Here is a 57,671-nt window from a genome sequence, read left to right on the forward strand (position 1 = left end):
GGCCCGCGGTGCCGCGCGGGCCGGTGCGGGTGCTGGCCTGCGCGGGCGGCACCGCCGTCCTGGACGCGCTGGAGTCCGACCCGGCGGGGGCGCGCTGCCCGGCGGTGCCGCTGGGCGGGCACGTCGCCGTCGTCGTCCCGGACGAGCTGTCCGGCGCGGTCGAGGCGCTGCTCGCCGGCACCGGCCCGGTCGGCGTCAGCACCCCGGCGTCCGATGATCTGCCGGCGGCGCTCCGGGAGGCCGAGGAGGCGCTGGCTGCGGCCCGGCAGACCGGCAAGGACGTGCTCCGCCACGCCGACCTTCCCGGGCAGAGCGTCCTCGACCTCCTGGACCCGCCCGTCGCCCGCGCCTTCGCCGACACACTTCTGGCGCCGCTGCGGAAGGAGGACCTGGTGGAGACCGTCCGGGCCTATGTCGCGGCCAACGGGCAGGGTGAGGCGGCGGCGCGCGCGCTGGGCGTCCACCGGCACACCCTCCGCGCGCGGATGCGCAAGGCCGCCGAACTCCTGGGCCGCGACCCGGACGACCCGGCCGTCCGTGCCGAACTGTGGATCGCGCTCGCCGTGTCGTCCAGTCGAGGCGATCGGATTGGACATCGTGGAGACTCGCATTCGGGCCCCGCGGAGATAGCGTGAACGCATGAACGCGACCCCATTCTGGCTGGCCGGCCGGCCCGAGACCGGTGACGGTGAGCTGACCGTTACGCACCCCTACGACGGCCGCGTGGTCGGGACGGCGGCCGTCCCGACGCCCGCGCAGGTGGAGGAGGCGATCGCCGCCGCGGACGCGGTCCGCCGGGAGGCGGCGGCGCTGCCGCTGCACGTGCGGGCCGAGGCGCTCGCGCACGTGTCCGCGCGGATCGCCGAGCGGGCCGAGGAGATCGCCCGGCTGATCACCGCCGAGAACGGCAAGCCGCTGCTGTGGGCGCGCGGCGAGGTGACCCGCGCGATCTCCACGTTCCGGTTCGCCGCCGAGGAGGCCCGCCGCTTCAGCGCCACCACCCAGCGGCTCGACACCGACCCGGCCGCCGAGGGCCGGATGGCCTACATCACCCGCGTGCCGCGCGGCCCGGTGCTCGGCATCTCGCCGTTCAACTTCCCGCTGAACCTCGCCGCGCACAAGATCGCCCCGGCGATCGCGGCGGGCACCCCGATCGTGCTCAAGCCGGCGCCCGCCACGCCGCTGTCGGCGCTGCTGCTCGGCGAGCTGCTCGCCGGGACCGACCTGCCCGCCGGGATGTTCTCGATCCTGCCGGTGCCGAACGACCGCGCGTCCGGCCTGGTCGACGACCCGCGGCTGCCGATCGTGTCGTTCACCGGCTCGGTGCCGGTCGGCTGGGCGATCAACGACCGGGCGCCGCGCAAGCACGTCACCCTCGAACTCGGCGGCAACGGCGCGGCCGTCGTCCTGCCGGACGCCGACCTCGACTGGGCCGCCAAGCGCATCGGGCTGTTCGCCAACTACCAGGCCGGGCAGAGCTGCATCGCCGTCCAGCGCGTCTACGTCGACCGGTCCGTGTACGACGAGTTCGTACCGAAGCTGGTCGACACCGTCGCCTCGCTCGTCACCGGCGACCCGTGGGACGACAAGACGCAGGTCGGCCCGCTCGTCAGCCAGGAGGCCGCCGAGCGCGTCGAAGCCTGGGTGGACGAGGCCGTCGCGGCGGGCGCGAAGGTGCTGACCGGCGGCACCCGCGAGGGCGCCGCCTACGCCCCGACCGTCCTCGCCGGCGTCCCCGCCGACGCCAAGGTGTCCCGCGAGGAGGTCTTCGGCCCGGTCATGTTCGTCCAGCCGGTGGACGGCGTCGACGAGGCGTTCGCGCTCGTCAACGACTCCAAGTTCGGCCTCCAGGCGGGCGTGTTCACCCGCAGCCTCGACATCGCGTTCCGCGCGCACCGCGAGCTCGACGTCGGCGGCGTCGTGATCGGCGACGTCCCGTCCTACCGCGCCGACCAGATGCCCTACGGCGGCGTGAAGGACTCCGGCGTCGGCCGGGAGGGCCTGCGGTCGGCGATGGCCGACTACACCGAGGAGAAGGTCATGATCCTGACGGGCCTGCCCCTCTAGCTCCGGTCCCGGGGCCCCGCGTACAGCCCGGTGCGCAGGGCCCCGGCCGCCTCCGACAGCGCCTCCCGGGCCCGTCCGCCGAGCGACCACGTGTTCGCGAACCCGTGGATGAGGTCGTCCTGGCGGCGCAGCGCGACCCGCACCCCGTCCTTCTCCAGCCGCTTCGCGAACTCCTCGCCCTCGTCCCGCAGCGGGTCGAACCCGGCCGTCGCGATGTAGGCGGGCGGGAACCCGCTCAGGTCGTCGGCGAGCAGCGGCGACGCCTTCACCTCGGCGCGCCGCTCCTCAGGGCAGTAGTGGTCGCCGAACCACGTCATGTCGGCGTCGGTCAGGTAGAACCCCTCAGCGAACAGCTCCCGCGACCGCCGCCGGGCGGACAGGTCGGTCGCCGGGTAGAACAGCAGCGCGAAGTCCGGCGTGCGCTCCGCGAGCAGCCCGACGACCGCCGCGAGGTTGCCGCCCGCGCTGTCGCCGCCGACCGCGATCGTCCCGGGGTCGGCGCCCAGCTCCGCGGCGTGCTCGGCGGCGTACGCGTAGGCGGTGAGCGCGTCGTCCGGCGCCGCCGGATAGGGGTGCTCGGGCGCCAGCCGGTAGTCCACCGACAGGACCCGCACCTCGGCATGCACCGCCAGGTACCGGCACACCGCGTCGTGCGTTTCGAGGTCGCCGATGACCCAGCCGCCGCCGTGGTAGAAGACGAGCAGCGGCGACCCGTCCGGGAGGGCCTTCGGCGTGTACAGCCGGGACGGCACCCCGCCCGCGTCGACCGCCCGCGTGCGCACCGGCCGCGCGGGCAGCCCCGGCAGCAGCACCTTCGTCCGGGCGAGGCCGGCCCGCGCGGCCGCGACGGACCCGCCGGCCAGCCGGCGCTCCCCCTCCAGCCGCATCATCATCAGCAGCAGCTGCGCGTCCAGCGCCAGCTCCTGCCCGTCCCGGCGCACCGGCGCCCCGACGATCAGCCGTTTCACGGGCTCGGGCAACGCGAAGACGCTTCGCAGCAGCCGCCCGGACACCGACGGCGGCACCATCTCGACCAACGACGCCACACGAACCTCCAACACTGGGGGGAATGCCGCAAACCGTACTCGGGCCGGTTCCCCCTAGGCGAGGGCGCGTCGCCGGTAGTACGCGACGGTGACGGCCGCGAGCAGCGGCCCCCACGCCACCAGCGGCGCGTAGGCGAGGACGCCGAGCACCCCCTCCCAGCTGTGGAAGTGGATGGGGAAGCCGTCCGGCAGCGGGCGCCCCTGGATGGTCTTCTGGAACACCAGGCAGTTGACCACCGACACCGTCCACAGCACCGTCAAAACCGCCGCGCCGATCGACGCGGGGATCACCGCGGCCATCGTCGGCACCCGCCGTCCCCGCAGCACCGGCACCCACCGGGGGAACACCTCGCCCCACCGCGCGATCAGCCCCACGGCGGTGAAGGCGACCAGCTCCGACACCAGCGACAGCACCACGACGTACGCCTCCAGGGGCAGCCAGCCCGGCAGGTCGCCCCGCCCGTCCCCCGGCCCCAGATCATCGCCGTCGATGATCGGCAGGTGCAGCGTGAACGCCGCGATCCGCCACAGCCCCGCGGGCAGCACGGTGAACGGGACGGCCAGCGCGGCGATCCGCGCCCACCGCGGCACCCCGTCGACGGCGCCGTGCGCGCTCCGCCACCCGGCCCGCACCCGCTCGGCCGGCGACATGGTCATGACCGTCATCGCGGTCTCCTCTCATGGCGCTCCCTGCTCCGGGACACCACGATCACAGCCGCGACCGCCCGCACCGATCCCCCGCCGGCGCGATCCGCCTCCCCCGCGCGGGTGAATCAGGGCTTGCGGGCCACGGCCGCGTACCCGGGCACCTCGTCGGGCCGGCCCCAGGGCGTGTGCTCGGGACGCCAGCGCGACATGGAGACCACGCCCGGCTCCAGGAGCTCCAGACCGTCGAAGAACCGGGTGATGGCCTCGCGCGTGCGCGGCACCATCGGGTTAGCCGACTTCTCGTTCCAGTCGTCCTGCGCCTCCGCCTGGGCCGTCTCCCCCCGGTCGAAGTCGAGGGTGGAGTGCGTCATGGCGACATGGCTCCCGGACGGGACGGCGTCCAGCAGCACCCCGAGCAGCCGCCGCGCCTCGTCGTCGTCGTGGACGAAGTGCATGATGCCCAGCAGCATGATCGCGACCGGCTTGCCGAAGTCGAGCGTCGCGGCGGCCTTCTCCAGGATGTCGCCCGGTTCGCGCAGATCCGCGTGGATGTAGTCGCAGGCGCCCTGCGGGCTGCTGCTGAGCAGGGCCCGCGCGTGGGTCAGCACGAGGGGGTCGTTGTCCACGTAGACGATCCGCGCGTCCGGGGCGGCGCGCTGGGCGACCTCATGGGTGTTGTCCATGGTCGGCAGCCCGGTGCCGATGTCGAGGAACTGCCGCACCCCGGCCTCGCCCGCCAGATACCGGACGGACCTGCCGAGGAACGCCCGGTCGGCGCGGGCCACGTCGACGATCTGCGGGAACATGCCCCGAAACTGCTCGGCCGCCTGCTGGTCGACCTCGTAGTTGTCCTTCCCGCCGAGCAGGTAGTTCCACACCCGCGCCGAATGCGGAACGCTCGTGTCGATCTCCGGCCTCTCACCCACGGCGGCACCTCCGGATCTTCGTTTTTCCGCCAATCTAGCGGATTCCGCCGCCCGTCCCGACCCGCTCAGATCATTCGGCGCGAATACCGCGCCGGCGCTCCTCGTCGATGAGCCACTGCGGCTTCTTCTTGTCGGAGTAGCCTGCGAGGTGCCGCGTGATGGCAATGATGGCCGCGACCGCCGACAGGACCACGAGAACGGCGGAAATCCAATAGGTGACGTCGTTCTCGGGAAGGTGGCTCACTACCGCGATCAGCCCCCAGAGACCGAACACACTCGATATGGGGAGCATGTTCAACGGCGCGTACCTGATCATCCCCGGCACGTTCTCATTGAAGTAGTTGTACCGCAGCCACGATCTGCTGAGACGGCCGTACTGCCGGTAGGCGAAATGCCCGTAGAACGCGAGGGCGAACATGGCGAAGCAGACCACCGCGACCCACCATGAGAGAGGCTCGACCGGTGTCTCGGCACCATCCATGCGCCCTCCGTCAGAGTAGGCCGACATTAGCGGATACGACCGTCTCTCAGTCTAGCCACCGTAGAACTTCCTGCCCACCCAGCCGCCGATCGCCCCGCCGGCGGCCGCCCCCAGATATCCGCCGGCGACGCCGCAGGCGAGTGCGGCAGGCCCGCAGAACGTGCCGAGCGATGCGCCGACATACGCGCCGACGCCGGCGCCGGCGCCACGCAGGAACAGCCGGCTTCTCTTGTCGTCACTGGTCAGATCCGACCGCTGCTTGTCGTTGTTGACCTGCGTGTTCACGCCATCGACGACCGATATTCCGATGCCGAGCGGACCGGCCACCTTGCTCACGGTGAGTGCGCGCCCTCCCAGCTTTCCGATTTTCGAACCGACTTTGGCGCCCTTCACATAAAGATTCCCGGACGGGGGACGCGATCCCCCGGAGCCGCCTATCGTGCGCCGCAGCATGTTGACCGTCTCATCGCTGAGGCCGAGTTTGCCGAGAACGCTGTAGAGATCGTTCTCCAACGCGAGCCCACCGAGCCCGAGCGCCTTCATCAACTCGGACAGGTAACCCGCGCCATTACTGCTCGCCACCCAGGGATTCTTCAGGTTGAGACCCGCCAGGAAATCTCCGATAAGGGACGGAGGGTCGTAGGGCCGCGGCGGCCTTATCTGTGCCCGCGGCGGGCATGCGGCCGGCATCAGGGAGCAGAGCGTCTGCCTCGCCTTCTGGTTGCCGCGGGGGGTCTGCCGCCACGACGGGTCCGTGGAGCCGACCTTCCTTCCCCTGCGGTCATAGACGTCGTAGCCGTGCTTGGTGGGCCGGCGGTCGACTCCGTCCCCGTTGAAGCATTCAACGCCGTCGGGCGTGCGACGGCACATGTTGCCGTCGGGGTCGCTGTTGGTGATGGGGCTGTTGTTGGCGTAGGTGTAGCCGTTCATCTGCTGGGGGTCGGCCTGGTCGACGAGGGGGTCGACGGAGATGAAGCGGCCGGTGTCGGGGTCGTATTCGCGGGCGCCGAGGTGGGTGAGGCCGGTGGGGTCCTGGGTGCCGCCGACGAAGCCCTTGTCGTTGGGCCAGGTCGCGTTCTCGTCGAAGCCGCGGATGGAGCCGAAGGGGGTGAAGCGGCGGACTATGGCGGCCTGGGTGGTGGCGTTGATGGCCACCTGGCCGCTGCCCTGGTGGTCCGCGGACAGGTAAGTGACCTGCCCGTTGGAAGTGCGCATGGCGACGGTCTTACCGGCGAAAGCGTAGTAGCGGGTGCCGGTGGCGGTAGTGGCGCCGTTGAGGGCCCTCAGTTCGTTGCCTTCCGGCAGGTAGAGCGTGCTCCCGGCGGGATCCTTGCGGATCAGGCGGTTGCCGTCGGCGTCGTAGATGTACGTCTCGTCGTTGCCGTTCTCGGTGACCTTGGCCAGTTCGCCTTCGGTATTCCAGGTGAATGTCTGGGCGCCATCGGTGTTCTGGACGGTGGCGGTGTTGCCGGTGGCGTCGTAGCCGTAGGTGTCGGTGCGGTTGCCTGCCGGCCCGGTCTGGGTGACCTGGGTGAGGCGGTTGCCCTGTCCGGCGGGGGCGTAGGTGTAGGTGCGGGTGGTGTCGGTTGTGCCGCCGATTCCGTGCCGGGTTTCGCCGGTGCGGTTGCCGGTCTTGTCGTAGGCGAAGGACTGCCAGTACGGGGCCGGTCCGCCGATCACCGAGGCGCTGGGTTGGGTGGCGCAGGCGCCGGTGGTGCCCTGCGTCCAGGCCTCTGTCAGGCGCTGGAGGTGGTCGTAGGTGAAGCACTGGTTGTCGACGCCGTCGCGGGAGTCGTCGGTGACGGAGGTGATGGCGCCGGAGTCGGTGTAGTGGTAGGTGGCGAAGCGGTCGTTGCCGTCGATGCCCTCACGGAAGGTCTTGGCGGTGTCCAGCCGCTGGCTGCCGTACTGGTAACTGAAGGTCTGCCACGCCCGTGTCGGTGCGGTGCCCATCTCGATGATGGACGGCTTGCCGAGCGGGGTGTAGACGGTGTCGTTGACGTAGGTGCCCTTGGCGCTGGTCAGCCGGGTGGGCCGCTGCCAGGCATCGTAGGTGTTGACGACGGTCTCGATGGGCAGCCCGCCGGCGCCGGGCAGGCTGCTGCTCTGGACGGTGCCGTCGAGGTTGTAGGCGGTGGAGAACAGGTACGTCCCGGCCAGGGCTCCCTGCTGGGAGGGGATGGTGACGGTGGCGGCCTCCACACGTCCGAGGGTGTCGTAGCCGCGGACCTGGTTGACGTACTGCGCGCCGTCGAAGTGGCGGACCGATGAGGCGAGCTTGCCCTTGCCGCGGGTGACGGTGTCGTAGGTGTAGGAGGTCAGCAGTGGTCCGTCTGCGGCGCCTTCGTGGGTTGCGGTTTTGCGGCCGAGTCCGTCGTAGGTGGTGAAGACCTTCTTGTCGCGTGCGTCGGTGGTGGAGGTGACGCGGTCGAGGTCGTCGTAGGTGAAGGTGGTGGTGCCCTTGTCGGGGTCGGTGGTCTGGATCTTGCGGCCGCGCAGGTCGTAGGTGGTGGTGAAGGTGTTTCCGGACGGGTCGGTGACCGAGGCGATCTCCCCGGCTGGCGTGTAGGTGTAGGTGGTGGCGTCGAACTCGCCGGTGGGGGCGGCGGCCTTGTACTGGCGCCGCTCGACCACCTGACCGCGCGCGTCGGTGATCTGCGCGGTGGGAGTGCCGCCGTTGGGCGGCGTGACCGAAGTGCGGTTGCCGCCGCCGTAGGAGTAGGTCGTGCGCCACAGTTCCTGCTCGGGCTGCGACCCGTTCCCCTTCATGGCCTTCTCGACGGTCTTACGGCCCAGCCCGTCGTACTCAGTACGGGTCTGAGTCTCGACGTTGCCGGGAGTGCCGACCCCGAACAGGGCGGTCTCGGGGGCTCCTGCGGCCGGGTACGCGGCGTAGGACTTGGCCACTTGGCCGCGAGTATCGTAGAAGGTGTCGCTGATGAGGCGGCCGGCCGGGGCGGGCACCTGGGTCTGGCGGGAGCGCAGCCACCCGTCCAGCAGCTCGACCTTGTCCACCCGTTGACCACCGGTCGCGGTCAGGCCCTTGGTGGTGACCGCGACGATCTGCCCCTCGACCACCCGGTACCCGAACTCGTAGTTGGGGTGCGGGTTGCCGCCCTTGGACCGGTTCGGCAGCCACACCTCGGTGACCCGGCCCAGCCCGTCGTACACCAGGTCGGTGTTCAGACCGTTGGCATCGGTCGTACGGGTCGCCTGCCCGAATGCCGGGTCCAGTTCCTCGGTGCTCGTCAGCGCCGTGGACGCGTTACCCGGTGTGGCCGGCGGCGTGGTCGTCTGCTTCTTGGTCGTCAGGCCCTGGGTGTCGGTGTAAACGGTGGTGGCGGTCTGCCCCAGCGCGTCCTTCACCTTGGTGACACGGCCATAGGCGTCATAGGTGATCTCGGACTGCGTCACGTAGTTCGCGGTACCGCCGTCGTAGCCGGCGACGCTGTCGACCTTGGTGGCCCGCCCCTTGGAGGGGGCCGCGCCGAGGCCGCCGTTGTCGTAGTAGGTGCGCGTGTCCGACACGACCTGGGCGGGACGGTTCGGGGTGGCGGTGCAGGCGACCGAGACGGTGTCCACCCTCGACGGGAACGACACCATCCAGGCGCCCTCGTTATCGGCGTAGGTGGTGCGGGTGCACTTGTCGTCACTGCCGGTGCTGGTGTCCCCGAGATCGTTGACAGCGGTGATGCGGCCGAGTCCAGGGCCCGACGTGGCGTAGGTGTTGTCGGTCTTGGTCTCGGTCCAGCCGCCGCCGTCCTTGGCCGTCCATGTGCGGGTCGTGTCGACCGCGGTCACGTTGGCGGTGGTGGTGCCCCAGGAGCGGGTGCGGGACGCGGTCTGCGCGCGCCACGGTGTGTTGACCGTCTTGCTGTGGATGCTGCCGCCCGGGGCGGTGTACTGGACGGTCTTGAGCTCGAACCCGGCGAGGGCGTCGTGGTCGGTGTAGGTGCCGCCCTCACCGTCGGAGACGGTGACGCTCTTCTCGCCGCCGGACTTGGTCTTGCGGTCGCCGTCCATGCCGCGCAGGTAGAAGTCGTCGGTCTGGGCCGCCGGATTGTCGAAGTCGCCGGTGAGGGTGCGGACCTGGCCGTAGCCGCGCCATTGCGACCAGGTCTTGTTCTTCTCCTTGGTCAGCCCGTCATCGTCGTCGAAGTGCCAGGCCGCGCCGCCCAGGTACTGGTACTTGGTGGCCATGTCCGGTGCCAGGCCGGTCCGGTCGGTCTGGATGACGGAGGTGACCACGTATTTGTGGAACCAGTCGGTGATCGGGTCTTCCCGGCCGGGCGGTGTCCAGATGACCGGCATGCAGCGGGTGGTATTGGTCTCCGGTGTCGGCAGGTTCGACAGGGTGCAGTCGGGGTCGGAGTAGGCGATGTCGATCTGTCCACCGGACTCGTCGTAGATCGCGCCGAGCCGGTAGCGGGTGTAGGCCAGGATGTCGTCGCCGGTCTTGTCCAGCCGGTTGTCCATCTGGACGTGGTTGAACGTCACCTTGGGCAACGTCACCGGAGCACTGCCGTCGGTCGAGGCGTGCCCGGTGTGCTCGATCTCCTTCAGCACCAGGTCCCGCTCGATGTCGGCCATCTTCCACTCATGGTCCAGAGCCCAGGAGTCCACCGGCCGGTACCCGGACGCGTCCGGCTTGAGGATCTGCGTGGTGACCTTGGTCAGCCGCTTGCGGGACCAGAACGTCGGCGAGATCGCACCGTGGGTGTCCTTGCACTCCTGGCCGGAGTTGCAGTTCAGGTCCCAGGGGACGTCCCACCACTTGTCGGGGTTGCTGCCGATCTTGGACGGGTCGCAGTCGAAGTTGGCGTCCGGGATGCACCGTTCGGAGGTGGTGAAGGCGACCTGCGCCGGCGCCTTGGCGAACAGCGCGTCCTTGCGCAGTCCGTAGGAGATCGTCTTCAGGTAGCCGCCGCGAATGTAGGGCGTCTCGTCCCCGACTTTGAGGTTGCGGCCGTAGTGGTTGGTCTCGGTGCCATAGGTGTAGTTGATGGCGTTGCCGGACGGGTCGACGACATAGTCCAGGTTCCACCGGTACGCCTGCTGGCACCACGACCCCGCGAACGACGAGTCATGGCAGGGTTCGTCGGCGTCGTCGCCGAACACCGGCACCGTCCACGCCGAGTTCGTTTCCGGTTTTCCGTCCTCCCAGCCGGGGAGGCGGTTCAGCCCGAAGAAGTACTGGACGCCATCGACCGTGGTGACTTTCCAGTACTCCCCGTTGTCGTCTCCGTTGCCGGTGGCCGAGCTGGTGAGCTTTTCGAACTTGGTGCCGTCGTCGTTCTTCATCCGCCACGAGCCGTCGGAAGCCTTGATCAGCTCTCCGCCCTTGCCGTTCCACGTGACGGTCGCATTGTCGTAGCCCCAGCACCGGTCGCCTGGCGCGTTGCCCCACTCGTCCTTGGGAACGCCGTCGTCCTCACACGACTTGTACCGCCGCTCGATATAGCCGGGCCACAGGTCGAACCCCTCGCCCACCCACGACGGCTGTCCATTGGTGTTGCTCGTACGTCCGTCCACGCTTGCAGAGGAGTAGGAGATCTCCACTTCCGGCGCCAGGCCACTGGGGACGGGCGGCACCCGCATCGGGTACGACCACGTGAAGTCACCCATGTTGCCGCCGCCGTCCCATGTGGCCGAGGCTTCCAAGGACGTCGCCTTGTAGTCGCCCTGGGAGCTGTCGGAGGCGGAGGCGGCGACAAGCAGGGTCGCATTCTGCCCCGACGCCGTCATCGGCGCGGCCTCGATGTCGGCGGTCAGTGTATTGGAGGCCGCGTCGTTGTCGGTGGTCACCGGCTCACCGGTGCGGCATTCCGGCTTGTCCGGGGTGGTCAGGGCGCATTGCGGGAGTTGGGTGAGGCGCAGCCGGGCACCGTAGGCACCACCGAATGCCTGCGCGAACGCTGAATAGTCCAGCCGTACCTTCACCCGACCCGGCGCGTCGGCATCGGTGCGTGCGACGGTGAACGCCACACCGTCCACTCCGAGGCTTCGGCTGCTCGCCTGGTCCAGCACCTGGACCCGCACCCGGTCCGCCTTCGGGACACTTCTCTTTGAGCGCGCCTGCTTACCCGGTGCCAGGACGCGCACCGGCAGCCCGCCGGCACGCTCGCCGGAGCCCTTGGCGTCGGAGGGGACGGTGACCTCGGCGGCTCCCGGCTTCGGCCACGCTGCTTTGGCGGCGGGCCCGGGCTGGGAGGGGTCGGTCTTGCGAGGCCGGACCTTCAGGTCGTGGCCGGGCACCGGCTTCTCATGAGTGGCCGCCTTGGGGCGATGGGAGTTGGGCGGGTCGGCCAGCGCCGGCGGGGACGTCAGCACTCCAGCCGACATCATCACCGCCGCCACGCCCGCGGCCAGGGTCACCGCACGGCGCGGACCCAACACCAGCTTCTTGCGGCCTGCGTTCACGACGTCCTCCATCGCCACCGCCCGGTCGAGGGCGCATCACGCGATCACCAGGAGAGAAGGGACATGGGTAGGAGTGGCTCGCCGCCCCACGGCAGGGGACGGCGAACCATGTCGAGTTCTAGGGCCCGTCGTCGGTGGGGAGTTCGACTCCGCCGGCGAGCATCTGGATCTGTTCGGTGGTCAGTGCGCCCTGGTAGGCCCAGATGTCGTCGAGGGCGTCGGTCCAGTACTCGGTGCCGTCGGCGGCGCCGAACTTGGTCCGGCCGACCTGCAGCCCGCCGTTGCCCGCCGCCTCGAAACCGATCACCTGGTCCTGCTGGGACACGCTGTCGGCGGTCTGCTCCAACTGCCCGTCCACATACAGGCTCACCCGGTCGCGCAACGCGTCGTACACCACCGCCACATGCGACCAGTCCTGCACCACGAACCCCGAATGCGACGCCGACAACCCGGTCGCCGACCCCTCATCGGAGTTGTGCATCACGACCTGCCAGACGCCCTGCTCCTCAGGATCCTCGCCCGGGACATAGCGCAGCGCGAACGCATTCGTCGCCGCACCCGGCTGGGAGAACACCGTCGCCGGCGCCAGCGGCCGCCCGTCGTTGCGGACCCACCCGGCGACCGTGAAACTCTCGTTGGTCGCCACCACCGGACCGGTCGTCTCGGCGAACGCCTTCACCGCCGGATCCAGCTTCAGCCCCGCCACCGACGCCCACCCCTTGAACCCCGCCGCAGGATCGATGAACGCACCATTGCGCAGCACCAAACCCGGCCCCGCACCATCCTTGGTCTCACCCGAACCATCGGCATTCAGCAGCCACCGGGCCTTCAGCACCGGATGCTGAGAGACCATCTCCTCAGCCTCCTGCTGGCCGACGATCCGGTCGTAGACCCGCACATCGTCGACCAGGCCGGGCCAGTGGTCGGCTTGGTCGCCGAGCCACTTGCTGCGCCCGATCTGGAATCCGCCCAAAGCCGGCCAGGCCGAAGTGACCTCTGGGCTCTCGACTCCCGGCTCGCCGTTCACGTAGATCTGCAGCTTCCCGGTGTTCTTGTCGAACACGCCGATCAGATGAGTCCAGGCATTCAGAACGGCCGGTTCCTTCGAGAAGGCTTGATAGGTTCCGGTCTCCGCGGAGTCGGCCTTGACCCTTGAGAACGCCCATTTCCGGTATGCGCCGTCGTATTTGAGGTAGAACCCGCTCTTGCTCGTGCCGTCCTGGCTGAGCACCGTGCGGGTGCGATCTCCCTTTTCCAGGCGAACCCAGGCCGATACCGCGAAACTGCGTATGGTGTTGATGACCGGACGGTCGGTGCCGGCGTGCCCTTGGGTCGTGTCATCGAGCCGTAGCGCGGTGCCCGCCTGCCCTTCGTTCCCGAGCGTCGCTCCGCCGTAAAGGGTCGCCTTCCACGGATCCATGGGGCTGTACACCCGTCTCTTCGCGGCCGGCTCGTCCATGTTCCAGTGAGCGATCGAGGCCGCTCCCGTAAGGGCGGTGCCATCGGCGAGTTGCTGGGCCTGCGCATCGGTCAGCACCTGGCCGAACGCTTGGACGTCATCGATGGAGCCGGGCCAGTAGTTGGCGAAGGAGCCGTTGTACAGGCTCCGGCCGATCTCGAAGGCGCCGTGGGACGCGAGCGGCGTGCCCGCGCCCGCGGTGGCCTGGAGTTGTCCGTTCACATAGAGCCGCAGTTGTGAGGCGGCCTGGTCGTACACGCCGATGAGGTGGCTCCATGCCCCCAGCGGAAGCGGGGCATCGTCCATGGCCTTCTGCCATGCACCACCGCCGTCATTGGTATCGGTGGACGGCTTCTTGAAGACCGGGTGACCGTCCGGCTCGATTCCAAGTTGGAAGGCGCTCTGGAACGTGGCGTTCTGCGCCAGCACGTTCACCATGCCGTACTGGGTCGGTTTGACCCAGGCGGACACGGTGAATGCCTTGCCGGGGTCGACCAGTGGCAGGGTGCTCTCGGCGAAACCGTAGACGCCGTCCATCGACAGCCCGGTCCCGTGCTTGCCTTCACCACCCAAGGCCGCGGATCCCGCCAGCACCGCCGGCCGTCCCGGGCCGGTCGAGGTCACCTCGGACGCACCGGCACCCTCGTCCAGGGAGAACCGTGCCACGGGATCGGCCCCCGCATTGGCACGGAACTCATAGGAGAAGCTCGGACCGTTCTGGTTGGAGGGCGCAAAGGCCTGCACGGTCAGCACGTTGGGACCCGACCGGGTCGGCGCTAGCACCACCACCTGCTCTGCCCCGTTGGTCGTGGTCACCGTCCGGACAGGAACACCGTTCAGACTGACCTCGTACCGGTTGGCGACCTGCTCGGAGTCGGAGACGAGAAACCGCCCGCTCTCGCCTACCCCGCCGTGCCAGGCGTCGTCGTTCGGATACTCCTGCGATGTGACCGTCGGTTTGCCCGGGACGGCGGGGTCGTAGACGAAGTAGCAGCCGGTTTGGGCGCCGTCGTAGGACCAGGGTCCCCACTGCTCGCCGTCCCAGGCGCGCACTCCCCAGCCGATCTTGGTGCGCTGCGGGATGGTGGAGGGCAGGGTGACCGAGAAGCGGCTGCCGGAGGTTTTGGCCGGGGTGAGGGAGGAGGTCCACTTGGGGCCCCAGTCCGAGCCGTCGGCCTTGTTGGCCCAGTGCAGCGTGAACTGCCCCTGCACCTTGTTCTTGTCCTCGGTGTCGGGATCCTTGAGGTAGGCGTACACCGTGGACAGGTCGTTGACGGTCTGCTGCTGCCCGGACGGGAGGCACTTGGTGCCGGGGTTGGCGAACATGGTGTCGGTGTCGGGCTGCAGCGGCGGGTTGTTGTACTGCACCTTCAGGTAGGCGTCATCGGCGAACCGCTTCCACCAGTCCATCGTCGACTCGCTGTAGGCCCGCAACCCGAACGTGATGGTGGAGTTCCCGGCGTTCACCGCGCTCTGCACATGCGAGCGCAGCTTGGCCCCGCCGAACTCCACCGGCGCCCTGGAGCAGTACGCCACATCCCGCGAGGTCAGATGCTCCAGCCACACCGACGAGGAATTGGTGTTGCTCCACGTCGCATACGACTTCAACGCCGTCGTCCGCCACAACTGCACCGACGTCGGATTACTGCAGTTGTAGGCACTGGTCTCGAACGCCGTGAACTCCACGTTCTGGATGTAGCGACCCTTGATCGACGGCAGCGGCATCCGGAAGAACAACCGCTTGGTCTGGTTCTTCACACAGTTGGGATCCTTGGCCACCTCGCAGCGGCCCACACCCTCAGTCGACTTCCCGTCGAACTTGTAATACGACTCATCCGGCCACCCCGACGACACCATCCCCCAACTGGTCGCCTTACTCGTCGTCCACACCGGATCAATGAACACCGGGAACTTCGTATCCCCGGCCGCCAGCAACTCCCGGTCTGGGGTCAGCGTCAGCTTCCCCTTGCCGACCGCCACACCCAGCCGGGCGGTCTTGGCGCCGTCGGCCGGGCCCTCGGCAGGGTCGGCGCCCGGGTCGGCGGCCTGTCCACGGGCCTGCGCGCCCTGGGGCTCGGCGCGGGAGGAGTCCCACATGCGCGGGGACGGCGCCTCGAACACCGCCGAACCCGACCCGCTGTCGGCCGCGGTCAGCACCCCGTTGCCCGCCCGCCGGACCGTCATCCGGTCGGCCGACATCTTCAGCGCCAACTGCGCCACCCGCGCGTCCTTGGCCGCCTGGGCGGTCTTGACCACCAGCACATGGGAGAACCCGTCCACCCGCGCCCGCAACCGCAGATCCACATCCGGCCCGGCCACACCCCGATACACCGCGGTGTCGTCCTCCAGCACCGGCTCGGGCAACGGCTGCGGCCACGACAGCGCCAGCTTGTGACCGGCCCGGGTCATCTGCACCATCGGGCCGTCCCCACCGGCCGAGAACACCAGCCCCACCGTGGTCGCCGCCGGCACCACACCACTGCCCGAGCGGCGCAACCGTGTGTCGATGTCCACCCACTGGCCGGCCTTGCGAGTCCGGACCGGCTGCAGCCGCTGCTCGACCTCGATCCGCCCGTTCGGCAGCGCCCGCACCGTCCGCGACTCACCCCGCTGCGACAAGATCTCCACCGGCCGACCCGACCGCGCCGCCGCCGCGACCGCCTCCCGCTCAGACGCAACCCCCGCCGGCGCCGGCTCGGACGCGTCCGCACGCGCCACCGCACCCGGTGCCCCGGACGCGATGCCGGGCGCCTGCACCACACCGGCCACCAGCACCAAAGCCGCCAACCGCGCCGACCACACCGGGCGCCGCCACAACGACAACCGCGCACCACGCGCACCATCAACCGCCCGACGACGACCCATAAAGAACCCCCACACATAAAGGGTTGTTAAAGCCGCCTTAAGGTAACCCGCTGATCAACTTCCAGAAAGACCCCCACAACAACCGACCGACCGTGACTCAGATCACACCACACGCAGGTAAACCAGACAGAGGACGTAACACGTCATGTCCTAATCGCCACCACTCAGATGATCACAGCATGCGACTCGTCGGCTTCGCACAGCTGATATCCGCGCGAAAGAGAAGCCGATGTAGCGCAGCCGATTCACACATGCAAGAGCTCTGGACGACCACAAGTGCCCATATCGCAACGGACAGAGAAGACTTCCTTGACGCGGCATCGAAGAATGGCATAAGAGCCGCGGCCATGTGCGGCCTCGCGACGAGCGCGCGGGCGGACCCCAGCTCCTTCCGGCTCATCGCCGAGGAAGAGTCGACCGTCCGCCGGTCATGCGCGAGGGCGCGGAGGGTGGATCGGTACGGGATTACCACGATGCGCAGGGTTGCCGTGCTGTGACAAACTGTGACGTGAGAGTGAAGGCGCCCCCACGAGCAGGAAAGCGAACGACATGGCCGACGACACCCCGGTGCCTTCCGTGAGCGTGCCGGATCCCGTGTGCGGGAGCGCCGCGCGGACGTGCCGGCTACACCTCCTCACCACCGGCGTGCTCGCCGTGTTCGCCGCCGTCGGAGCGGCCGTGGTCGTCGCGTCGCTGGTGCCGCGCGGTCATCGCGGCAGGCGGCGGCTGCGGCGGACGCGACCCTGGAACCGCAGGACCCCCGCCGAGGCCGTCCCCTCGGATGCCCCTCCCCCGGCGGACGACCGCCCCTGACAGTGAACGGGCCCCGGCCGCGCGTGTGCGCCGCCGGGGCCCGCCCTGTGCCGCGCCGGATCAGGTCCCGTGCTTCTCGATCTGCACTTCGGGGAGCACCCGGGCCAGCGGGCGGGGAAGCCACCATGCGCGGCGGCCGAGCAGGCGCATGGCGGCGGGGACGAGCAGGCAGCGGATGATGACGGCGTCCACGAAGACGGCGACCGCCATGCCGAAGCCGGTCTGCTGCAGCAGCCGCTCGGGGCTGAGCATGAACGCGCCGAAGACGACGATCATGATGGCGCCGGCGGCGGTGATGACCGAACCGGTGTGGGCGAGGCCCTCGCGGACGGCGAGCGCGGCGTCGCCGGTGCGCTTCCACTCCTCGCGCATCCGGGAGACCAGGAAGATCTCGTAGTCCATGGACAGGCCGAAGACCACGGCGAACACCATCACCGGCAGGTACGCCTCGATGGGGGCGGGTTCGACGCCGAACAGCCCGTGCTGGAACACCAGCGTCATCGCGCCCAGTGCCGCGCCGATGCTGAGCAGGTTCAGCAGGGCCGCCTTCAGCGGGATGAGCACCGACCGGAACACCATCATGAGCAGGAGCAGCGACAGGCCGACGACGATGGCGACGAACAGCGGCATGCGGTCGGCGACCTTGGCCGCGTAGTCCTCGGCGGCGGCGGTCGTCCCGCCGATGGCGTACCGCGCGCCGGTCTGCGCCTCCAGCCGCGGCAGGACGTCGCCGCGCAGCCGGGAGACCAGGTCGGAGGTCTCCTTCGCCTGCGGGGACGTCGTCGGGTACACGAGGACGGTGGCGATCCGCCGGTCGGCGGACGGCACGGGAGCGGCCGCGGCGCGGACGCCGGAGGTTCCGGCGAGGGCGCGGGACGCGGCCGCGGCCGCCTGCTCCGCACCGTCCCTGCCGCCGTCGGCGACGAGCATGAGCGGGCCGTTGAACCCGGGCCCGAAGCCCTCCGCCAGCAGGTCGTACGCCTTGCGGCTGGTGGTGTCGGGGGCGTCGTTGCCGGCGTCGGCGAAGCCGAGCCGCATGCCGAGGGCCGGTGCGGCGAGGGTGCCCAGCAGCACGCCGCCGACGAGCAGGGCGGCGAGGGGGCGGCGCTGCACGGCGGTCCCGACGCGGCGCCACAGGGCGCCCTCATCGGCGCGGCCGCGGGCCGCGCGGCGGGCGGCGCGGGCGGGGAAGACGCGGGCGAAGCGCCGGCCGAAGACGCCGAGCAGGGCGGGCAGCAGGGTGAGCGAGGCGAGCATCGTGGCGAGGACGGTCAGCGCGACCGACACCGCCATGCCGCGCAGCGCGCCCAGGCCGAGGGCGACCAGGCCGAGCAGCGCGAGGATCACGGTGCAGCCGGCGAAGAACACCGAGCGTCCCGCGATGTCCAGCGCCGTCGTGGTGGCGCGTTCGGAGGTGGCGCCGTTCACCAGTTCCGCGCGGTAGCGGGCGAAGACCAGCAGCGCGTAGTCGATGCCGACGCCGAGCCCGACGAGCATCATCACGTACGGCGTCCAGTCGGCGATCGTGAACAGGTGCGAGGCGAGGATGATCGCGCCGAGCGTCGAGCCGACGGCGAACACCGCGGTCAGGATCGGCAGGCCCGCGGCGACCGCGGTGCCGAACATCACCACCAGGATCACCAGTGCCGCGAGGATGCCGGCGCCCTCGGCCAGGCCGCCCTGCCCCGTGGCGAGCAGCCGGGCGGGCTCGCCGCCGAGTTCGACCTGGAGGCCGTCGCCCGCGGCGGCCTGCGCGGTCTCCAAGAGCTTCTCGGCGTCGGCGCGGGTCACCTCCTTCGCGGGGACCTTGAGCATCGCGGTGGCGTAGCCGGTGGTGCCGCCGGGCGCGATCGCGGACGCGTCCGCGTACGGGGCGTGGACCTGCGCGATCACCGGAAGCGCGGCGACCTTGTCGAGCATGCCGGTCACGCGGGCGCGGGTGGCCGGGTCGGTCAGGCCCCCGTCGCGGTGCAGGACGATCTGCACGGTGTCGCCGGCGCGGCCGGACCCGTGCGCGGTGAGCAGGTCGGCCGCGCGCTGCGACTCGGTCCCCGGCAGCGCGTAGTCCTCGCGGTAGTCGTCGCCGCTGAGGGACGCGGCCCCCCCAGATCCCGGCCAGCACGGCGGTCCACAGGATCAGGACGAGCCAGCGGCGGCGGTGCGCGAAGGCGGCGACCCGGCCGAACACCCCTGCCGGGGGCGCGGCGGCGGTCGCGGTCCGCCGTTCCTCGGTGAACGTCATGACACCTTCCCAATCACGGATTGAACTGACATGAATGCGGTGAGTGACCGCACGAGGGTGCGGTGATGCGGGCCCGGCCGCCGGTGCGGCGGCCGGAGCCTCAGCGAGATGGGATCGTCAGTCGGGGACCGACACGTAGGCGAGCTTGTCGGGGTTGCGGATCACGTCGACCGAGGTGATCCGCCCGCCGTCCACGGTGAAGGAGGCGACCGACAGCACGTCGTCCACGGCACGCAGGACCAAGCCCGGCATGCCGTTGACGGTGGCGACGCGGACGTCCAGCCGCGCGCCGCGGGTGAACGACAGCAGCAGCCGCGCGACCTGGTCGGCGCCGAGCACCTCGCCGGGGACGGCGCTGACCTTGCCGCCGCCGTCGCCGCGGCACACCACGTCCGGGTCGAGCAGCCGGGTGAGCGCGTCGAGGTCGCCGCCCTGGCACGCGGCGGCGAACGCCTCCACCAGCGCGCGCTGCTCCTGCGGGGTGGGCGGGAACCGCGGCCGGCCCGCGGCGACGTGCCGGCGGGCGCGCGAGGCCAGCTGCCGGACGGCGGCGGGCGTCCGGCCGACCACCTCCGCGACCTCCTCGAAGGTCATCGAGAACACGTCGTGCAGCAGGAACGCCGCGCGCTCGGCCGGTGACAGGCTCTCCAGCACCAGCAGCAGCGCCATGCTCACCGACTCGTCGAGGGTGACCCGCTCGGCCGGGTCCGCGCCGGTCTCCGCGACCAGCGGCTCGGGCAGCCAGGTGCCGACGTAGCGCTCGCGCCGCGCCCGGGCGCTGCCGAGCGCGTCCAGCGCCAGCCGCCCGACGGTCCTGATCAGCCAGCCCCGCAGGTCGCGGATCCCGGACGGGTCCTCCAGCATGCGCAGCCGCAGCCACGCCTCCTGGACGCAGTCCTCCGCCTCGGCGACCGAGCCGAGCGTCGCGTAGGCGACGCGCAGCAGCCGGGCCCGCTCCTGCTGGAACGCGCGCGCCAGATCATCGGCCGTCACGCCGCCCTGCTCGGCCCGGTCGTGGCCGGCGTCCACCGCCTCGCCGACCCCCGGCGCACCGCTCCCACCGATTCCTGCGACTCTCATGCCCGGAGGACGACGTCGCGCCGGAAAGTGTGACATCCGCGCCCGGACAAGGCGGCTAGTCCTTGCGCAGGAGCAGGCTTCCGGCGGGGAAGCGCTCGATCTCGGTGGGGGTGCGCAGCATGCGGGCGACCTCGGTCAGGCCCGCGCGGCGGCCGAGGTCGGCGACGGCGTCGACCGGCCAGCGGTAGGCCCGGACGACCTTGTGGTCGAACGCCTCCGGCTCGTGCCCGCCGCCGGACTGGAAGCCGAGGAGCAGGTGCCCGCCGGGGGCCAGGACGCGGTGGAACTCGGCGAAGGCGCGCGCGACCTCGGCGGGCTCCAGGTGGATGATCGAGTACCAGGCGAGGGCGCCGGCGAGGCCGCCGTCCGGGAGGTCGAGCGCCGTCATGGTGCCCTCGGTGAAGCCGAGATGGGGGTGGTCGGCGCGGGCCCGGGCGATCATGGCGGGCGACAGGTCGACGCCGGACGCGTCCAGGCCGAGGGAGTGCAGGAACGCGGTCACGTGGCCGGGGCCGCAGCCCAGTTCGGCGACCGGGCCCTGGCCGCGGACGAGGTCCGCGAACGCGGTGAGCATCGCGCGGTCGAGAGGGAGGCCGGCGAGGGAGTCGCTGAACATGTCGGCGTAAAGGGTGGCGACGGCGTCATAGGCCGTTCGGGTGTCGGTCTCCGTCATGGGGTCCGACACTAGCGGCCCGGTCGAGGAACGCGTCGACGAGCGAGCGGGTGCGGCGGACCGCGTCCGGCTCGGCGCGCACGACCTCGGCCATGACCGCGTCGGGGTCGGCGCCCGCGGCCCGCATGAGCGCGCCCGCGCCGTCCGCCAGCCACAGCGCGAACCCCGCCGCGGTGATCTCGGGATGGAACTGCAGGCCCATCGAGCGGCCGATGACGAACGCCTGCGGGCCGACGGGGGTGCGGGCGATCTCGGCGGCGCCCGGCGGCGGCCGCCAGCGGTCGCGGTGGAGCTGGAACCAGGGGCCCGGCGGGACGAGCGCCGGGTCGGCGGTCTCGACCGCGACCCAGCCCGCCTCGGTGCGCGGGGCGCGCTCGACGCCGCCGCCGAGCGCGGCCGCCAGCGCCTGCCCGCCGAAGCAGATGCCGAGGACCGGGACGCCCGCGGCGTGGGCGCGGGCGAGCAGGTCGAGTTCGGGGACGACCCATGAGGCCACGCCCGGGTCGTCCACCGACCAGGGGGCGCCCATGGGGACGATCAGGTCCCAGCCGAGCGGGTCGGGGAACGCGCACCGCACGTCCGGGGCCGACCGCCGGCCGGCGGGCACGACGGGGAGTTCGGTGACGTCGTACCCGCGGGCGGCCAGCCGGTCGCCGACCGGTCCCGGCAGGGCCACGTGATCGTGCTGGATGAGCAGGGCGCGCAACGGAACCTCCCCTCCGGGTACTTCCCCGGGCAGGTCACCGGTAACGGGCCTGGCGGGCGGCGGGCCCGCCCGGTGCCAGGCCGGACAGCCCCGCCTCGATCGCGGCGGCGGCGCGGCGGCAGAACGCCTCCGGCTCGTCGGCGGCGTCCGGGCGCTCGTCGACCAGGACGTCGGCGGTCCCGTCGCGGAGCAGGTCCGCCGCGCGGACGCCCTGCGCCTCCGCCATCTCCGCCGCGCGCTCCGGGGTCCGGTGGACGATCACCGACGCGCCCTCCGGCGGGAGCGGGGCGAGCCACCCGTGCCGGGCCACGAGGACGCGGTCGGCGGGCAGCAGCGCGAGCGCGGCGCCGCCCGTCCCCTCGCCGAGCAGCAGGCACAGGGTCGGCGCGGGCAGCGTGATCAGGTCGGCGAGGCAGCGGGCGATCTCGCCGGCGAGGCCGCCCTCCTCCGCGTCCGCCGACAGCACGGCGCCGGGCGTGTCGACCACGGTGACCAGCGGCAGGCCGAGCTGGGCGGCGAGCCGCATGCCGCGCCGCGCGACCCGCAGCCCGGCCGGGCCGAGCGGGTGGCCGGTGCGCTGGCTGCGCCGGTCCTGTCCGACCAGGACGCACGGCGCCGCGCCGAACCGGGCCAGGGCGAGCATGAGGCCCGGGTCGGCCTCGCCCTGCCCGGTCCCCGACAGGAGGGTGACGTCGGCCGCGCCGTACCGGAGCAGTTCGCGGACGCCCGGACGGCCGGGGCGCCGGGACCGCTCGATCGCGTCCCACGCCGTCCCGTCCGGAGGCGGGCCCGCGGAGGGCGGGGCCGCCGGCGCCGACGGCGGCCGGCCGCACAGGACGTTCAGCGCCCGCGACGCCACCTCCGCGAGGTCGTCGATGCCGACCACGGCGTCCAGCAGCCCCTTGGCCGCGAGGTTCTCGGCGACCTGCACGCCGGACGGGAACGGCTCGCCGTGCAGGCCCTCGTACACGCGCGGCCCGAGGAAGCCGATCAGCGCGCCCGGCTCGGCGGCCGTCACGTGGCCGAGCGACCCCCACGAGGCGAACACCCCGCCCGTCGTGGGATGGCGCAGGTAGACCAGGTACGGCAGCCCGGCGGCGCGGTGCGCCGCGACGGCCGCGGTGATGCGCGCCATCTGGACGAACGCGGCCGTCCCCTCCTGCATGCGGGTGCCGCCCGAGGCGGGCGCGGCGAGCAGCGGCAGCCGCTCGGCGGTGGCGCGCTCGACGGCGGCGACGATCCGGTCGGCGGTGGCGCGGCCGATCGAGCCGGCGAGGAAGCCGAACTCCGACACGACGAACGCCACGCGGCGGCCCCGCAGCAGGCCCTCCCCGGTGCGGACGGCCTCGTCGCCGCCGCTGCGCTCGCGGGCGGCGGCGAGGTCCCGGGCATAGCGCGAGCCGGGCGGGGGCGCGGCGCCGGGCGGCTCGTCCCAGGACGTCCAGCCGCCGTCCAGCACGCGGCCCAGCAGTTCGCGGGCGCCGACACGTTCCGTCACGCGTCCCCTTCCCTCGGTTCCCCTCGGTCTTCCCAGCATGATGACCGCAGGGGCGGGCCATCCGGCGGCCGGGGGTGGACACTGGGAGGTACCCGGCAGAAGGGGAGGCCACGTGTCCGAGGAGATCTGCTTCGCGCCCGCCCGCGAGCTGGCGCGCCGGATCCGCGCCCGCGAACTGTCCGCGCGGGAGGTCGTGCAGGCCCATTTCGACCAGATAGAGCGGGTCGACCCGCAGGTGAACGCCATCGTCACGCTGGTCGCCGAGCGGGCGATGGAGCAGGCGCTGGACGCCGACGAACGGCTCGCCGCCGGGGCGCCGCCCGGCCCCCTGCACGGCCTGCCCGTCGCCCACAAGGACACGCACGCCACCGCCGGCGTCCGCACCACCTCCGGGTCGCCGATCTTCGCCGACCACGTGCCCGACCGGGACGAGCTGGTCGTCGAGCGGATCCGGGCCGCCGGCGCCATCACGATCGGCAAGACGAACGTCCCCGAGTTCGCCGCCGGGTCGCACACCTTCAACCCGCTCTTCGGCCTGACCCGCAACCCCTACGACCTCTCCCGGTCGGCGGGCGGCAGCAGCGGCGGCGCGGCGGCGGCGCTCGCGTGCGGGATGCATCCGCTCGCCGACGGCAGCGACATGGGCGGCTCGCTGCGCAACCCCGCCTCGTTCTGCAACGTCGTCGGGTTCCGCCCGTCGCCCGGGCGGGTGCCGTCGTGGCCGGTGCCGGCGGGCTGGTCGACGATGAGCGTGCAGGGCCCGATGGCCCGCGAGGTCGCGGACGCGGCGCTGCTGCTGTCGGTGCTCGCCGGCCCCGACCCGCGCAGCCCCATCGCGCTGGACACGCCCGGCTCGGCGTTCGCCGGGCCGCTCGACCGCGACCCCGCCGGGCTCCGCGTCGCCTGGTCCCCCGACCTCGGCGGGACGGTCCCCGTCGACCCCGCCGTCACCGCCGTCCTCGAACCCGCCGTGAAGGTGTTCGAGGAGCTGGGCTGCGCCGTCGAGGAGGCGTGCCCCGACCTCTCCGGCGCCGACGAGGTGTTCCGGACGCTGCGGGCCTGGCACTGGGACATCGCCCTGCGCCCCCTGCTGGACGAGCGGCCCGGCGACTTCAAGCCGTCCCTCGCGGCGAACATCGAGGCCGGGCGGTCCCTCACCGGCGCCGACCTCGGACGCGCCGAGATCCTGCACACCGCGCTGTTCCACCGCGTCCGCGAGTTCTTCGAGCGCTACGACGCGCTGCTCCTGCCGGTCAGCCAGGTCCCGCCGTTCGACGCGGACCTGGAGTACCCGGACGAGGTCGCGGGGCGGGCGATGCCCGACTACCTGGAGTGGATGCGCTCCTGCTTCCTCGTCTCCGCGACCGGCTGCCCCGCGCTGTCGGTGCCCGCCGGGTTCACCTCCGCCGGGCCCGGCGGGCTGCCGGTCGGGCTGCAGATCGTCGGCCCGCACCGCGCCGACCTCGACGTCCTGCGGCTCGGGCACGCGTTCGAGCAGGCGACGGGGCACGCCGAGCGCCGCCCGCCGCTGGCGTAGCGGCTACGGCCGGTCCAGCGGTATCCGCATCACGAACCGGGCGCCCTGGTCGCTGTCGGCGGCGACGAGCGTGCCGTCGTGCGCGAGGGCGATGTCGCGGGAGATCGTCAGGCCGAGCCCGGTGCCGCTGGCGTCCCGCGCCCGGGCCTCGGGCAGCCGCTGGAACCGGCGGAAGATCCGCTCGCGGTCGGCCGGGGGGATGCCCGCGCCGTCGTCGCGGACCTCCAGCACGGCGTCCGGCCCGTCCGCCGCGACCGTCACCCACACCCGCGACCGCGCGTGCCGCTCGGCGTTGTCGAGCAGGTTCGTCAGCACCCGGACCAGGTGGTGCGGGGCGGCCCGCACCACGACGCCCTCTTCGGTGTCGATCTCCACCGGGATCCGCCGCGACCGCGCGGCCGCCTCGCCCCGCACCAGCGCGCCGAGGTCGACCCGCTCCCGCTCGACCTGCACGCCGGCGCCGAGCTTCGCCATGATGAGCAGGTCGCTGACGATCCCCTGCAGCCGGTCCGCGTCGCCGAGCGCCGCCCGCGCGACCGCGGGCCAGTCCTCGTCCTCCGGATGCTCCAGCGCGACCTCCAGCTGGGCGCGCAGCCCGGTCAGCGGGCTGCGCAGCTCGTGCGAGACGTCCGCGACGAACGCGCGCTGCCGGGCCATGACGTCCGCGAGCCGGTTCAGCGTCACGTTCACCGACTCCGCGAGGTCGGACACCTCGTCGTTCGGGCTCGGCACGCTGACCCGCCGGTCGTGCTCGCCGCCGGTGATCTCCGCCAGCTCCTCGCTCATCACCCGCACCGGCCGCAGCGCCCGCCGCACCGCCAGCGACACGACCCAGCCGACCGCGCCGGTCGCGACGAGCACCGACAGCACGAGCAGCGCCGTGAACAGCCCCCGGTACCGGGTGAACGCGGTGATCGGCGCGCCGGCGTAGACGATCCGCTCGCCCTCGGGGGCCCGCACCCGCTCGGAGACGAAGTAGACACCGCCCTTGTCGGCCAGCTGGACGGTGGTGTACTCGCGGCGGCCCGGCACCGGCGAGACCGGCAGCCGCAGCGGGCCGCGGCCCCGCATGGACTCGCTCGCCGCGAGGACGCCGCCCTCGTCGCTCACGATCTGGAGCAGCGTGAAGTCGGGGTCGTTGACGTGCAGGGTGCCGCGCGGGTCCGTCGTGCGCACGAGCGTGGCGAGGTCCGCGGCGACGAAGCCGCCCCGCTCGCGCAGCCCCTGGTACACCGTGTACCGCACGGCCTGGTAGAAGAGCAGGACGCCGGCGACCAGGAGCAGCCCCACGATGAGGGTGGCGACGGCGCTCACGCGGGTCCGCACGGACCAGCGCGACGGCGACAGCCAGCCCCCGAGTCTCCGCACCCGGCGCCCCTCCCCCTTGCGGCTCGTGGTCCGTGCCGGACCGCGAGCGGGGCCTGCCGGACCGCGGCCTGGCCGCCGTACGCGCCGCGTCCCGGCGCCGGGGGGTTTGACGCAGAACAGGTTCTTACCTGGCCGGTCCGCGGCGAAACCTCACCGCCCGGCGGGACCGGAACCTCACCGCGAAGCGGACCGGAACCCCCGCCGCCGCGTGGGACCGGCGCCCGCGCGGACGGCGCCTCCCACCCCTGGGGAGCCGCCCGCGCGGGCACCGCCTTCGGTGCCGCCGGCCGCCCGTCGCGCCCGCCGAGGAGGATCGCGGGGGGCCGGGCCGTGCCGCCGACTGACCCCCACTCTGCACGCCTCCGGTGCACGCGGTGCTACATCGACGTGACGATCACGTTTCCGCACTTCCTGCTGGAAGGGGCCATAATCTTCCTCCGAACGGGGATGGAGGGTCCGGAGACACCTGAGGGAGCGAGGAAACCTGAGGGAGCCGGGTACACCCCATGGACGGAGACATCAGACCGCTCGAACCCGCCGACCCGCGCGAGGTCGCCGGGCATACGCTGCTCGGCAGGCTCGGCTCGGGCGGCATGGGGACGGTCTACCTCGGCGCCGACCCCGAGTCCGGGGGACGCGTCGCGGTGAAGACGATCCATCCGCATCTCGCCGTCGACCCCGTCCACCGACGCAGGTTCAAGGACGAGGCGTACCTCGCGAGCCGCGTCGCGTCGTTCTGCACCGCGCGCGTCCTCGCGCACGGCGAGGAGGACGGGCGGCCCTACCTCGTCACCGACTACGTCGGCGGCGTCTCGCTGCACGACCGGCTCGTCCATGACGGGCCGCTGCCGCCCGCCGACCTGCACGGCGTCGCCGTCGGCGTCGCGTCCGCGCTCGCCGCGATCCACGCCGCCGGGCTCGTGCACCGCGACCTCAAGCCCGCCAACGTGATGCTGACGCTGTCCGGCTGCCGCGTCATCGACTTCGGCATCGCCAGCGAACCGGACGGGCCGGCCGCGGCCGGACCGTCCGGGCAGGTCCTCGGCACCCCCGGCTGGATGGCGCCCGAGGTGCTCGTCGGCGGGCCCGCGACCCCGGCCGCCGACATCTTCGCCTGGGGCTGCCTCATCGCGCACGCCGGGACCGGGCAGATGCCGATCGGCGGCGACCCCGCGACGCTGCGCACCGGCGAACCCGACCTGGACGGGCTGCCGGAGCCGCTCGTCCCGGCCGTCCGGGCCGCGCTCGCCCCCGACCCCGCCGCCCGTCCCACGGCGTCCGACCTGCTGCTCGCCCTCGTCGAGCAGCCGCAGGCGCAGCCGCACGTCGGCGGCTGGCCGGAGGCGGGCCCGCCGCGCCCGCGCCGCACCCCGGCCCCGACGAGCCGGCCCCGCCCGGCGGACCGCGCGGGGGCCGACACGAGGGCGTTCACGCCGCCCGGCATGGACGGCACCGCCTCGTCCACCCGGACCCGGTTCCTGGCGGGCGTCGGCGCCGCCGCTGGCACCGTCCTGGTCGGCGCCATCATCGCGGGGCTCGCGCAGGGCCGGGGGGACGCCCCGGCCGCGCCGTCCGCCCACATCCGGTCGACGCCGACGGCGTCGGTCGTGCCGACGAGGGCGCACAGGGCGAAGCACAAAGCGCGGCACGCCGGGCACAAAGGCAGGCACAAGCGCGGCTGAGCAGTCCGGTGCGTCGTCAGGTGCGCCAGATCAGGACGAGCGCGCAGTCGTCGTCGCGGGCCGCCGCCATCGTCTCGACCAGCTCCCGCGCGCCGCTGCCGAACCCCTGCGGGACGAGCCGCTCCGCCTCGCCGAGCAGCCGGTCGATACCGGCGTCCAGGTCGCTGCCGGGCGACTCCACCAGCCCGTCGGTGTAGAGGAGGAGCGCGTCGCCCGGCCGAAGCGTGCCCCGCTCGGGGACGCAGTTCAGGTCGGGCACCACGCCGAGCACGACGCCTTTGGCGGAGCTGACCCGCCATTCGCCGCGACTCGCGTCGAACTGCACCGCGGGCGGGTGCCCCGCCGACTCGACCGTGTACTCCCCCGACTTCAGGTCGACGACGACGTGCACGGCCGTGACGAAGCCCTCGTCCCAGCGCTGGCGCTGCAGGTAGGCGTTGCAGGCGGGCAGGAAGCGGTCGGTCTGGACCGATCCAAGCAGCCCGCCGAACGCGCCCGACAGCATCAGCGCCCGGGTCCCCGCGTCGGTGCCCTTCCCCGACACGTCGACGAGCGCCACCTCCAGCCTGCCGTCGTCGCAGGACGACACGACGAAGTCGCCGCCGAACGACGACCCGCCGGCCTGCAGCATCACGACCTGCGAGGACCAGCCGTCCGGCAACTCGGGCATCTCGCCCTGCCGCCGCAGCCGGTCGCGCAACTCCAGCAGCATCGAGTCGCCGCGGAGGCCCTGCACGCCGAGCTGCTGCCGCGTCCGAGCCAGGGTGAGCGCGAGCACCGCCGTGATGGTCAGCGTGGCGATCATGCCGGGGCCGATGGCGGCCACGTCCTGCCAGGCGTTGTAGGTCACCATGGCGACGACGACGCCGAGAAGTGCGAGAAGACTGCGCACCTTCAGCAGCAGACCGCCGCCGAGCACGATCAGTACCAGCGCGCCGGACGGGGCCAGCCCGCGCGAGTCACTCGTGGTGGCGAGGCCGATCGCGATCGCACCGGCCGCGAGCACGGCGAAGACGTACCGCTCCCGGGTCAGCTTGCCCTGCCGGGCCCACCGGTACAGCGCCACGAGCAGGGGGATCCGCCGCAGGACGGCGCGCACCCGCGGCGGTAGCAGCTGCACCAGTCGTTGAAGCATGACTCCGGCACTGTATCGAGCAATCACCCCGGACGGTCGGTATCCGGGCCACCGGTGACTCCTTGTAACGGTCCAGGACGGTTTTATCTGGGTATGTGTCACCGCGGGGACACATGATGCCCCGGTGAAGGCAGAGCCCCGGCGAGGGGCGGAGACACGGCGAGAGGAGCGGGCGCATGGTCCAGCCCGGCATGCGGATCACGGTCGACGCGGCGATGCGCGCGCGGGACGTCTCGCGCCCCCGCCCCGAGGGCGCCGAACCGCCGCCCGCGGCGGCCGGGCCGGGCCCCGGCAAGCCCGCCGAGCCCGCCCGGCGCACCAAGGCCGCCAAGAACGAACGGCGCCGCCAGGGCAAGCGCGGCACCACCAGCCGCCGCCCACCCGAGAACGGCCGCTGACCCCGCCACCCCCACGCCGCGCAGGACACCGCACCCGGGTCTCACAGCGCCCGGGTCCAACTCACACGCCCTGAGGCACCTCGCACAGCACCCAGCGCCAACCCAGGCGGCCAGCGTCACCTTGCGCGGCGCCCAGCGTCAACTCACGTAGCCGGCATCAACTCATGCAGCCCAGCGTCAGCTCACGCGCAGGGCGCGGGTCAGCTTTCGCGTGGGAGTGGGGGGAGTTCGCCCGTGTGCTCGTAGGCGCCGAGCATCCTGATGCGGCGGGTGTGGCGCGGCTCCTTGGAGTAGGCCGTGCCGAGGAACAGCTCGACGAACCGGGTCGCGGTGGCCAGGTCGTGCTGGCGGGCGCCCAGCGCGATGACGTTGGCGTCGTTGTGCTCGCGGGCGAGCGTCGCGGTGTCCTCGCTCCACACCAGCGCGGCGCGGACGCCCTTGACCTTGTTGGCCGCGATCGCCTCGCCGTTGCCGGAGCCGCCGATGACGATGCCGAGCGTCCCCGGCTCCGCGACCGTCCGCTCGGCGGCGCGCAGGACGAACGGCGGGTAGTCGTCCACGGCGTCGTACACGAACGCGCCGCAGTCGACGGCCTCGTGCCCGTTCTGCTTCAGCCAGGAGACGAGGTGCTCCTTCAGCTCGAAGCCGGCATGGTCGGATCCAAGAAACACGCGCATGCGGGAATTCTCGCAGGCCGCCGCGCGGTGCCCGCGCGCGGGTCGGGTCGCCGGGTCAGGAGTCGCCGGCGTCCCGCTTGCGGTCGACGATCGTCCGGTCGGCGAGGTTCAGGTCGTCGGAGTCGGCCGCGTTCTCGGGCGCGTTCTCGGGCGTGTCCTCGGCCGCGTCCTTGGGTGTCTCCTGCTCGGGCTCGGCCGGTTCCTCGGCGGGCGCCGGAGGCGTCGGCTCCATCGGGGCGGCCTGTTCGGCCTGCGGCGCGGACGGCTGCTGCGGGACGGACGGCTGCGGAGCGGACGGCTGCTGCGGCACCGGCGCCGCCCCATACGGCGGCTGCGGGGGCTGCTGCGGCGGGTACTGCTGCATCGGCTGCGGCGGGACGCCGCCCCAGGGCTGCTGCGGCTGCCCCTGCGGCGGAACGTACGGGGCCTGCTGCTGCATGGGTTGCATCGGCTGCTGCGGCTGCATCGGCTGCTGCATGGGCGCCATCGGCTGGCCGTAGGGCTGCTGGGCGTACGGGCCGGGCTGCGGCTGCTGTGCGTACGGGCCGCCGGGCTGCTGCCGCGCCCCCGCGCCGCGTCCGCGCGACATGAGGAAGCCCAGCAGCATGCCGAGCCCGGCGAGCCAGCCGTACCCGAACCCGAAGGACGCGCCGTGCGTCACCGAGGTGAACACGTTGGGCCCGGCGCCGTCCGGCATGTCGAGCGCCCAGTTGATCAGCGCTCCGTCGAACAGCCCGGCCACGCCGCCCGCGACGACCGTCGCCCACCAGCCGGTGAGGACCGCGCCGAGCGCGCCGCGCTCCGGGTCGACGGCGCGGGCGCCCGCCGCGGCGAGCAGGATCAGCAGGACGAAGAACAGGATCGTGCCGAGGTCGATCGCCACGAGGAACTTCCAGGTGGCGTCCCCGGCGGTCAGCCGCCAGCTCGGATACAGCAGCCAGTACAGCGGCGGCGCGAAGCCCTCGTCGTAGTGGATCCCCGACTCGTTGATCGCCTCGACCACCCACTGGTTGCCGAGGAGGATCGAGATGAGCGCGATGGGAACCACCGCGCCGCCCGCCATGACCAGCATCCGCCGCATCGTCATGGCGGGCTAGGTTAGTGCCGATCGGGTCCGGGCGGTAGGCCCGGCGTCACCCCGCGTAGGCGCCCGGTGCCTCGCCGGGGAAGCGGAAGCCGGGGTCGACCTGCGCTTCGAGGTCCTCCCCGGCCGCGCGGCTGGCCCAGCTCCGCGCGTTCTTCACGTGGAACTCGATGCCCTGGCGGCGGAACTTCTCCCAGTCCTTGACGCGGCCGTCGACCTCGGCGCGCATGCGGTCGAGCGCGGCGGTGTTGCCGTCCTCCAGCGCGACGCCGTGCCGGCCCTGCTCCAGCGCCCGGACGGCGGCGGACTGGCCGAGCCAGGTCAGCAGGTCGTCGCCGACGTGCTCGCGCAGGTAGGCGACGTCGTCCTCGGACTGGACCTTGTTGCCGACGACGCGGATGGCGACGTCGTAGTCGCGGGCGTACTCGGTGTACTGCCGGTAGACGCCGACGCCCTTGCGGGTGGGCTCGGCGACCAGGAACATCAGGTCGAACCGCGTGAACAGCCCGGACGCGAACGTGTCGGCGCCGGCGGTCATGTCGACGACGACGTACTCGCCCGGCCCGTCGACGAGATGGTTGAGGTAGAGCTCCACCGCGCCGGTCTTGGAGTGGTAGCAGGCCACACCGAGGTCGTCGTCGTTGAACGGGCCGGTGGCGAGCAGCGTGACGCCGTCCACCTCCTGCCCGGCCTCGTGGATCGGGTCGTCGCCGCGGAACCGCAGCAGCCGCGACCCGGCGCCCGGCGGGGTCGTCTTGGCCATCGCGGCGGCGGAGGAGATGCGCGGGTTGCCGCCGCGCAGATGCTCCTTGATCTCGGTGAGCCGGTCGCCGAGCGCCGGGATCTTGGCGGCGCGGGCCTCGTCCAGGCCGAGCGCGACGCCGAGGTGCTGGTTGATGTCGGCGTCGATGGCCACCACCGGCAGCCCGCGGCCGGCGAGGTGCCGGACGAACAGCGACGACAGGGTCGTCTTGCCGCTGCCGCCCTTGCCGACGAACGCAACCTTCACGAATGCCTCATTTCGGGTATGAAAACCGTTACCAGTGTCGAGACAGTCGAGTCTTGCGAACGACGGGCGGCGAGGCAAGCGGAACGGCCGAACAGGCCGTAACCCGATAGTCACTGTGAGAGGACGCCCCCCGCACGACGCTGACCGCCGCCCTCCGCTCCGCTGGAGCTCCGCTCCGGGCGCCGGTCAGCGGAGCGCGGCGGCCGGGTCGAAGCCGAAGGGGAGTTCGAGGCGGTGCGCGGCGAGCACGTCCGCGTCCGTGAGGAGGTCGCGGGTGGGGCGGTCGGCGGCGATGACGCCGCCGGACAGGATCACCGAGCGCGGGCACAGCTCCGCCGCGTACGGCAGGTCGTGCGTGACCATCAGGACCGTCACGTCCAGGCTCAGCAGGATCTCGGCGAGCTCCCGGCGGCTCGCCGGGTCCAGGTTCGAGGACGGCTCGTCCAGCACCAGGATCTCCGGCTCCATCGCCAGCACGGTCGCGACGGCGACGCGGCGGCGCTGCCCGAAGCTGAGGTGCTGCGGCGGCCGGTCGGCGGCGTGCGCCATGCCGACGCGCTCCAGGGCGGCCGTGACGCGGCGGTCCAGCTCGGCGCCGCGCATGCCGAGGTTGGCGGGCCCGAACGCGACGTCCTCCCGGACGGTCGGCATGAACAGCTGGTCGTCGGGGTCCTGGAAGACGATGCCGACGCGGCGGCGGATCTCCCGCAGCGCCTTCTTGTCCTTCGGGTCGACCGCGAGGCCGCCGACCCTGACCTCGCCCAGGCCGCCGTGCAGGATGCCGTTGAGGTGCAGGACGAGCGTGGTCTTCCCGGCGCCGTTCGGCCCGAGCAGCGCGACGCGCTCGCCGCGCCCGATCGTCAGGTCGACGCCGAACAGGGCCTGCGTGCCGTCGGGGTACGCGTACGCCAGGCCCTTCACCTCAAGGGACGGGGTCATGGCACCATCCAAGCAGCCAGCGCGACGAGCCCCGCGGCCAGCGGCAGCGCGGCGGCGGCCGTCCACTGCGCGGCGGTCGCGCCGACGTCGTGCAGGACGGGCATCCGGCCGTCGTAGCCGCGGCTCAGCATGGCCAGGTGGACGCGCTCGCCGCGCTCGTAGGAGCGCAGGAACAGCGCGCCCACCGACTTGGCGAGCACGCCCGTCGCGCGGATGTCGCGCGCCTCGAAGCCGCGCGACGCACGCGCCGTCCTCATCCGGCCCAGCTCGGCGGTGACGACGTCGCCGTAGCGCAGCATGAACGTGGCGATCTGCGTGATGAGCTGCGGCATGCGCAGCCGCTCGATGCCGAGCAGCAGCAGCCTCGGCTCTGTGGTCGCGGCCAGCAGGATCGACGCGACGACGCCGAGGGTGCCCTTGGCGAGGATGTTCCAGGCCCCCCACAGCCCGCTCTCGCTCAGCCGCAGTCCCAGCACGGCGACCTTCTCGCCCTCCGCGACGAACGGCATGAGGAAGGCGAACGCGACGAACGGGACCTCGATGACGACGCGCCGCGCCACCGTCCGGAACGGCACGCGGGCGGCGGCGGCCACGGCGGCGAGCAGCAGCGCGTAGACGCCGAACGCCCAGATCCGCTCGCGCGGCGTGGCGACGACGAGCAGCACGAACGCCAGGACGGCGACGAGCTTGCACTGCGGCGGCAGCCGGTGCACCGGCGAGGCGCCCGGCAGGTAGAGCCGGTGCGCGTGCCCGGCCCCCATCAGCCCTTCCGCGCCGGCTCGGACGGCGCCGTCCCGTCCTGCCCGGCGTCCTGCGCGGCGTCCTGCGCGGCGTCCGTGCCGCGCCGCCGGACGGCCCAGAACAGCCCGCCGCCGACGAGCAGGACGGCGCCGACGCCGACCACGCCGGACAGCCCGCCGGACAGCCGGGCGTTCTCGATGCCCTTCACCCCGTAGTCGCCGAACGGGGAGTCCTTGAGCGAGTGGTCCTTCTCCTTGGCGCTGATGCCCTTGTCCTCGGCGACCTTCTCCAGGCCGTCCGGGCTGGACGAGGCGTAGTAGCTGACGATGCCCGCGAGGACGAGCGAGACGAGCAGGAACCCGGCGAAGAAGCGCTTGGTGGTCATGTGAGGTCCCCTCTCAGGCGCGGGACGGCTCGGCCGGGCCGTCCGCCCCCTGCTCGGCGCCGGTGCGCAGTTCCAGCGGCTTCAGCAGCCCGCGCGCCCCGTACACGAGGTCGGGACGGACGGCGAGCACGCTCGACACGGTCACCGCGGTGATCAGCGCCTCGCCGATGCCGATGAGCACGTGCACGCCGATCATCGCGGTGGCGACCTTGCCGATCGACACGTCCGCCGTCCCGCCGACCGCGTAGACGGCGGTGAAGGCGATGGCGGCGGCGGGCACGGACACGACGGCGGCGACGAACGCCGACGCCGACACCGACGCCCGCGTCTTGGGCAGCACCCGCAGCAGGAGCCGGAACAGCCCGTACCCCACGAGGACCGTGACGAGCGCCATCGTGGTGATGTTGGTGCCGAGCGCGGTGAGGCCGCCGTCCGCGAACAGCAGCGCCTGCATCAGCAGGACGACCGAGACGCACAGCACCCCGGTGTAGGGCCCGACGAGGATCGCCGCGAGCGTGCCGCCGAGCAGGTGCCCGCTCGTCCCGGACGCGACCGGGAAGTTGAGCATCTGCGCCGCGAACACGAACGCGGCGGTCAGGCCGGCGAGCGGCGCGGTCCGGTCGTCCAGTTCCCGCCGGGCGCCGCGCAGCGCCACCGCGACCCCGGCCACGGCGACCGCGGCCGTCGCGACGGACACCGGAGCATCGATGAATCCGTCCGGTACGTGCACGTCTCCCACCGTCCTACCTGTTGCGAGCGATAGGCCCAGTTTGACGGCACACGCCTAGTAGTTGCAATACGGTCGCAATAGCAAGACGGCTGTCACTCGCGGGCCACCCCGCCGGGCCCACCCCGCTCAGGCGGAGCCCGGCCCGGTCGAAACCCGGCTCAGTCGAAGCTGGGCTCGCGGGTCCGCGTGCGCTTGAGCTCGAAGAACCCGTCGGTGGACGCCACGGCCCGCACACCGTCCCAGAGCTTCACGGCGGCCTCGCCGCGCGGGATGGGCGTGACCACGGGGCCGAAGAAGGCGCTGCCCTCGACCTCGATGACCGGGGTGCCGACCTCCTGGCCGACGCGGTCGATGCCGTCCTGGTGGGACGCCCGCAGCGCCTCGTCGTAGGCGGTGGAGTCGGCGGCGTCCGCGAGCGACGGGTCCAGTCCGGCGGCGGTCAGCGCCGCCTCGGCGAAGGCCCGGTCCAGCTTCTGCTTCTCGTGGTGGCGGCGCGTGCCCATCTCGGTGTAGAGGCGGCCGAGCACCTCCGGCCCGTACTTCTGCTCGGCGGCGATGCACACCCGCACCGGGCCCCACGCGTCGGCGAGCATCCGCCGGTAGTCGTCCGGGATGTCCTTGTCCTCGTTCAGGACGGCCAGGCTCATCACATGCCAGCGCACCTGGATCGGGCGCAGCTTCTCCACTTCCAGGATCCAGCGGGACGTGATCCACGCCCAGGGGCACAGCGGGTCGAACCAGAAGTCCACCGGGGTGGGCGAGTTTTCAGTCAACGTCGTCTCCTAGGGCGTGAAAAGAGCTGCCTTACGCGACAACCAGGGCGTCCCCGTCCCGATTCCCGGCGGGGGGAGGCTATCCAAGCCCGCCTCTCGGCCGTGGCGGGCGGACCGGGACGCCGTCCGGTTGGTAGACATGACTTCACCAAGCGATTAAGCCGACCAAGGAGTACATGTGGCAGGCAACCTCACGCGCGACGAGGCGCGGGAACGGGCCCGGCTGCTCACCGTCGAGTCGTACACGGTGGAACTGGACCTCACGACGGGCGCGGAGCGGTTCGCGTCCACCACTGTGGTCAGGTTCGGCAGCGCCGAGACGGGCGCGTCCACGTTCATCGACCTGCACGGCGCCGTCGTGCGGGAGGTCACCCTCAACGGCAAGGCCCTCGACCCCTCGTCCTATGACGCCGAGAAGGGGCGCGTCCCGCTGCCCGGCCTCGCCGCGGAGAACGAGCTGCGCGTCGTGGCCGACTGCGAGTACTCGCGGTCGGGCGAGGGGCTGCACCGGTTCGTCGACCCGGTGGACGACGGCGTGTACCTCTACAGCCAGTTCGAGACCGCCGACGCGCACCGCATGTTCACCTGCTTCGACCAGCCCGACCTCAAGGCCACCTTCGAGCTGACCGTGAAGGCGCCACAGGACTGGGAGGTCGTCACCAACGAGCCCGCCGAGTCGGCGGAGGGCGGCACGTGGCACTTCCTGCCGACGCCGCAGATCTCCACCTACATCACCGCGCTCATCGCCGGGCCGTACCACGTCGTCCGGGACGAGTACCGCCGCGAGGACGGCACCGTCATCCCCCTCGGCGTGTACTGCCGGGCGTCGCTGGCCGAGCACCTGGACGCCGACGCCATCGTGGACGTGACCCGCCAGGGCTTCGCCTACTTCGAGAAGGTCTTCGGCCGCCCCTACCCGTTCACCAAGTACGACCAGCTGTTCGTCCCCGAGTTCAACGCGGGCGCGATGGAGAACGCGGGCGCCGTGACGTTCCTGGAGGACTACGTCTTCCGGTCGCGGGTCACCGACGCCGCCTACGAGCGCCGCGCCGAGACGATCCTGCACGAGATGGCGCACATGTGGTTCGGCGACCTCGTCACCATGCGCTGGTGGGACGACCTGTGGCTGAACGAGTCGTTCGCCACGTACATGAGCGTCCTGTGCCAGGCCGAGGCCACCAAGTGGACGGGCTCGTGGACGACGTTCGCGAACCTGGAGAAGGCGTGGGCGTACCGGCAGGACCAGCTGCCGTCCACGCACCCGATCTCCGCCGACATCCCCGACATCCGCGCGGTGGAGGTCAACTTCGACGGCATCACCTACGCCAAGGGCGCGTCCGTCCTGAAGCAGCTCGTGGCCTATGTCGGCCTCGACAACTTCCTGGAGGGCGTCCGGCGGTACTTCGACCGGCACGCGTGGGGCAACACCGTCCTGACGGACCTGCTGGGCGCGCTTGAGGAGACCTCCGGCCGCGACCTCGCCTCCTGGTCGAAGGAGTGGCTGGAGACGGCCGGCGTCAACACGATGCGGCCCGAGTACGAGCTGGACGGCGACGGCAACTTCACGTCCTTCACCGTCCTGCAGGAGGCCAAGGCCGACTACCCGACGCTGCGTTCGCACCGCCTCGCGATCGGGCTGTACGACCTGACCGCCGACGGCCTCGTCCGGCGCGAGCGGGTCGAGCTGGACGTGGTCGGCGCCCGCACCGACGTCCCGCAGCTCGTCGGCAAGAAGCGGCCCGACCTCGTCCTCGTCAACGACGACGACCTCACCTACGCCAAGATCCGGCTGGACGAGCACTCGCAGAAGACGCTCATCGAGCACATCGGCGACATCAAGGAGAGCCTGCCGCGCGCGCTGTGCTGGTCGGCGGCGTGGGACATGACCCGCGACGCCGAGATGGCCACCCGCGACTACGTCCGGCTCGTCGCCAAGGGCATCCGCGGCGTCACCGACATCTCGGTCACGCAGACGCTGCTGCGGCAGGCGCGCACCGCCGTCCAGCAGTACGCCGACCCGGCATGGCGCAAGGAGGGCCTCGCCCTGCTCGCCGGCACGCTCGCCGACCTGGCGCGCGAGGCCGAGCCCGGCTCGGACCTCCAGCTCGCCTACACGCAGGCGTTCACCGCGTCGGCGGTGTCCGACGAGCACCTGGCGTTCGTCCAGGGCCTGCTGGACGGCTCGCAGACGCTCGTCGGCCTCACGGTCGACACCGACCTGCGCTGGGCGCTGCTGCGCCGCCTCGTGGTCACCGGGCGGGCGGGCGAGGCCGAGATCGACGCCGAGCACGAGCGGGACCGCACCGCCGCGGGCGAGCGGCACGCCGCCGCCTGCAAGGCCGCGATCCCGACCGCGGCGGCGAAGGCGTCCGCGTGGGAGCGGATCGTCTCGGGCGAGCTGCCCAACGCCGTCTACCGGTCGACGCTCGGCGGGTTCGTCGAGCCGGACCAGGCCGAGCTGCTCCTGCCCTACGTCGACCGGTACTTCGCCGAGGTCGGCCGGGTGTGGAAGGAGTGGACGAGCGACATGTCGCAGACGTTCGCCGAGGTCGCCTACCCGTTCCTGGTGATCGAGCAGTCCACCGTCGACCGGACCGAGGCGTACATCGCCGAGCAGAACCCGCCGGCGGCCCTCGCCCGGCTGCTGTCGGAGGGCCGCGACGGCGTCGCCCGCGCGCTGCGCGCCCGCGCGAAGGACGCGGCGTCCGCCTGAGCCGGTCCGCCCGAGGCTGTCCACCCGCCCCGTGACCGTGGGATCGTTGCACGGTCACGGGGCGGGCTACGGGGTTGGAGGACGGCCAGGTGGAGACGGCTCGGGACGTGCTGGCGGCGCTCGCGCGGCGCCACGCGTTCGGCGATCTTGAGGCGCTGGTCACGCAGGGCGGGCCGGCGGCGGGCGGCGGGTCGGCGGCGGTCGCGGCGCTGTGCGCGTTCGGGCAGCGCGTCCTCGACCTGGACGCCGAGGACTTCGGCATGCCGGAAGCGGCCGGCGAGGTCCCGGCCGACCTGCTGGACCGGGCCCGCGCCAGCCGGATGCCGCAGACGCCCCGGGAGCGCCCGCGCGGCGCCCTCGCGAGCCTGCGCCCCGCGTACTCCCTCCTGCTGGAGGTCATCGAGGTCCGGTGGCGGCGCCGCGACATGGCCGCGCTGGTCGCCGCCGTCCACATCGCCGCCGAGTACCTGCCGATGCTGGCCTGGGAGCCCGTCCTCGGCCATGCCGGCGACCCGGCGCTCATCGGCGCCTCGGTAAGCGGCGACGGCAGCCGGTTCGGGGTGCCGGTGGAGCCGGGTTCGCCGCGGATGTGCGACCACACCCGGCCGGAGCGCTCCGCCTGCGAGCGGACGCTCCGCGTCGCGAAGGAGCCGGGGCCGGGCTGGCGCGCCTACCTGGACCGGCAGCACAGCCAGGTGGCGTCCGCGCTGGGCGACTGCGCGGCCCGCTGCCGGACGCCCTGCTCGGTCATGACGCGCCTGGACGACGCCGTCCGCGCCGACCTGACCGACCGGTGCACGCTCGCCGTGGAGTTCACCGACGGGGCGCTCGTGAAGCTCCGCCATGCCGCGCCGGTCGGCCACGGGTTCGGCGTCCCGTCCCCCGAGGAGGTGCAGGCGGCGTGGACGCGCGCGCGCAAGTCGCTGTCACGCCTTCCGCTCGGCCACAAGGCGCTGGCGGACGCCGACGGCTCCTACCCCCTGCGCGGCCTGCCCGAGCTGTTCTCCGCCATCGCCGCGACCGATCTGCGTCCCGACACGCTCCTTCAGGACGTGACGAAGCGCATCGAGTCGGCGCTCTCCTGAAGGTCCTCCAGCAGGACGGGCAGGCCGTCGGCGCCGGCCAGCGGAACACGCCAGTTGGGGTACTCGTCGGTGGTGCCCGGCTGGTTCTGGGTGCGGCGCTCGCCGACGACGTCCGCCAGCGCCACGCCCCTGAGGCGGGCCGGGGTGCGCGCCAGGAAGGCGTGCAGGGCGTCCACGATCTGCTGGTCGTAGGTGGTCGCGCCTTCCGCGAGGGCCTGCATGACCTCGGCGGCGGGCGCGGGCAGCAGGCCCTCCTCGTGGAGGAGCGCCAGCCAGTCGCCCAACTGGCGGCGGTGGTCGGCCTCCTCGTCGGCGCGGGGCCGCGTCAGCAGGCCGAGGCGGTCGCGGAGCGCGATGTGGTCGCCGTGCACGAAGCCCGTGATGGGCGGCATGTCGTGGGTGCCGACCGTGGCCAGGGACAGCTCGCGCCACTCGGCCGCGGGCTTGGGACGTCCCGCGGCGTCGCGCTCGAACCAGAGGAGCGACGTGCCGAGCATGCCGCGGTCGGCCAGGTCGTCCCGGAAGTCGGGTTCGACGGTGCCGAGGTCCTCGCCGACCACGACGGCGCCCGCCCGTTCGGCCTCCCAGGCCAGGCAGCCGAGAAGCGCGTCCCGGTCGTAGCGGACGTACGTCCCGTCGGCCGGTGACCCGCCTTCGGGCACCCACCACAGGCGCGACACCTGCATCGCGTGGTCGAGGCGCAGCCCGCCGCCGTGCCGGAACGCGGCGGCCAGCATCTCCCGGAACGGGGCGTAGGCGGCGCCCGCGAGGCGGTGCGGGTGCCAGGGCGGCTGGCCCCAGTCCTGGCCGCGCTGGTTGAACTCGTCCGGCGGCGCCCCGACGCTCATGCCGGGCGCGAACAGGTCGCGGTACATCCAGGTGTCGGCGCTGCCGTGCGCGACGCCGACCGCGAGATCGTGGACGATCCCGACCGGCATCCCGGCGTCGGAGGCGGCCCGCTGAACGGCCGCCAGCTGGCCGTCCAGCCGCCATTGCAGCCAGGCGTGGAAGTCGACGCGCGGGGCGAGCCGCGCCGCCTCGTCGGCGACGGCGCGGCCGCCGGCGTCGTGGAGGTCCGCGGGCCAGCGGCGCCAGTCCGGGCCGTGCCTCTCGGTGAGCGCGCACCAGGTCGCGAACGCGGTGAGGGCCCGGCCCTCGCGGGCGCGGAACGCGTCGTAGTCGCGCTGGGCCGCGGTGCCGCGCGGGACGCGGTGCAGCAGTTCGAGCGCCCGGAGCTTGGCCGACCAGACCGCGTCGCGATCGAGGGCGCCGCCGGGGATGCGCAGCGGTTCGGCGAGCGCGCGCAGGCCCGCGCGGTCCTCGGGCGGCAGCGCCGCGTACTCGGGGAGGTCCTCGACGCGCAGGTACAGCGGGGAGGTGAAGCGGCGGCTCATCGGCGAGTAGGGGGACGCGCCGACCGGCGGGACGGGCTCGGCCGCGTGCAGCGGGTTGATCAGCGCGAACCCGGCGCCCCGCGCGCGGCCGCTCCACGCGGCGAGGTCGGCCAGGTCGCGCAGGTCGCCGATCCCCCAGGACGCGCGGGAGCGCACCGAGTACAGCTGGACGGTGAGCCCCCACACGCGGTCCGGGGTGCGCAGCCGGCGCGGCGCGACCAGCAGCGGCGCGCTCTCGGCCCCGGCGTGCAGCCGGTGCCAGCCGAGCGGCAGCCGCGCCGTGGGCGGGACGGTCTCGCCGGTCGCCAGCTCGACGCTCGCGCCCGGGAAGTCCGGCGCGCCGTCGCCGTGGCGGACGACCACGACCGGCGGCAGCGTCCGCGCGGGGGCCCGGACGCGTTCCAGTTCCGCCCTGGCGGCGCCCGGGGTGGAGGCGTCCACTCCGAGCGCCGCCAGGACGGCGACGAGCGTGTCCGGCGCGACCGCCGCCTCCCGGCCGCGCCAGTCGGCGTACCGCGTCGCGACGCCGTGGTGCCCGGCCAGCCTGATCAGTTCGTCGTCGCCCACGCCTGCACCATGCCCGGTGCGGGCGCGGTCACGCCGTCCAGATCTCCGGCGTGCGGCCGATCCACGGGCGGGCCTCCTCCAGCTGCGCGGACAGCGAGATCAGCGTGCCCTCGCCGCCGAGCCGCCCGGCCAGCATGACCCCGATGGGCCGCCCCTCGTCGTTCCAGTGCAGCGGGACGTTCACCGCCGGCTGCCCGGAGACGTTGTAGACCGCCGTGAACGGGGTGAAGTTGGTCTGGCGCCGGAAGTTCTCCTCCGGCTCCTGCCCGTGGAAGTGGCCGACGGGGACGGGCGGCGACGCGAGCGTCGGGTGCAGGATCGCGTCGAACCCGTCCGTGATCGGGAACGCGGCGCGCAGCGCGCCCTGCAGCGCGGCGTGCGACTGCATCAGCTGCGGCGCCGTGGTGGCCTCGCCGAGGCCGCGCAGCCAGCGGCTCAGCGGCTGCAGCAGGTGCTCACTCCCCTCCGGGACGGGCGTCATCGTCGCCATCACGCCCCACAGCGTCGCGAAGTGCGGGAGCAGGTCGGCGCCGAGCACCTCCGGCAGGTCGACGACCTCGTGGCCCAGCTCCTCCAGCAGCGCCGAAGCCTCCTCGTAGGCGGCGACGCAGTCGGGGTGGACCTCCACGCCCGGCACCGGCGGCTGCTTGCTCCGCGCGATGCGCAGCCGGCCCGGCGCCCGGTCGGCGTACGCGAGGAACGGCCCGTCGGCCTGCGGCGCCCGGTACAGGTCGCCCGGCATGTGGCCGGCCATCAGGTCCAGCATGAGGGCCGCGTCGCGGACGGTCCGGGCGATGGGCCCGTTGGTCGACAGTCCGAACAGGTCGGGGACGATCGGCCCCGCCGACACCCGGCCGCGGGTCGGCTTGATCCCGAACAGGCCGCAGGCGCTGCTCGGGATCCGGATCGAGCCGCCGCCGTCGCTGCCCTGCGCGATCGGCGCCAGCCCGGCCGCGACCGCCGCCGCCGCGCCGCCGGACGACCCGCCCGCCGACCGGGTGAGGTCCCAGGGGGTGCGGGCCGGGGGCGCGACGTCACCCTCCGTATAGCAGGGCAGGCCGAACTCGGGCGTCGTCGTCTTGCCCAGCAGCACGGACCCCGCTTGCGCGAGCTTGGTGACCACATGGTCGTCGGCGAACCCGGTCAGGTCGGCGTACACCGCCGACCCGAACGTCATCCGGACGCCGTTCACCATGTTCAGGTCCTTGATCGGGACCGGGACGCCGTGCAGCGGCGGCAGGTCCGCCGGGTCGGCCGCCTCCAGCACCGCCTTCTCGGCGCGGCGGGCCTCCTCGCGGGCGCGCTCGGCGGTGACGGTCACGTAGGCGCCGACCTGCTCGTTCAGCCGGTCGATGCGGGCCAGATAGTGGTCGGTGAGCTCGACCGGGGATACTTCCCTCGTGCGGACGGCGGCGGCCATCTGGGTGGCGCTCAGGTCATGGGTTTGTGTCACGAATCGGAACGCTAGACGCCGTGTGCGCGGGCATCAAAGAGGGCAGGGACGTAAAGGCGGAGGAAGGAGAAGAGTATCGGCCTACCCATCCGTCGCGTAAGTTACTCACTGTCCCGACGGCGACAAAACTATTAACCCCGCATGACTAGTCGCCGACCGGCCGGATGATTACTCTGCGCACGGAGGATCATGCCCCCGATGGGAAAGGGATACGGAGCGTCACTCATGGCGATCATGGAGCGGGGCAACACGCAGGGAGCCCGGGGCCAGCCCCGGGCCGAGTCCGAGGAGTCGCGGCCGGTGGAGGCACGGTCGGAGGAAGCGCGTGAGCACCATCACCCGGCGCCGGTGACCGAGCGTCCGGAGGAGGGCGAGCGCACCGCCGCGACGCCGCTCGACGACCCCCGGATCCGCCGCTGGGCGTGGCGGGCCGGCGCGGCCGTCGTCGCGGGCGTCGCCGTCATGGTCCTGGTCGGCTGGCGGCTGGGCGTCGCCGTCGCGGTCCTGGTGGTCGTCGGCGATGTCGTCCGGACGTCCCGCAGGAGCTCCTCCGTCACCGCCTGGCAGAAGTCCTCGGCCGCCGAACGGCGCACCGAGAAGCAGCTGAAGTCCCTCCAGCGCAACGGGTACCTCGTGCTGCACGCGCGGGCCGTCCCCCGCGACGACGAGGGCGTCAGCGACGGGCGGATCGACCACCTCGTGATCGGGCCGAGCGGCGTCTACGCCATCGACTCCGAGAAGTGGGACAAGCGCCTCCCCGTGCGCACCATGTCCCACCTGAAGCTCTTCCACGGCCCCTTCAACAAGAAGGACCGGCTGGACGAGGCGCGCTGGGAGGCCCAGATGGCCAGCAGCATCCTCGCCGAGCGGGTCGGCTTCGAGGTCCCGGTGCAGGCCTCCGTGGCGATCTACGGCCCGTCGATCCCGTGGAAGGTCATGCGGGTGCGGGACGTCGACGTCTACGCCGGCAACCGGGCCCGCGCCTACCTGCGGCGCCGTCCGAAGATCCTCACCGACGGCGACGTGCAGCGCATCTTCCAGGCGGCGGAGCAGGCCCTGCCGCCGAAGTACCCCGACTGAGGCCGAGGGCGGCCTGCTTCCCCGGGCCGCCCGCCCCAGCTGCTCGACGGCGAGCCCGCCGGGACGTCCGCGTCCCGGCTTTTCTCATGCCCGCTCACCGGTTGGTAGCATCGAGGGTCACGGGCCGGCCCGCGCGCGACCTCCGCTGAGCCGGCGGCAGCGCCGAGATCCGCCGCTGCGAGCACGCTTCCGAAGGCGACCCGCCCCGCCACGCCGAACCACGCGCGGCCCGTCGTCCCCGCACGCCACAGGTTTGGAGAGGTCACATGCCACCGCTCAGGTCACGCACGGTCACGCACGGCAGGAACATGGCGGGCGCCCGCGCCCTCATGCGCGCCAGCGGCGTCGAACGCGAGGACTTCGGCAAGCCGATCGTCGCGGTGGCCAACAGCTTCACCCAGTTCGTGCCGGGCCACGTCCACCTGGACGAGGTCGGCAAGGTCGTCGCGGGCGCGGTCCGCGAGGCCGGCGGCGTGCCCCGCGAGTTCAACACCATCGCCGTGGACGACGGCATCGCGATGGGCCACGGCGGCATGCTGTACTCGCTGCCGTCCCGCGAGCTGATCGCCGACGCCGTCGAGTACATGGTCAACGCGCACTGCGCCGACGCCCTCATCTGCGTCTCCAACTGCGACAAGATCACCCCGGGGATGCTGCTGGCCGCGCTGCGGCTGAACATCCCGACCGTGTTCGTCTCCGGCGGCCCGATGGAGGCCGGCAAGCCGGTCGCGGGCGTCATGGGCGGCAACAAGCTCGACCTGATCGACCCGATGATCGCCTCCGCGGACGTCTCGATCGCCGACGACACCCTGCTGGAGATGGAGGAGTCCGCCTGCCCGACCTGCGGGTCCTGCTCCGGCATGTTCACGGCGAACTCGATGAACTGCCTCACCGAGGCGATCGGGCTGGCGCTGCCCGGCAACGGCACCGTCCTCGCCACCCACACCGCCCGCCGCCGCCTCTACGAGGACGCCGGCCGCACCGTCGTCGAGATCGCCAAGCGGTACTACGACGGCGACGACGAGTCCGTCCTGCCGCTGAACATCGCCACCCCGCAGGCGTTCGAGAACGCGATGGTGCTGGACGTCGCGATGGGCGGCTCCACCAACACGATCCTGCACCTGCTCGCCGCCGCGACCGAGGCCCGCGCCGACTTCGGGCTGGCCGAGATCGACGCGGTGTCGCGCCGCGTCCCGTGCATCTGCAAGCTGGCCCCGGCGACCGCCAAGTACCACGTCGAGGACTGCCACCGCGCCGGCGGCATCCCCGCGCTGCTCGGCGAGCTGCACCGGGGCGGGCTGCTGCACGGCTCGGCGCACTCGATCCACTCCGCGTCCCTGGACGAGTTCGTCGCCAAGTGGGACGTCCGCTCCCCCGACGTCCTGCCCGAGGCCGTCGAGATGTTCCACGCGGCTCCCGGCGGCGTCCGCAGCACCTCGGCCTTCTCGCAGAGCGCCCGCTGGGAGACCCTCGACCTCGACCGCGAGAACGGCTGCATCCGCTCCGTCGAGCACGCCTACACCGCCGACGGCGGGCTCGCCGTCCTGCGCGGCAACATCGCCCCCGACGGCGCGATCGTCAAGACCGCCGGCGTCGAGGAGGAGCTGTGGACCTTCACCGGCCCCGCCGTCGTCTTCGAGTCGCAGGACGAGGCCGTCGAGGGCATCCTCAGCGGCCGGGTCACGCCCGGTGACGTCGTCGTGATCCGCTACGAGGGCCCGAAGGGCGGCCCCGGCATGCAGGAGATGCTGTACCCGACGAGCTTCCTCAAGGGCCGCGGGCTCGGCAAGGCGTGCGCGCTGATCACCGACGGCCGGTTCTCCGGCGGCACGTCCGGGCTGTCCATCGGGCACGCCTCCCCGGAGGCGGCGGGCGGCGGGATCATCGCCCTCGTCGAGGACGGTGACCGCGTCGTCATCGACATCCCGAACCGCGTCCTGGAGCTGGACGTCCCGGCGGACGAGCTGGAGATCCGCCGCGAGAAGCTGCTCGCCGACCTCGGCGGCTACCGGCCCCGCGACCGCAACCGCCCGGTCAGCGCCGCGCTGCGGGCCTACGCGGCGATGGCCACGTCCGCGTCCACCGGCGCCGCCCGCGACGTGTCGCAGCTCGACCGCCTCCCCCACAACTGAGCGAGGCGGGGTGCGTCCCCCCACGGAGATCACGAGCAAGCGGGCCCGGCGCTTTACCCGGCGGGTAATCGCCGCCGTTCCCTGACTTCGGCACAGTGGTGGGTGCCGGGCGAGACCAGCCCGGCGCCCACCGCCGAAGGAGTCCGCGATGACCGCCTACGCCCTCGCCCACCTGCGGCCGCAGCCGCCGCTGCACGACGACGTCTTCACCTACATCGAGCGCATCCAGGACACCATGGACCCGTTCGGCGGCCGCTTCCTCGTCCACGGCGTGAACCCCGAGGTGATGGAGGGGCCGTTGGAGGGGAGCTACGTCCTGATCGAGTTCCCCGACATGGACAGGGCCCGCGCCTGGTACGAGTCGGACGCCTACCAGGCGATCCTCCCCATGCGCACCGACCACATCCCGGGCACCGCCGTGCTGCTGCAGGGCGTCCCGCCGGGCTACGACCCCGCGGCGACCGGACGGGCCATGCGCGCCGCCCAGAACGGCTAGGAGCAGCAGCCTCCGCCGCAGCAGCCGCCTCCGCCGGCGGGCTTCGGCGGGGGCGCCGTGCCGCGGGAGGTGCCGGTGACGGCGACCGTGGACAGCAGCTTGACCGTGTCGTCGTGGCCGTCCGGGCAGGGGGCCGGGTCGGACGCGTTGATCATCGGGCGGGAGACCTCGAAGGTCGATCCGCACGCGCGGCAGCGGTAGTCATAACGAGGCACGGCCCCAGGATACGTGGTCGCCGGGACGCGGGGCCGCCGGTCAGGCCGCCGGTTCGGAGACGTAGGCGGCCCACTGGGGGTCGCCGTCCTGGACGAGGCCGATGAGCCGCCAGTGCGCGCCGCGCGGCACGGCGGGCGGGACGGGGAGCGTCCAGCCGAGCTCCGACAGCAGCCGGTCGGCCTTGCTGTGGTTGCAGGTCATGCAGGAGGCGACGCAGTTCTCCCACACGTGCTTGCCGCCGCGGCTGCGCGGATGGACGTGGTCGATCGTCTCGGCCCGGCGCCCGCAGTAGACGCAGCGGAAGTTGTCGCGCCGCATCAGCGCGGCCCGAGTCAGGGGCACGCGGGTGCGGAACGGGATGCGGACGTAGCGGCGCAGCCGGATCACCGACGGCACCTCGACCGTCATCGTGGCCGAATGCAGCACCGCGCCCGTCATGTCGTGATGGACGATCTCGGCCTTCTCCCGGAGCACGAGGCAGACCGCCCGCCGCAGCGGCAGCGTGGTGAGTGGTTCGTACGTCGCGTTCAGGAGCAGGACCTGTCGCATCAGACGGCCTCCGCCGGGTTCGGCGGGATCGCCGGATTCGGCGGGTTCGGCGGATTCGGGGGGTGGGTCGCCTCGGCGGGCGCGGTCGACCGCGCCTCGGACCGAGGCCCGATTATCGTCTCCGGTTCCTGCGCCCTCACCATGAGAACCTCCCCAGGGGCGAACCGACCTTCATCAGTGTGGCGTCTGAGGGAGCCCGTCCGCTACCCCAATAATCCCCCAGCGCGCGCCGGATCGAACGCGGACCCGCGTTCAGGGCAGGGGGGACTGTCCGGACGGCCAGCCCCGAAGGGCCAATACAGTGCATTCATGACGCCGTATCCGCCCGCGCAGCGCCAGGACATCGTCGAGGACATCCACGGCCACCGGGTCGCCGACCCGTACCGGTGGCTGGAGGACGCCGACAGCCCCGAGACCGCGGAGTGGCTCGCCGCGCAGGACCGGCTCTTCCACAAGGTCGTGGACGCGCTGCCGGGCCGCGACGCGCTGCGGGCCCGCCTCGGCGAGCTGCTCGGCGCGGGCAGCGTCGGCTCCCCCGTGTGGCGGGGCGAGCGGCGGTTCTTCACCCGCCGGGACGCCGGGCAGGAGCACCCCGTCCTCTACACGGCGGACCCGGACGGCACCGAGCGCGTCCTCGTCGACCCGATGGCGCTCGACCCGGACGGCACGACGACGCTCGACGGCTGGCAGCCCGACAAGGAGGGCCGCCGCCTCGCCTACAAGGTCTCCACCGGCGGGGACGAGGAGTCCCTGCTGTACGTCATCGACGTCGCGACCGGCGAGCGGGTCGAGGGGCCGATCGAGCGGGCCCGGTACTCCGCCGTCGCGTGGCTGCCGGGCGGCGAGGCGTACTACTACTCGCGCCGGCTGCCCGCGCACGAGGTCCCGGACGGCGAGGAGCAGTACCACCGGCGCCTCTACTTCCACCGGGTCGGCACCGACCCCGACGCCGACGACGTGCTGATCTTCGGCGCGGGCCGCGACAAGACCAACTACTACGGGGCCGGCGTCAGCCGGGACGGGCGCTGGCTGACGGTCTCGTCGTCGCAGGGCACGGCGCCGCGCAACGACCTGTGGATCGCGGACCTGTCCGCGTCGCCGCCGGAGGCCCCGGAGCTGCGCCCCGTCCAGGAGGGCGTGGACGCCGGCACCGGCCTGCACGTCGGGCGCGACGGCCGCGCCTACATCTTCACCGACCGGGACGCGCCCCGCTCCCGGCTCTGCGTCGCCGACCCGGCCGACCCGTCCTACGAGCACTGGCGGGACCTCGTCCCGGAGGACCCGGAGGCCGTCCTCACCGACTTCGCGATCCTCGACGGCCTGGACCGGCCCGTCCTGCTGGCCGGGTGGACGCGGCACGCGATCAGCGAGATCACCGTCCACGACCTGGCGACCGGGGAGCGGATCGGCACCGTCCCGACGCCGGGCCTCGGCTCGATCGGCGGGATCGTCGAGCGGCCCGAGGGCGGGCACGAGGCGTGGTTCGGCTACACCGACAACACCACCCCGTCCTCGGTCATGCGCTACGACGCGCGCACCGGCGAGACCACGCCGTGGGCGTCGGCGCCGGGCGCGGTCGAGGTCCCGGAGATCGAGACGCGCCAGGTCGTCTACACCTCCCGCGACGGCACCGAGGTGCGGATGCTGGTCGCGTCCCGCCCCGGGCTGTCCGGCCCGCGCCCGGCGATCCTCTACGGGTACGGCGGCTTCAACATCTCCCTCACCCCGTCCTACTCGGCGAGCATCCTGGCCTGGGTGGAGGCGGGCGGCGTGTACGCGGTCGCCAACCTGCGCGGCGGGTCCGAGGAGGGCGAGGAGTGGCACCGCGCGGGCATGCGCGAGCGCAAGCAGAACGTCTTCGACGACTTCCACGCCGCCGCCGAGAAGCTGATCGCGGACGGGCTGACCACGCCCGCCCAGCTCGCGATCTCCGGCGGCTCCAACGGCGGCCTGCTCGTCGGCGCGGCCCTCACCCAGCGCCCCGACCTGTACCGGGCGGTGGTCTGCTCGGCGCCGCTGCTCGACATGGTGCGCTACGAGCGGTTCGGCCTCGGCCAGACCTGGAACGACGAGTACGGGACGGCGGACGACCCCGAGGAGTTCGGCTGGCTCATCGGCTACTCCCCGTACCACCACGTCCACCCGGGCACCGCGTACCCGGCCGTGCTGTTCACGACGTTCGGCAGCGACACCCGCGTGGACCCGCTGCACGCCCGCAAGCTGTGCGCGGCGCTGCAGTACGCCACCGCGTCGGACGCGCCGGTCCTGCTGCGCGACGAGGCCGAGGTGGGGCACGCCGCCCGCTCGGTGAGCCGCTCGGCCGACCTGATGACCGACACGCTCACGTTCCTGGCCGCGCAGACCGGGCTGTCCTTCGACGAATTGACTCATGGTCTAATAGCGGGATGACGGTGCAGACCACCACGGTCCTCGACCTCCTGCGCGAGCCGCCCCGGGAGCCCGACACGTCGGCCGGCTACCTCGACCTGCTCGGCCCGCCGGCGAAGCCGTCGCTGGCCCAGTCCGCGATGGAGTCGACGTTCCTGCCGCGCATCTACGAGAAGGTGTGGCGGCCGATCGGCTTCAACCTCGCCAAGGGCTGGCCGTTCGGCCCCGACACCGCCGCCGAGCACGCGATGGCCCGCGAGTGGCTGGGCCTCACCGATCGCCCGCCGGCGACGGTGCTGGACGTGGCGTGCGGCCCCGGCAACGTGACCCGGGCCCTCGCCGAGGGGGTCGGCCCGGACGGCCTGGTCGTCGGCCTGGACGCGTCCGAGACCATGCTGGCGCAGGCCGTCCGCGACACCCCCGAACCCCACCTGGACGACGCCCGCATCGACTACGTGCGCGGCGACGCCGTCGACCTCCCGTTCCGCGACGGCGTGTTCGACGCCGTCTGCTGCTTCGGCGCGCTCTACCTGTTCGACGACCCGTGGCGGGCGCTGGACGGCATGGCCCGCGTCCTGCGGCCCGGCGGCCGGCTCGTCATCCTCACCTCGCGCCGCCCCGTCCCGCTCCCGAGCGCCCGCATCGCGGGCGCGCTGATCCGCCGGACCACGGGCTTCACGGTCTTCGGCGACCGCGAGGTGACCCGCGCGCTCACCGCCCGCGACTTCACGGACGTGCGCCGGCACCGCTACCCGCTGATGCAGATGCTCGCCGCCCGCCGCCCCTGACCCGCGCGAGGTACGGCGCGGGTCAGCGGCGGCGCCGGGTCGGCGGAATCACCGCGTCAGCGGAGCAACGGGGTCAGCGGAGGCGTGCGGTCGGCGCAGCCACGGGGGTCAGCGGAGGGGCTTCTCGATGTAGATGTTGACGATGCCGCCGATGGTCTCGCGGCGGGTCTCGCGCCAGCCGAACTTGCGGTAGAGGGCCAGCGCGGGGCCCTGGAGCTCGGTGGTGTCGGCGCGCAGGACGCGGTAGCCGTACTCGGCGGCGCGCTCCTCCAGCGCCCGGACGAGCGCGGCGCCGTAGCCGCGGCGCTGGACGGCCGGCAGGACGCGCAGGCGCACCATCTCGACGGCGTTCAGCTCGCGGGCGCCGGGGGCGTAGCCGCCGAACGCGCGGGCGTGCCCGCCGGGGATGAGGTCGGCGCGGCGCAGGCCGCCCATCGCGACGATCCGGGCGCCGAGCTCGCCGACGAGGAACTCGCCGTCGTTGCGGAGGTAGATGTCCTCCATCCGGAAGAAGTCGTGGTCGTAGTAGACGCCGTCGCCGGGCCGCAGGCCGACCTGGGCGAGGCCCTCGCGGTGCAGGGCCAGGACGGTGCCGTGGTCGGCCGCGTGGTAGCGGCGGATGCGCAGGTCGCCGAACCGCCAGACGGGCGGCTCGTCCTCCAGCCGGACGAGGTGGCCCTGCGAGAAGGTGCTGCCCATGCCCGGTCAGACCTGCTCGGCCGGCGGCGCGGTGACGGGACTCTTGATCGAAGGGCCGGAGAGCGCCTCGTAGAAGTCCTTGAGCGCCGGTATCTCGCCGTGCTTGGCCGAGACGGCCGCGCCGATCTGGCGGGCGCGGTGCACGAGGATGTCGCTGCGGTGGTCGGCGGGCAGGTCGAGGATGGCCTCCCGGCCGGCCACGAGCGCGGCGTCGGGGTGGCCGGCGTGGAGCTTGCACATCGCGCGGTCGAGGCGCACCAGGGTCAGGTCGACGCGGTCGGTGGGCGAATAGAGGGTGAGGGCGTGGCTCAGCACCTCGTCGCCGTGCTTGTGGTCGCCGAGGTTGGTGAACGTGTCGCCCTCGTAGAAGGCCATCTGCCGGTCGGTGAACCCGAACACCAGGTCGCCGGTGTCGGTCTTGGACAACTGGTCGAACACCGAGCGCCCCCGGACGAGGGCGCGGCGGGCGCTCGGGGCGGCGTCGCCGCGGCCGCGCAGCGCGAGCATGCCGAGCGCGCGGGCCTCCACGGCGGGGGCCATCGCGGCGGCGACGCCGGGCGTCCGGCCGGCGAGGTCCTGGGCCTTGCGGGCCAGGTGCAGCGCCTCGCGCGGGTCGCCGTAGTACATCGGCACGAGCGACTCGCGGACGGTCACCCAGGCGCGCAGCTGCCGGTCGCCGGTCTCGTCGGCGGCGGTGCGCGCGGTCCGGAAGAAGGAGCGGGCCAGCCGGTGGTCGCCCAGGTTGATCATGATCAGCCCGGACAGCCCGGACAGCTGCGCCGCGATCCGGCACAGCCGCTCCTGCAGTTCCACCGGCTGCCGCTTGTCGCACATGCGCCGCACCTCGCTGAAGTCCAGCAGGACGTCGCAGAGCATCCGCAGCGAGGGAGTCGCCTGGTACTGCCGGCCGTAGCCGTAGGTCGTCTCCTCCCACTGGTCGAGCATGGTCGGCGAGACGGTCGCGCCGACGAGGGTGTCGTCCATCTTGCGGCGCAGGTTGTCGACGGCCCCAAGGAACTGACCGTCGAGCGCCACGCCCGCTCCGGCCAGCAACTGCAGAAGGGTCCTACGAAGCACGATGTCCTCCTCTCCCACATCAATGGTCAGGGGGCCTTCGGCGCGGTCGGGGCCCCGTACGTCGTTGACGGTGATCCAGGGGCGCTCCTCGCCCCTGGGAACGATCGCCCCGACGAGCGCGTCGGGGTCGGCCGCCGGGCGCCGCTCCGGGGCGCGCGGCGGGGGGACGCTCGGAACCCCCGTGCGGGCCGCGTGGCCGCGGCCGCAGATGCAGGGGCTCTGGTAGTCGAGCGCGTCGGGCTCCACCCGGTAGACGGCGCACAGGTAGTGCAGGTACTCGGGACCGGGCCGCTTGTACCCGCTCTCGTAGGCCGACAGCAGCGTCTCCCCAAGCCGGGGAGGCGGCTTGCCGTCGACCTCGTACAGCGCCCTGACCTGCGCCACGATGTCGGACAGCGCGACACCGTGGGCAAGGCGGTGCGCCTTGATCCGGCTGGTGCCGAACAGCGGCCCGCACTGCTCGTGGATGTCCTGCGCGATCTGGACCGGGCCCTGGCCGCGGGCCAGGGCGTGCGCGCGGATCCGGCGGGCGACTTCCGTCTCTTTCCGGGGGGGATCCGACATCGACTCCGGCCTCCTCACCGTCGGGCCGGGACGCCGTTCCCCCGGGGGGAGGGCGGTCGTCCCTGCCACGGCGACCGGTCACTAGATGGCCACGACAGATAACCTTTCGCGCACGCAGCGTAACCCTCGTCACATTGGCCGCCAAGCGGTTTCGCAGAAGAAGCACCGGCCGGAGGACGCCTCACCCCCTGCGGGTAGAGATTCTTCCTCCGGAGGAGGGGCCCCTTCCTCTGAGGTGGGGTAATCCGGTACTTCGCCGGACGACCGCCCCCTTGACCCGCCAGTGTGAGAGTTGCAATTCTCGCCGCGAGTGACCGGACGGATCCAGAGAGTCGATCATCCGCCCCGGTCCGGTCGACGTCCGGTGCTCGCCATGGAGGGGGTGTGAAGGTGGTCAGCGACAGACGCGTCGCCTACCTCGAGGAGCTGGAGCAGGAACTCGACACGCAGGGCCTGGTCGCCCGCGTCGTCCGCACCCGCTCGGGGCCGGCCTTCCTGCGGGTGGTGAACCCCGAGGCCGCGAGCCTCGCCGAGGACGTGACCTGCGCGCCGGCCCCCGAGACCAAGGACCACTACTTCTGGTGGTCGTGGGGCGAGCGCATGCACCGGGTGGACGACGTCGGCGGCGCCGCGATGAAGCTGGCGCACGTCCTGCAGCCGCTCTCCCGGGAGGTCGGCTCCCGCCCCTGAGACCGGGCGTGTCCCGCGGTCCGCGGCCGGAACGGCGCGGCAGCCGCCGGCCGCGGGACACGTTCGCCCGGACAGCCCCTCCCCGGCCGCGCCTCCCGGGCTCCGTCCGGACGGCGCCTCGTCCGGCGGCGTACGAACCGGTCGGAAACGTCCCCTACGATCGGCTCGTGCCCGCCGCGGGTCCACAGCGAGGTGCCGAGGCACCACAATTGGCCGGGGAGGGTCTGCACCATGTCATTCGCCGCGTCGTCTCTTGCCGCCTCGCCGCTCGCCGGGCCGCTCGCCGGAGCGCTCGGGGTGCCGGCCGCGCCCACCGCGGCGCCCGGCGGCGAGCCGCTGCTCCCCTGGGCCGACAAGGGGTCCCCGGAGACGGCCTGCGGCGACCCGGACCCGACGACGGCGTGCCGGCTCGTCTGGAACATCTCGCACAACACCGACTTCACCAAGTTCTTCGCGACGTGGCTGGACAAGCCGCTCACCACGCTGCTGCTGATCATCATCACCTTCGTGGTCGCGCTGATCGTGAAGAACATCGCGCACCGCATGATCACCAAGGTGACGCTGCGGATGGCCGAGGGGACGATGTCGGAGCGGGCCCGCGAACGGGCCCGGACGGTCTTCGAGGGCAGCCCCGCCCTGCTGAACAAGCGGCGCGCCCAGCGCGCGCAGACGCTCGGCTCGGTGCTGCGCTCGATCGCGTCCGTCCTGATCATGGGGACGGCGCTGTTCAGCATCCTCGGCTCGCTCGGCCTCAACCTGGCGCCCATCCTGGCCAGCGCCAGCGTCATCGGCGTCGCGGTCGGGTTCGGCGCGCAGAACATCGTCAAGGACCTGCTCGCCGGGCTGTTCATGCTGCTGGAGGACCAGTACGGCGTCGGCGACTTCATCGACGTGGGCAGCGCGAAGGGGACGGTCGAGGCCGTCACGCTGCGGGTCACCCGGATGCGGGACGTCAACGGCGTCGTCTGGTACGTCCCGAACGGCGAGATCAAGAAGGTCGGGAACGAGTCGCAGAACTGGGGGCGGGCCGTCCTCGACATCCCGGTCGACATCCACGAGGACACCGAGAAGGTCAAGGAGATCCTGCAGGCCACCGCCGACGAGATGGCCGCCGACACCGCCTGGAAGGACCTCGTCCTGGAGCAGCCGTCGGTGTGGGGCGTGCAGGCCCTCGCGGGCGACGCGATCGTGATCCGCGTGGTGCTGAAGACCGCGCCGGGCAAGCAGGGCGACATCGCCCGCGAGCTGCGCGAACGCGTCAAGCGCTCGTTCGATGAGGCGGGCGTCACGGTGGCCACGCCGGCGCCGTAGGCGATCAAGGTGAGGATCGGGACGCATCTCACATATGGTGGGGAGCGCTATGGCTGAACAGGTGACTTTCTACGAGGCGGTCGGTGGTGAGGCGACCTTCCATCGGCTGGTGCACCGCTTCTACCAGGGCGTCGCCGAGGACCCCGAACTCCGGCCCATGTACCCGGAGGAGGATCTCGGCCCCGCCGAGGAGCGGCTGCGGCTGTTCCTGATCCAGTACTGGGGCGGTCCGAACACCTACAGCCAGCGGCGCGGGCATCCGCGGCTGCGGATGCGGCACGTGCCGTTCGTCATCGACGAGGCCCAGCGCGACCGGTGGCTGAAGCACATGCGGGACGCGGTGGAGGAGCTGGAGCTGCCCGAGCCGCTGGAGAAGCAGCTCTGGGACTACTTCACGATGGCGGCGCGGAGCCTGGTGAACACGCCCACGTGACCGGCCGGGCGCGGCCGTGCGGCGGCCGGGCGTGACCGCTGCGGGGTAATCGGGTAGATCGCGGTGTATGACGCGAATCCCGTGGTGGCGCGACGCCGTCGTGTACGAGATCTACGTCCGCAGTTTCGCCGACGCCGACGGGAACGGTGAAGGCGACCTCCAGGGGATCCGGTCCCGGCTCGGCCATCTGCGCGACCTCGGCGTGGACGCCCTGTGGCTCACCCCCTTCTACCGCTCGCCGCTGGCCGACGGCGGCTACGACGTGGCCGACTACCGCGACGTGGACCCCCGGTTCGGCACGCTGGACGACTTCGACGCGCTGGTCGCGGACGTGCACGCGCACGGGCTGCGGCTGATCGTCGACATCGTCCCGAACCACTCGTCCGACCGGCACCCCTGGTTCCAGGAGGCGCTCGCGGCGCCGCCGGGGTCGCCCGAGCGCGCGCGCTACATCTTCCGTCCCGGGCGGCCGGGCGAGCGCCCGGGCGAGGAGCAGCCGCCCAACGACTGGCCGTCCGCGTTCGGCGGCCCGGCCTGGACGCGGGTGGACGACGGAGCCGGCGGCGGCGAGTGGTACCTGCACCTGTACGCGCGCGAGCAGCCGGACTTCAACTGGCGCAACCCGGAGGTCCGGCACGAGTTCGAGGACGTCCTGCGCTTCTGGCTCGACCGGGGCGTGGACGGCTTCCGCATCGACGTCGCCGCCGGCCTGTTCAAGGACGAGTCCTTCGGCGACCTCGCCGGGCGGGACCGCCGCGTCGCGAACGGCCCGATCTACAGCCGTCCCGAGGTGCACGAGGTGTACCGCAAGTGGCGGCGGATCCTGGACGAGTACGGCGGCGACCGCATGGCCATAGGCGAGGTGTGGACGGACGGCCCCGAAGACCTCGCGCTCTATCTGCGTCCAGACGAACTTCACCAGGTGTTCCAGTTCGACCTGCAACTGGCTTCGTGGTCGGCGACGGCCTTCCGTGACGTGATCGACGCTGCGTTGAAGGCCGTCGCGCCTACCGGGGCCGCTCCCACATGGGTGCTGTCCAGTCACGACTCGATCCGCCACTTGACGCGGTATGAGCGGCCAGGGGGCATCCCCGGCATCGAGCGTGCGCGAGCCAAGGCCGCGCTACTGCTGCTCTTGTCGCTCCCAGGGTCGGCCTACCTGTACCAAGGCGAGGAACTGGGACTGCCCGAGGTGACGGACCTCCCCGACGAGGCCCGGCAGGACCCGATCTTCGAGCGGACGGGCGGGGAACTCGCCGGGCGGGACGGCTGCCGGGTCCCGCTGCCCTGGTCGGGCCGGGCCGAGCCGTTCGGGTTCTCCCCCGCCGGCGTCCGGCCGTGGCTGCCGATGCCGCCGGAGTGGGCGTCGATGACGGTGGAGGCGCAGGTTTCGGACCCGTCCTCCATGCTGCGGTGGTACCGGGAGGCGCTGGCGCTGCGGCGCCGCCTGGCGAACGACCTGCCCGAGGACCTGGAGTGGCTCGACTCCCCCGGCGGCGCGCTCTACTTCCGGCGCGGCCCGCTGACGTGCGCGCTCAACTGCGGCGAGAATCCGGTGCGCCTTCCGGCGGGCACCCCGCTCCTGACCAGCACCCCGCTCTACGGCGACCTGCTCCCCGGCAACACCGCCGCCTGGCTCCGGACGCCCTGAGAAGCCGCCAGAACGAAGAACGCGGTGCGCCGGGCCGTGCCAGGGATCAGAGCACGGACCGGCGCACCGCGGGCCTTCACCGGCGGGAAGGGCCGGTTACATGGGCGGACGCTGGATCTGGAGCGGGTCGTCGGCGGGCGGCACCGCCTGGAAGGTCCGGGCCTGCGACTCGACGCCGGCCCAGCGCTTGACGTCCGCGACCGCCGCGGCCTGCTCGTCGGCGGGCAGCTTGGCGATGAGGCGCGCGCTGTGGTTCATGCCGGGCGCGACGTAGACGGCCGAGTCGCGGCTGCCCCGTCCCAGGGTGAACGGCTCGGCGCCCCACGGGTCGTTGGCGCCGTACAGGAACAGCATGTGGTTGGAGTTGTTCCGCACCCAGCGGTCGATGTCGCGCATCGCGCTGCCCCGGTCGAACCGCATCGGGATGTCACGCGGGACGTAGGTGCGCGGCTGGTAGCTGTCCTCGTAGCGCAGCAGCGGCCGCAGGTGCTTGAACTTGGGCGACGGCCAGCCGAGCTGAGTGCCCGCCTGGTAGTAGTACGGAATGTACGGGGCGAGCCCTTGGTCGCTGTAGAACGACAGCCCGGAGATGGTGTCGAGCGTCTTGTAGATCTCGTCGTCAACGGCGTCCACCGGCGGCAGCGACGGGCAGTCGGACAGCAGGCTGTACTGGTAGAACGCCCACTCGTAGTCCATGACCGAGTTCTCGAAGGCGCGGTCCATCGAGCGCAGGATGGTGAAGGTCAGGCCCTGCTCGTCGGCGGCGGCCTTGAAGCGCTGGAGCATGGCGGGGCGGCGCTTGAGGAACTCGCGCGCGAGCGCCTTGACGTGGGCGCGGCACTGGGGGTCGTCCCCGACGGTCCGGAAGAACTCGTCGTAGGCGCGGTCGTCGTTGTTGTTGACGTCGTTGGGCGCCACGTAGACGACGCTGCCGTCGACGTCACCTGGGTAGAAGCGCTTGTGGTAGACGGCCGTCATGCCGCCCTTGCTGGCGCCGGTCGAG

44 protein-coding genes and 1 pseudogene (1 of these 45 running past the window's edge) are annotated in these 57,671 nt (G+C 72.6%); 17 read left to right on the forward strand and 28 right to left on the reverse strand.

The genetic code is table 11. The features are described from left to right. Both AB0K34_RS14270 and AB0K34_RS14275 read left to right on the forward strand, forming a co-directional pair. Positions 1 to 635: helix-turn-helix domain-containing protein (locus AB0K34_RS14270; RefSeq protein ID WP_364548542.1), on the forward strand; the 635-nt coding region annotated here is incomplete at its 5' end. A 4-nt stretch (positions 636 to 639) separates the two neighbouring features. Then, complete coding sequence (locus AB0K34_RS14275) at positions 640 to 2,067, forward strand: aldehyde dehydrogenase family protein (protein ID WP_138636253.1); 1,428 nt, start codon at positions 640 to 642, stop codon at positions 2,065 to 2,067. Here the strand turns inward: AB0K34_RS14275 and AB0K34_RS14280 are convergent. The 6 genes from AB0K34_RS14280 to AB0K34_RS14305 all read right to left on the reverse strand — a co-directional run bounded on the left by AB0K34_RS14280 (position 2,064) and on the right by AB0K34_RS14305 (position 15,834). Continuing rightward, positions 2,064 to 3,113 (reverse strand): alpha/beta hydrolase, encoded by a 1,050-nt coding sequence (locus tag AB0K34_RS14280; protein WP_205719213.1) that lies wholly within the window; start codon positions 3,111 to 3,113, stop codon positions 2,064 to 2,066. The genes AB0K34_RS14275 and AB0K34_RS14280 overlap by 4 nt on opposite strands. A gap of 54 nt (positions 3,114 to 3,167) precedes the next feature. Continuing rightward, positions 3,168 to 3,779, reverse strand: a complete 612-nt coding sequence (locus AB0K34_RS14285) for a hypothetical protein (protein ID WP_301177196.1) — start codon at positions 3,777 to 3,779, stop codon at positions 3,168 to 3,170. Positions 3,780 to 3,886: 107 nt separating this feature from the next. Further along, the gene (locus tag AB0K34_RS14290) at positions 3,887 to 4,687 is read right to left on the reverse strand and encodes an SAM-dependent methyltransferase (protein ID WP_364548547.1); all 801 of its coding nucleotides are present in this window, start codon (positions 4,685 to 4,687) and stop codon (positions 3,887 to 3,889) included. Between the two features lie 70 nt (positions 4,688 to 4,757). Continuing rightward, entirely contained in the window at positions 4,758 to 5,168 is a 411-nt protein-coding gene (locus AB0K34_RS14295; protein WP_364548549.1) for a hypothetical protein, read from the reverse strand. Positions 5,169 to 5,219: 51 nt separating this feature from the next. Next, complete coding sequence (locus AB0K34_RS14300) at positions 5,220 to 11,588, reverse strand: RHS repeat-associated core domain-containing protein (RefSeq protein WP_364548552.1); 6,369 nt, start codon at positions 11,586 to 11,588, stop codon at positions 5,220 to 5,222. Between the two features lie 118 nt (positions 11,589 to 11,706). Then, a complete protein-coding gene (locus AB0K34_RS14305) occupies positions 11,707 to 15,834 on the reverse strand; it encodes a LamG domain-containing protein (RefSeq protein WP_364548555.1) in 4,128 nt (1,375 codons plus the stop codon). 654 nt (positions 15,835 to 16,488) lie between these two features. Here AB0K34_RS14305 and AB0K34_RS14310 point away from each other — a divergent pair. Then, complete coding sequence (locus AB0K34_RS14310; protein ID WP_364548558.1) at positions 16,489 to 16,725, forward strand: hypothetical protein; 237 nt, start codon at positions 16,489 to 16,491, stop codon at positions 16,723 to 16,725. 60 nt (positions 16,726 to 16,785) lie between these two features. Here the strand turns inward: AB0K34_RS14310 and AB0K34_RS14315 are convergent, their stop codons facing one another. The 5 genes from AB0K34_RS14315 to AB0K34_RS14335 all read right to left on the reverse strand — a co-directional run bounded on the left by AB0K34_RS14315 (position 16,786) and on the right by AB0K34_RS14335 (position 22,924). Beyond that, the gene (locus AB0K34_RS14315) at positions 16,786 to 18,783 is read right to left on the reverse strand and encodes an MMPL family transporter (RefSeq protein WP_364548708.1); all 1,998 of its coding nucleotides are present in this window, start codon (positions 18,781 to 18,783) and stop codon (positions 16,786 to 16,788) included. A gap of 301 nt (positions 18,784 to 19,084) precedes the next feature. Next, positions 19,085 to 20,047 carry an RNA polymerase sigma factor SigJ gene (gene sigJ, locus AB0K34_RS14320; RefSeq protein WP_364548561.1) on the reverse strand — a complete coding sequence of 321 codons (963 nt, stop codon included), beginning with the start codon at positions 20,045 to 20,047 and terminating at the stop codon, positions 19,085 to 19,087. A 55-nt stretch (positions 20,048 to 20,102) separates the two neighbouring features. Next, a complete protein-coding gene (locus tag AB0K34_RS14325; protein WP_138636611.1) occupies positions 20,103 to 20,720 on the reverse strand; it encodes a class I SAM-dependent methyltransferase in 618 nt (205 codons plus the stop codon). Beyond that, positions 20,689 to 21,426: a type 1 glutamine amidotransferase gene (locus AB0K34_RS14330; protein WP_364548564.1), complete on the reverse strand. Its 738-nt coding sequence runs from the start codon at positions 21,424 to 21,426 to the stop codon at positions 20,689 to 20,691. Before AB0K34_RS14330 ends, AB0K34_RS14325 begins: the two co-directional genes overlap by 32 nt. A gap of 34 nt (positions 21,427 to 21,460) precedes the next feature. After that, positions 21,461 to 22,924 carry a carboxyl transferase domain-containing protein gene (locus AB0K34_RS14335; RefSeq protein WP_364548567.1) on the reverse strand — a complete coding sequence of 488 codons (1,464 nt, stop codon included), beginning with the start codon at positions 22,922 to 22,924 and terminating at the stop codon, positions 21,461 to 21,463. A 112-nt stretch (positions 22,925 to 23,036) separates the two neighbouring features. Here AB0K34_RS14335 and AB0K34_RS14340 point away from each other — a divergent pair, with 112 nt between their 5' ends. After that, positions 23,037 to 24,461 (forward strand): amidase, encoded by a 1,425-nt coding sequence (locus AB0K34_RS14340; RefSeq protein ID WP_364548570.1) that lies wholly within the window; start codon positions 23,037 to 23,039, stop codon positions 24,459 to 24,461. A gap of 3 nt (positions 24,462 to 24,464) precedes the next feature. On the opposite strand, the gene AB0K34_RS14345 is transcribed toward AB0K34_RS14340, so the two are convergent. Further along, positions 24,465 to 25,829, reverse strand: coding sequence for a HAMP domain-containing sensor histidine kinase (locus tag AB0K34_RS14345; protein WP_138636608.1), 1,365 nt, complete (start codon positions 25,827 to 25,829; stop codon positions 24,465 to 24,467). 506 nt (positions 25,830 to 26,335) lie between these two features. Here AB0K34_RS14345 and AB0K34_RS14350 point away from each other — a divergent pair. Beyond that, positions 26,336 to 27,511 carry a serine/threonine-protein kinase gene (locus AB0K34_RS14350; RefSeq protein WP_364548573.1) on the forward strand — a complete coding sequence of 392 codons (1,176 nt, stop codon included), beginning with the start codon at positions 26,336 to 26,338 and terminating at the stop codon, positions 27,509 to 27,511. 16 nt (positions 27,512 to 27,527) lie between these two features. On the opposite strand, the gene AB0K34_RS14355 is transcribed toward AB0K34_RS14350, so the two are convergent. After that, complete coding sequence (locus AB0K34_RS14355) at positions 27,528 to 28,646, reverse strand: PP2C family protein-serine/threonine phosphatase (RefSeq protein ID WP_138642336.1); 1,119 nt, start codon at positions 28,644 to 28,646, stop codon at positions 27,528 to 27,530. A gap of 176 nt (positions 28,647 to 28,822) precedes the next feature. Here AB0K34_RS14355 and AB0K34_RS14360 point away from each other — a divergent pair, with 176 nt between their 5' ends. Further along, entirely contained in the window at positions 28,823 to 29,044 is a 222-nt protein-coding gene (locus tag AB0K34_RS14360; RefSeq protein WP_301174661.1) for a hypothetical protein, read from the forward strand. Positions 29,045 to 29,244: 200 nt separating this feature from the next. Here the strand turns inward: AB0K34_RS14360 and AB0K34_RS14365 are convergent, their stop codons facing one another. From AB0K34_RS14365 to AB0K34_RS14400, 8 genes are all read right to left on the reverse strand, one after another. Continuing rightward, entirely contained in the window at positions 29,245 to 29,721 is a 477-nt protein-coding gene (locus AB0K34_RS14365) for a ribose-5-phosphate isomerase (RefSeq protein WP_138635555.1), read from the reverse strand. A gap of 55 nt (positions 29,722 to 29,776) precedes the next feature. Continuing rightward, the gene (locus AB0K34_RS14370; protein WP_138635556.1) at positions 29,777 to 30,808 is read right to left on the reverse strand and encodes a hypothetical protein; all 1,032 of its coding nucleotides are present in this window, start codon (positions 30,806 to 30,808) and stop codon (positions 29,777 to 29,779) included. A 46-nt stretch (positions 30,809 to 30,854) separates the two neighbouring features. Then, positions 30,855 to 31,814, reverse strand: a complete 960-nt coding sequence (locus AB0K34_RS14375) for an ATP-binding protein (protein WP_364548578.1) — start codon at positions 31,812 to 31,814, stop codon at positions 30,855 to 30,857. A 186-nt stretch (positions 31,815 to 32,000) separates the two neighbouring features. Further along, a complete protein-coding gene (locus AB0K34_RS14380; protein ID WP_138635558.1) occupies positions 32,001 to 32,753 on the reverse strand; it encodes an ABC transporter ATP-binding protein in 753 nt (250 codons plus the stop codon). After that, positions 32,750 to 33,514: a cobalt ECF transporter T component CbiQ gene (cbiQ, locus tag AB0K34_RS14385; protein ID WP_364548581.1), complete on the reverse strand. Its 765-nt coding sequence runs from the start codon at positions 33,512 to 33,514 to the stop codon at positions 32,750 to 32,752. The genes AB0K34_RS14380 and cbiQ overlap by 4 nt, the downstream gene beginning before the upstream one ends. Further along, positions 33,514 to 33,879, reverse strand: coding sequence for a PDGLE domain-containing protein (locus tag AB0K34_RS14390; protein WP_205719152.1), 366 nt, complete (start codon positions 33,877 to 33,879; stop codon positions 33,514 to 33,516). The genes cbiQ and AB0K34_RS14390 overlap by 1 nt, the downstream gene beginning before the upstream one ends. Before the next feature lie 13 nt (positions 33,880 to 33,892). Further along, a complete protein-coding gene (locus AB0K34_RS14395) occupies positions 33,893 to 34,609 on the reverse strand; it encodes an energy-coupling factor ABC transporter permease (protein ID WP_301174662.1) in 717 nt (238 codons plus the stop codon). A gap of 158 nt (positions 34,610 to 34,767) precedes the next feature. Further along, positions 34,768 to 35,382 carry a DsbA family protein gene (locus AB0K34_RS14400; RefSeq protein ID WP_138635560.1) on the reverse strand — a complete coding sequence of 205 codons (615 nt, stop codon included), beginning with the start codon at positions 35,380 to 35,382 and terminating at the stop codon, positions 34,768 to 34,770. Between the two features lie 178 nt (positions 35,383 to 35,560). On the opposite strand from AB0K34_RS14400, the gene pepN reads away from it, so the two are divergent. Further along, the gene (gene pepN, locus AB0K34_RS14405; protein ID WP_364548585.1) at positions 35,561 to 38,095 is read left to right on the forward strand and encodes an aminopeptidase N; all 2,535 of its coding nucleotides are present in this window, start codon (positions 35,561 to 35,563) and stop codon (positions 38,093 to 38,095) included. An 89-nt stretch (positions 38,096 to 38,184) separates the two neighbouring features. After that, on the forward strand, positions 38,185 to 39,180 hold the full coding sequence (locus AB0K34_RS14410) for a hypothetical protein (protein ID WP_301174663.1): 996 nt from the start codon (positions 38,185 to 38,187) through the stop codon (positions 39,178 to 39,180). Here the strand turns inward: AB0K34_RS14410 and malQ are convergent. Both malQ and AB0K34_RS14420 read right to left on the reverse strand, forming a co-directional pair. Then, positions 39,141 to 41,141 carry a 4-alpha-glucanotransferase gene (gene malQ, locus AB0K34_RS14415; RefSeq protein ID WP_364548589.1) on the reverse strand — a complete coding sequence of 667 codons (2,001 nt, stop codon included), beginning with the start codon at positions 41,139 to 41,141 and terminating at the stop codon, positions 39,141 to 39,143. The genes AB0K34_RS14410 and malQ overlap by 40 nt on opposite strands. A gap of 28 nt (positions 41,142 to 41,169) precedes the next feature. Next, the gene (locus AB0K34_RS14420) at positions 41,170 to 42,594 is read right to left on the reverse strand and encodes an amidase (protein ID WP_364548592.1); all 1,425 of its coding nucleotides are present in this window, start codon (positions 42,592 to 42,594) and stop codon (positions 41,170 to 41,172) included. 225 nt (positions 42,595 to 42,819) lie between these two features. On the opposite strand from AB0K34_RS14420, the gene AB0K34_RS14425 reads away from it, so the two are divergent. The 3 genes from AB0K34_RS14425 to AB0K34_RS14435 all read left to right on the forward strand — a co-directional run bounded on the left by AB0K34_RS14425 (position 42,820) and on the right by AB0K34_RS14435 (position 46,302). Further along, on the forward strand, positions 42,820 to 43,674 hold the full coding sequence (locus tag AB0K34_RS14425) for a nuclease-related domain-containing protein (RefSeq protein ID WP_240807358.1): 855 nt from the start codon (positions 42,820 to 42,822) through the stop codon (positions 43,672 to 43,674). A 266-nt stretch (positions 43,675 to 43,940) separates the two neighbouring features. Then, complete coding sequence (gene ilvD / locus AB0K34_RS14430; RefSeq protein ID WP_364548594.1) at positions 43,941 to 45,806, forward strand: dihydroxy-acid dehydratase; 1,866 nt, start codon at positions 43,941 to 43,943, stop codon at positions 45,804 to 45,806. Between the two features lie 148 nt (positions 45,807 to 45,954). Next, a complete protein-coding gene (locus tag AB0K34_RS14435) occupies positions 45,955 to 46,302 on the forward strand; it encodes a DUF1330 domain-containing protein (RefSeq protein WP_138635565.1) in 348 nt (115 codons plus the stop codon). On the opposite strand, the gene AB0K34_RS14440 is transcribed toward AB0K34_RS14435, so the two are convergent. Then, positions 46,299 to 46,517: a zinc ribbon domain-containing protein gene (locus tag AB0K34_RS14440; RefSeq protein ID WP_138635566.1), complete on the reverse strand. Its 219-nt coding sequence runs from the start codon at positions 46,515 to 46,517 to the stop codon at positions 46,299 to 46,301. The two genes, AB0K34_RS14435 and AB0K34_RS14440, sit on opposite strands and share 4 nt — an antisense overlap. A gap of 40 nt (positions 46,518 to 46,557) precedes the next feature. After that, positions 46,558 to 47,067, reverse strand: a complete 510-nt coding sequence (locus AB0K34_RS14445) for an HNH endonuclease (protein ID WP_138635567.1) — start codon at positions 47,065 to 47,067, stop codon at positions 46,558 to 46,560. Positions 47,068 to 47,376: 309 nt separating this feature from the next. On the opposite strand from AB0K34_RS14445, the gene AB0K34_RS14450 reads away from it, so the two are divergent. After that, the gene (locus AB0K34_RS14450) at positions 47,377 to 49,476 is read left to right on the forward strand and encodes a prolyl oligopeptidase family serine peptidase (RefSeq protein ID WP_138635568.1); all 2,100 of its coding nucleotides are present in this window, start codon (positions 47,377 to 47,379) and stop codon (positions 49,474 to 49,476) included. Beyond that, entirely contained in the window at positions 49,473 to 50,243 is a 771-nt protein-coding gene (locus AB0K34_RS14455; protein ID WP_364548599.1) for a methyltransferase domain-containing protein, read from the forward strand. Before AB0K34_RS14450 ends, AB0K34_RS14455 begins: the two co-directional genes overlap by 4 nt. Before the next feature lie 108 nt (positions 50,244 to 50,351). Here the strand turns inward: AB0K34_RS14455 and AB0K34_RS14460 are convergent, their stop codons facing one another. Both AB0K34_RS14460 and AB0K34_RS14465 read right to left on the reverse strand, forming a co-directional pair. Then, positions 50,352 to 50,942, reverse strand: a complete 591-nt coding sequence (locus tag AB0K34_RS14460) for a GNAT family N-acetyltransferase (RefSeq protein ID WP_364548602.1) — start codon at positions 50,940 to 50,942, stop codon at positions 50,352 to 50,354. Between the two features lie 6 nt (positions 50,943 to 50,948). Next, the gene (locus AB0K34_RS14465) at positions 50,949 to 52,583 is read right to left on the reverse strand and encodes an XRE family transcriptional regulator (RefSeq protein WP_240807359.1); all 1,635 of its coding nucleotides are present in this window, start codon (positions 52,581 to 52,583) and stop codon (positions 50,949 to 50,951) included. A 384-nt stretch (positions 52,584 to 52,967) separates the two neighbouring features. Here AB0K34_RS14465 and AB0K34_RS14470 point away from each other — a divergent pair, with 384 nt between their 5' ends. From AB0K34_RS14470 to AB0K34_RS14485, 4 genes and pseudogenes are all read left to right on the forward strand, one after another. Further along, positions 52,968 to 53,273: a hypothetical protein gene (locus tag AB0K34_RS14470; protein WP_364548605.1), complete on the forward strand. Its 306-nt coding sequence runs from the start codon at positions 52,968 to 52,970 to the stop codon at positions 53,271 to 53,273. Between the two features lie 231 nt (positions 53,274 to 53,504). Then, complete coding sequence (locus AB0K34_RS14475; protein ID WP_301174666.1) at positions 53,505 to 54,584, forward strand: mechanosensitive ion channel family protein; 1,080 nt, start codon at positions 53,505 to 53,507, stop codon at positions 54,582 to 54,584. 61 nt (positions 54,585 to 54,645) lie between these two features. After that, positions 54,646 to 55,011 (forward strand): annotated as a pseudogene (locus tag AB0K34_RS14480) (globin); the annotation flags it as partial. 73 nt (positions 55,012 to 55,084) lie between these two features. Beyond that, positions 55,085 to 56,668, forward strand: coding sequence for a glycoside hydrolase family 13 protein (locus AB0K34_RS14485; RefSeq protein ID WP_364548608.1), 1,584 nt, complete (start codon positions 55,085 to 55,087; stop codon positions 56,666 to 56,668). A 96-nt stretch (positions 56,669 to 56,764) separates the two neighbouring features. On the opposite strand, the gene AB0K34_RS14490 is transcribed toward AB0K34_RS14485, so the two are convergent. Next, positions 56,765 to 57,671, reverse strand: the 3' portion of a protein-coding gene (locus tag AB0K34_RS14490; RefSeq protein ID WP_364548611.1) for a S28 family serine protease. The gene runs 503 nt beyond the window's last position; the window shows 907 of its 1,410 coding nt (coding positions 504–1,410); its start codon lies off the right edge, out of view; its stop codon occupies positions 56,765 to 56,767.

Origin of the sequence: Actinomadura sp. NPDC049382, from assembly GCF_040677125.1 — a bacterium.
GTDB lineage: Bacteria > Actinomycetota > Actinomycetes > Streptosporangiales > Streptosporangiaceae > Spirillospora > Spirillospora geliboluensis.

Coding starts and splice junctions, on each gene's coding strand:
- AB0K34_RS14275 (WP_138636253.1), top strand. CDS start 640: ATGAACGCGACCCCATTCTGGCTGGCCGGCCGGCCCGAGACCGGTGAC.
- AB0K34_RS14285 (WP_301177196.1), bottom strand. CDS start 3,779: ATGACGGTCATGACCATGTCGCCGGCCGAGCGGGTGCGGGCCGGGTGG.
- AB0K34_RS14295 (WP_364548549.1), bottom strand. CDS start 5,168: ATGGATGGTGCCGAGACACCGGTCGAGCCTCTCTCATGGTGGGTCGCG.
- sigJ (WP_364548561.1), bottom strand. CDS start 20,047: ATGAGAGTCGCAGGAATCGGTGGGAGCGGTGCGCCGGGGGTCGGCGAG.
- AB0K34_RS14325 (WP_138636611.1), bottom strand. CDS start 20,720: ATGACGGAGACCGACACCCGAACGGCCTATGACGCCGTCGCCACCCTT.
- AB0K34_RS14350 (WP_364548573.1), top strand. CDS start 26,336: ATGGACGGAGACATCAGACCGCTCGAACCCGCCGACCCGCGCGAGGTC.
- AB0K34_RS14355 (WP_138642336.1), bottom strand. CDS start 28,646: ATGCTTCAACGACTGGTGCAGCTGCTACCGCCGCGGGTGCGCGCCGTC.
- AB0K34_RS14360 (WP_301174661.1), top strand. CDS start 28,823: ATGGTCCAGCCCGGCATGCGGATCACGGTCGACGCGGCGATGCGCGCG.
- AB0K34_RS14365 (WP_138635555.1), bottom strand. CDS start 29,721: ATGCGCGTGTTTCTTGGATCCGACCATGCCGGCTTCGAGCTGAAGGAG.
- AB0K34_RS14370 (WP_138635556.1), bottom strand. CDS start 30,808: ATGACGATGCGGCGGATGCTGGTCATGGCGGGCGGCGCGGTGGTTCCC.
- AB0K34_RS14380 (WP_138635558.1), bottom strand. CDS start 32,753: ATGACCCCGTCCCTTGAGGTGAAGGGCCTGGCGTACGCGTACCCCGAC.
- cbiQ (WP_364548581.1), bottom strand. CDS start 33,514: ATGGGGGCCGGGCACGCGCACCGGCTCTACCTGCCGGGCGCCTCGCCG.
- AB0K34_RS14390 (WP_205719152.1), bottom strand. CDS start 33,879: ATGACCACCAAGCGCTTCTTCGCCGGGTTCCTGCTCGTCTCGCTCGTC.
- AB0K34_RS14425 (WP_240807358.1), top strand. CDS start 42,820: ATGGCGATCATGGAGCGGGGCAACACGCAGGGAGCCCGGGGCCAGCCC.
- ilvD (WP_364548594.1), top strand. CDS start 43,941: ATGCCACCGCTCAGGTCACGCACGGTCACGCACGGCAGGAACATGGCG.
- AB0K34_RS14435 (WP_138635565.1), top strand. CDS start 45,955: ATGACCGCCTACGCCCTCGCCCACCTGCGGCCGCAGCCGCCGCTGCAC.
- AB0K34_RS14445 (WP_138635567.1), bottom strand. CDS start 47,067: ATGCGACAGGTCCTGCTCCTGAACGCGACGTACGAACCACTCACCACG.
- AB0K34_RS14450 (WP_138635568.1), top strand. CDS start 47,377: ATGACGCCGTATCCGCCCGCGCAGCGCCAGGACATCGTCGAGGACATC.
- AB0K34_RS14455 (WP_364548599.1), top strand. CDS start 49,473: ATGACGGTGCAGACCACCACGGTCCTCGACCTCCTGCGCGAGCCGCCC.
- AB0K34_RS14460 (WP_364548602.1), bottom strand. CDS start 50,942: ATGGGCAGCACCTTCTCGCAGGGCCACCTCGTCCGGCTGGAGGACGAG.
- AB0K34_RS14465 (WP_240807359.1), bottom strand. CDS start 52,583: ATGTCGGATCCCCCCCGGAAAGAGACGGAAGTCGCCCGCCGGATCCGC.
- AB0K34_RS14475 (WP_301174666.1), top strand. CDS start 53,505: ATGTCATTCGCCGCGTCGTCTCTTGCCGCCTCGCCGCTCGCCGGGCCG.
- AB0K34_RS14485 (WP_364548608.1), top strand. CDS start 55,085: ATGACGCGAATCCCGTGGTGGCGCGACGCCGTCGTGTACGAGATCTAC.